The organism is Pseudomonas sp. EA_65y_Pfl1_P113 (assembly GCF_963970525.1).
Classification (GTDB): domain Bacteria; phylum Pseudomonadota; class Gammaproteobacteria; order Pseudomonadales; family Pseudomonadaceae; genus Aquipseudomonas; species Aquipseudomonas tritici.
The window spans coordinates 111,146-166,858 of the sequence record NZ_CAXAQM010000006.1; the positions used below are offsets into that span (position 1 = coordinate 111,146).

54 protein-coding genes (2 of these 54 only partly in view) are annotated in these 55,713 nt (G+C 61.1%); 28 read left to right on the forward strand and 26 right to left on the reverse strand.

Annotation, left to right across the window (positions count from 1 at the left end):
* The 4 genes from eutC to AACY52_RS08230 form a co-directional block, all read right to left on the reverse strand.
* A protein-coding gene (gene eutC, locus AACY52_RS08215; RefSeq protein ID WP_339416941.1) for an ethanolamine ammonia-lyase subunit EutC crosses the window boundary here: on the reverse strand, positions 1–43 show its 5' portion. Its footprint begins 791 nt before the window's first position; only the first 43 of its 834 coding nucleotides appear in the window; it begins with the start codon at positions 41–43; the stop codon falls past the left edge of the window.
* The gene (locus tag AACY52_RS08220; RefSeq protein WP_049711356.1) at positions 40–1,434 is read right to left on the reverse strand and encodes an ethanolamine ammonia-lyase subunit EutB; all 1,395 of its coding nucleotides are present in this window, start codon (positions 1,432–1,434) and stop codon (positions 40–42) included. Before AACY52_RS08220 ends, eutC begins: the two co-directional genes overlap by 4 nt.
* 52 nt (positions 1,435–1,486) lie before the next feature.
* Positions 1,487–2,920 carry an ethanolamine permease gene (gene eat, locus AACY52_RS08225; RefSeq protein WP_339436981.1) on the reverse strand — a complete coding sequence of 478 codons (1,434 nt, stop codon included), beginning with the start codon at positions 2,918–2,920 and terminating at the stop codon, positions 1,487–1,489.
* Between the two features lie 156 nt (positions 2,921–3,076).
* Positions 3,077–4,597, reverse strand: a complete 1,521-nt coding sequence (locus tag AACY52_RS08230) for an aldehyde dehydrogenase family protein (protein ID WP_339416939.1) — start codon at positions 4,595–4,597, stop codon at positions 3,077–3,079.
* 273 nt (positions 4,598–4,870) lie between these two features.
* Here AACY52_RS08230 and AACY52_RS08235 point away from each other — a divergent pair, with 273 nt between their 5' ends.
* From AACY52_RS08235 to AACY52_RS08250, 4 genes are read left to right on the forward strand one after another with little or no spacing between them, the layout of a single operon-like run.
* Positions 4,871–6,778 carry a sigma-54-dependent Fis family transcriptional regulator gene (locus tag AACY52_RS08235; protein WP_339438523.1) on the forward strand — a complete coding sequence of 636 codons (1,908 nt, stop codon included), beginning with the start codon at positions 4,871–4,873 and terminating at the stop codon, positions 6,776–6,778.
* Between the two features lie 57 nt (positions 6,779–6,835).
* Positions 6,836–8,185 (forward strand): UDP-N-acetylmuramate:L-alanyl-gamma-D-glutamyl-meso-diaminopimelate ligase, encoded by a 1,350-nt coding sequence (mpl, locus tag AACY52_RS08240; protein ID WP_339416937.1) that lies wholly within the window; start codon positions 6,836–6,838, stop codon positions 8,183–8,185.
* Positions 8,182–8,811 carry a flavin prenyltransferase UbiX gene (gene ubiX / locus AACY52_RS08245; RefSeq protein WP_003219402.1) on the forward strand — a complete coding sequence of 210 codons (630 nt, stop codon included), beginning with the start codon at positions 8,182–8,184 and terminating at the stop codon, positions 8,809–8,811. The genes mpl and ubiX overlap by 4 nt, the downstream gene beginning before the upstream one ends.
* Positions 8,804–9,088, forward strand: coding sequence for a YceK/YidQ family lipoprotein (locus tag AACY52_RS08250; protein WP_065873690.1), 285 nt, complete (start codon positions 8,804–8,806; stop codon positions 9,086–9,088). Before ubiX ends, AACY52_RS08250 begins: the two co-directional genes overlap by 8 nt.
* Positions 9,089–9,175: 87 nt before the next feature.
* Here AACY52_RS08250 and AACY52_RS08255 read toward each other — a convergent pair whose 3' ends face one another.
* From AACY52_RS08255 to AACY52_RS08265, 3 genes are all read right to left on the reverse strand, one after another.
* Positions 9,176–9,817, reverse strand: a complete 642-nt coding sequence (locus AACY52_RS08255; RefSeq protein WP_339436978.1) for an oxidoreductase — start codon at positions 9,815–9,817, stop codon at positions 9,176–9,178.
* A gap of 29 nt (positions 9,818–9,846) precedes the next feature.
* Positions 9,847–11,565 carry a C13 family peptidase gene (locus AACY52_RS08260; protein WP_339416933.1) on the reverse strand — a complete coding sequence of 573 codons (1,719 nt, stop codon included), beginning with the start codon at positions 11,563–11,565 and terminating at the stop codon, positions 9,847–9,849.
* Positions 11,566–11,669: 104 nt separating this feature from the next.
* On the reverse strand, positions 11,670–12,125 hold the full coding sequence (locus AACY52_RS08265; RefSeq protein WP_339416931.1) for a MaoC family dehydratase: 456 nt from the start codon (positions 12,123–12,125) through the stop codon (positions 11,670–11,672).
* 159 nt (positions 12,126–12,284) lie between these two features.
* Between AACY52_RS08265 and AACY52_RS08270 the strand changes: the two genes are divergently transcribed.
* The 3 genes from AACY52_RS08270 to AACY52_RS08280 are packed head-to-tail and all read left to right on the forward strand — an operon-like array spanning position 12,285 to position 13,964.
* On the forward strand, positions 12,285–12,638 hold the full coding sequence (locus AACY52_RS08270; protein ID WP_049711365.1) for a CidA/LrgA family protein: 354 nt from the start codon (positions 12,285–12,287) through the stop codon (positions 12,636–12,638).
* On the forward strand, positions 12,635–13,351 hold the full coding sequence (locus tag AACY52_RS08275) for an LrgB family protein (protein ID WP_339416930.1): 717 nt from the start codon (positions 12,635–12,637) through the stop codon (positions 13,349–13,351). The genes AACY52_RS08270 and AACY52_RS08275 overlap by 4 nt, the downstream gene beginning before the upstream one ends.
* 22 nt (positions 13,352–13,373) lie before the next feature.
* Positions 13,374–13,964: an LON peptidase substrate-binding domain-containing protein gene (locus tag AACY52_RS08280; protein WP_339416929.1), complete on the forward strand. Its 591-nt coding sequence runs from the start codon at positions 13,374–13,376 to the stop codon at positions 13,962–13,964.
* On the opposite strand, the gene AACY52_RS08285 is transcribed toward AACY52_RS08280, so the two are convergent.
* Positions 13,961–15,277 (reverse strand): bifunctional DedA family/phosphatase PAP2 family protein, encoded by a 1,317-nt coding sequence (locus tag AACY52_RS08285; protein WP_339560407.1) that lies wholly within the window; start codon positions 15,275–15,277, stop codon positions 13,961–13,963. The genes AACY52_RS08280 and AACY52_RS08285 overlap by 4 nt on opposite strands.
* A gap of 149 nt (positions 15,278–15,426) precedes the next feature.
* Positions 15,427–16,110 (reverse strand): DNA-3-methyladenine glycosylase, encoded by a 684-nt coding sequence (locus tag AACY52_RS08290; protein ID WP_339417051.1) that lies wholly within the window; start codon positions 16,108–16,110, stop codon positions 15,427–15,429.
* Positions 16,111–16,284: 174 nt separating this feature from the next.
* Here AACY52_RS08290 and AACY52_RS08295 point away from each other — a divergent pair, with 174 nt between their 5' ends.
* The 13 genes from AACY52_RS08295 to AACY52_RS08355 all read left to right on the forward strand — a co-directional run bounded on the left by AACY52_RS08295 (position 16,285) and on the right by AACY52_RS08355 (position 28,756).
* Entirely contained in the window at positions 16,285–17,550 is a 1,266-nt protein-coding gene (locus AACY52_RS08295) for a glutamate-5-semialdehyde dehydrogenase (protein WP_339416927.1), read from the forward strand.
* A complete protein-coding gene (gene nadD, locus AACY52_RS08300; protein ID WP_049711370.1) occupies positions 17,550–18,194 on the forward strand; it encodes a nicotinate-nucleotide adenylyltransferase in 645 nt (214 codons plus the stop codon). Before AACY52_RS08295 ends, nadD begins: the two co-directional genes overlap by 1 nt.
* 69 nt (positions 18,195–18,263) lie before the next feature.
* On the forward strand, positions 18,264–18,758 hold the full coding sequence (gene rsfS, locus AACY52_RS08305; protein ID WP_003237041.1) for a ribosome silencing factor: 495 nt from the start codon (positions 18,264–18,266) through the stop codon (positions 18,756–18,758).
* Positions 18,759–18,767: 9 nt separating this feature from the next.
* Positions 18,768–19,235 carry a 23S rRNA (pseudouridine(1915)-N(3))-methyltransferase RlmH gene (rlmH, locus tag AACY52_RS08310; protein WP_339560408.1) on the forward strand — a complete coding sequence of 156 codons (468 nt, stop codon included), beginning with the start codon at positions 18,768–18,770 and terminating at the stop codon, positions 19,233–19,235.
* A gap of 15 nt (positions 19,236–19,250) precedes the next feature.
* The gene (mrdA, locus tag AACY52_RS08315; protein WP_339416926.1) at positions 19,251–21,149 is read left to right on the forward strand and encodes a penicillin-binding protein 2; all 1,899 of its coding nucleotides are present in this window, start codon (positions 19,251–19,253) and stop codon (positions 21,147–21,149) included.
* Positions 21,150–21,180: 31 nt separating this feature from the next.
* Positions 21,181–22,284, forward strand: coding sequence for a rod shape-determining protein RodA (gene rodA, locus AACY52_RS08320; RefSeq protein WP_339417049.1), 1,104 nt, complete (start codon positions 21,181–21,183; stop codon positions 22,282–22,284).
* A 17-nt stretch (positions 22,285–22,301) separates the two neighbouring features.
* Positions 22,302–23,312, forward strand: coding sequence for a lytic murein transglycosylase B (gene mltB / locus AACY52_RS08325; RefSeq protein ID WP_339416925.1), 1,011 nt, complete (start codon positions 22,302–22,304; stop codon positions 23,310–23,312).
* Positions 23,312–24,310, forward strand: a complete 999-nt coding sequence (locus tag AACY52_RS08330) for a septal ring lytic transglycosylase RlpA family protein (RefSeq protein ID WP_339416923.1) — start codon at positions 23,312–23,314, stop codon at positions 24,308–24,310. The genes mltB and AACY52_RS08330 overlap by 1 nt, the downstream gene beginning before the upstream one ends.
* 180 nt (positions 24,311–24,490) lie before the next feature.
* Positions 24,491–25,648 carry a D-alanyl-D-alanine carboxypeptidase family protein gene (locus AACY52_RS08335; RefSeq protein ID WP_339416921.1) on the forward strand — a complete coding sequence of 386 codons (1,158 nt, stop codon included), beginning with the start codon at positions 24,491–24,493 and terminating at the stop codon, positions 25,646–25,648.
* Positions 25,649–25,731: 83 nt separating this feature from the next.
* Positions 25,732–26,007: a DUF493 domain-containing protein gene (locus tag AACY52_RS08340; RefSeq protein WP_065891172.1), complete on the forward strand. Its 276-nt coding sequence runs from the start codon at positions 25,732–25,734 to the stop codon at positions 26,005–26,007.
* Positions 26,007–26,654: a lipoyl(octanoyl) transferase LipB gene (lipB, locus tag AACY52_RS08345; protein ID WP_339416919.1), complete on the forward strand. Its 648-nt coding sequence runs from the start codon at positions 26,007–26,009 to the stop codon at positions 26,652–26,654. The genes AACY52_RS08340 and lipB overlap by 1 nt, the downstream gene beginning before the upstream one ends.
* A gap of 26 nt (positions 26,655–26,680) precedes the next feature.
* Positions 26,681–27,682 carry a lipoyl synthase gene (gene lipA / locus AACY52_RS08350; protein ID WP_162490596.1) on the forward strand — a complete coding sequence of 334 codons (1,002 nt, stop codon included), beginning with the start codon at positions 26,681–26,683 and terminating at the stop codon, positions 27,680–27,682.
* Between the two features lie 153 nt (positions 27,683–27,835).
* Entirely contained in the window at positions 27,836–28,756 is a 921-nt protein-coding gene (locus tag AACY52_RS08355) for an LD-carboxypeptidase (RefSeq protein ID WP_339416917.1), read from the forward strand.
* Positions 28,757–28,868: 112 nt separating this feature from the next.
* On the opposite strand, the gene AACY52_RS08360 is transcribed toward AACY52_RS08355, so the two are convergent.
* The 5 genes from AACY52_RS08360 to leuS form a co-directional block, all read right to left on the reverse strand.
* Positions 28,869–30,194 carry a lytic murein transglycosylase gene (locus AACY52_RS08360; protein ID WP_339437550.1) on the reverse strand — a complete coding sequence of 442 codons (1,326 nt, stop codon included), beginning with the start codon at positions 30,192–30,194 and terminating at the stop codon, positions 28,869–28,871.
* A 61-nt stretch (positions 30,195–30,255) separates the two neighbouring features.
* The gene (gene arfA, locus AACY52_RS08365) at positions 30,256–30,420 is read right to left on the reverse strand and encodes an alternative ribosome rescue factor ArfA (RefSeq protein WP_003176285.1); all 165 of its coding nucleotides are present in this window, start codon (positions 30,418–30,420) and stop codon (positions 30,256–30,258) included.
* 221 nt (positions 30,421–30,641) lie between these two features.
* The gene (gene holA, locus AACY52_RS08370) at positions 30,642–31,679 is read right to left on the reverse strand and encodes a DNA polymerase III subunit delta (RefSeq protein WP_339416914.1); all 1,038 of its coding nucleotides are present in this window, start codon (positions 31,677–31,679) and stop codon (positions 30,642–30,644) included.
* Positions 31,680–31,718: 39 nt separating this feature from the next.
* The gene (lptE, locus tag AACY52_RS08375; RefSeq protein ID WP_339416913.1) at positions 31,719–32,324 is read right to left on the reverse strand and encodes an LPS assembly lipoprotein LptE; all 606 of its coding nucleotides are present in this window, start codon (positions 32,322–32,324) and stop codon (positions 31,719–31,721) included.
* Between the two features lie 88 nt (positions 32,325–32,412).
* On the reverse strand, positions 32,413–35,019 hold the full coding sequence (gene leuS, locus AACY52_RS08380; protein ID WP_339471386.1) for a leucine--tRNA ligase: 2,607 nt from the start codon (positions 35,017–35,019) through the stop codon (positions 32,413–32,415).
* Positions 35,020–35,281: 262 nt separating this feature from the next.
* Between leuS and AACY52_RS08385 the strand changes: the two genes are divergently transcribed.
* Together AACY52_RS08385 and AACY52_RS08390 are read left to right on the forward strand one after the other, a co-directional pair.
* Positions 35,282–35,599 (forward strand): hypothetical protein, encoded by a 318-nt coding sequence (locus tag AACY52_RS08385; RefSeq protein ID WP_339416910.1) that lies wholly within the window; start codon positions 35,282–35,284, stop codon positions 35,597–35,599.
* Positions 35,600–35,695: 96 nt separating this feature from the next.
* Positions 35,696–36,457 (forward strand): YdcF family protein, encoded by a 762-nt coding sequence (locus tag AACY52_RS08390; protein ID WP_339560409.1) that lies wholly within the window; start codon positions 35,696–35,698, stop codon positions 36,455–36,457.
* Between the two features lie 62 nt (positions 36,458–36,519).
* On the opposite strand, the gene lnt is transcribed toward AACY52_RS08390, so the two are convergent.
* The 5 genes from lnt to miaB form a co-directional block, all read right to left on the reverse strand.
* Positions 36,520–38,043 (reverse strand): apolipoprotein N-acyltransferase, encoded by a 1,524-nt coding sequence (gene lnt, locus AACY52_RS08395; protein ID WP_339437551.1) that lies wholly within the window; start codon positions 38,041–38,043, stop codon positions 36,520–36,522.
* A gap of 273 nt (positions 38,044–38,316) precedes the next feature.
* Complete coding sequence (locus AACY52_RS08400) at positions 38,317–39,156, reverse strand: HlyC/CorC family transporter (RefSeq protein ID WP_339416906.1); 840 nt, start codon at positions 39,154–39,156, stop codon at positions 38,317–38,319.
* A gap of 41 nt (positions 39,157–39,197) precedes the next feature.
* Positions 39,198–39,656: an rRNA maturation RNase YbeY gene (ybeY, locus tag AACY52_RS08405; RefSeq protein ID WP_339416905.1), complete on the reverse strand. Its 459-nt coding sequence runs from the start codon at positions 39,654–39,656 to the stop codon at positions 39,198–39,200.
* Positions 39,649–40,653: a PhoH family protein gene (locus tag AACY52_RS08410; protein WP_339416904.1), complete on the reverse strand. Its 1,005-nt coding sequence runs from the start codon at positions 40,651–40,653 to the stop codon at positions 39,649–39,651. Before AACY52_RS08410 ends, ybeY begins: the two co-directional genes overlap by 8 nt.
* 231 nt (positions 40,654–40,884) lie before the next feature.
* Positions 40,885–42,213 (reverse strand): tRNA (N6-isopentenyl adenosine(37)-C2)-methylthiotransferase MiaB, encoded by a 1,329-nt coding sequence (miaB, locus tag AACY52_RS08415; protein WP_339416903.1) that lies wholly within the window; start codon positions 42,211–42,213, stop codon positions 40,885–40,887.
* A gap of 131 nt (positions 42,214–42,344) precedes the next feature.
* Here miaB and AACY52_RS08420 point away from each other — a divergent pair, with 131 nt between their 5' ends.
* The gene (locus AACY52_RS08420) at positions 42,345–42,671 is read left to right on the forward strand and encodes a DUF1820 family protein (RefSeq protein WP_003236992.1); all 327 of its coding nucleotides are present in this window, start codon (positions 42,345–42,347) and stop codon (positions 42,669–42,671) included.
* A gap of 122 nt (positions 42,672–42,793) precedes the next feature.
* On the opposite strand, the gene AACY52_RS08425 is transcribed toward AACY52_RS08420, so the two are convergent.
* The 4 genes from AACY52_RS08425 to AACY52_RS08440 all read right to left on the reverse strand — a co-directional run bounded on the left by AACY52_RS08425 (position 42,794) and on the right by AACY52_RS08440 (position 46,314).
* Complete coding sequence (locus AACY52_RS08425) at positions 42,794–43,348, reverse strand: tetratricopeptide repeat protein (protein ID WP_339416902.1); 555 nt, start codon at positions 43,346–43,348, stop codon at positions 42,794–42,796.
* 225 nt (positions 43,349–43,573) lie between these two features.
* The gene (gene hemL, locus AACY52_RS08430; protein ID WP_339416901.1) at positions 43,574–44,857 is read right to left on the reverse strand and encodes a glutamate-1-semialdehyde 2,1-aminomutase; all 1,284 of its coding nucleotides are present in this window, start codon (positions 44,855–44,857) and stop codon (positions 43,574–43,576) included.
* Positions 44,858–44,874: 17 nt separating this feature from the next.
* The gene (gene thiE, locus AACY52_RS08435; protein WP_339416900.1) at positions 44,875–45,498 is read right to left on the reverse strand and encodes a thiamine phosphate synthase; all 624 of its coding nucleotides are present in this window, start codon (positions 45,496–45,498) and stop codon (positions 44,875–44,877) included.
* 18 nt (positions 45,499–45,516) lie between these two features.
* Complete coding sequence (locus AACY52_RS08440) at positions 45,517–46,314, reverse strand: hydroxymethylpyrimidine/phosphomethylpyrimidine kinase (RefSeq protein ID WP_339416899.1); 798 nt, start codon at positions 46,312–46,314, stop codon at positions 45,517–45,519.
* Between the two features lie 287 nt (positions 46,315–46,601).
* Between AACY52_RS08440 and AACY52_RS08445 the strand changes: the two genes are divergently transcribed.
* The 4 genes from AACY52_RS08445 to AACY52_RS08460 all read left to right on the forward strand — a co-directional run bounded on the left by AACY52_RS08445 (position 46,602) and on the right by AACY52_RS08460 (position 52,997).
* Positions 46,602–48,998, forward strand: coding sequence for a 7TM diverse intracellular signaling domain-containing protein (locus AACY52_RS08445; protein WP_339560410.1), 2,397 nt, complete (start codon positions 46,602–46,604; stop codon positions 48,996–48,998).
* A 67-nt stretch (positions 48,999–49,065) separates the two neighbouring features.
* A complete protein-coding gene (locus tag AACY52_RS08450) occupies positions 49,066–50,712 on the forward strand; it encodes an acyl-CoA dehydrogenase family protein (protein ID WP_339530715.1) in 1,647 nt (548 codons plus the stop codon).
* A 105-nt stretch (positions 50,713–50,817) separates the two neighbouring features.
* Positions 50,818–52,290: an AMP nucleosidase gene (amn, locus tag AACY52_RS08455; protein WP_339427978.1), complete on the forward strand. Its 1,473-nt coding sequence runs from the start codon at positions 50,818–50,820 to the stop codon at positions 52,288–52,290.
* Between the two features lie 71 nt (positions 52,291–52,361).
* Positions 52,362–52,997, forward strand: a complete 636-nt coding sequence (locus AACY52_RS08460) for a pseudouridine synthase (protein WP_339560411.1) — start codon at positions 52,362–52,364, stop codon at positions 52,995–52,997.
* On the opposite strand, the gene AACY52_RS08465 is transcribed toward AACY52_RS08460, so the two are convergent.
* Together AACY52_RS08465 and AACY52_RS08470 are read right to left on the reverse strand one after the other, a co-directional pair.
* Positions 52,992–53,201, reverse strand: coding sequence for a DUF2788 domain-containing protein (locus AACY52_RS08465; protein WP_049713471.1), 210 nt, complete (start codon positions 53,199–53,201; stop codon positions 52,992–52,994). The genes AACY52_RS08460 and AACY52_RS08465 overlap by 6 nt on opposite strands.
* Before the next feature lie 194 nt (positions 53,202–53,395).
* Positions 53,396–53,875: an Lrp/AsnC family transcriptional regulator gene (locus AACY52_RS08470; protein ID WP_017735654.1), complete on the reverse strand. Its 480-nt coding sequence runs from the start codon at positions 53,873–53,875 to the stop codon at positions 53,396–53,398.
* Between the two features lie 398 nt (positions 53,876–54,273).
* Between AACY52_RS08470 and AACY52_RS08475 the strand changes: the two genes are divergently transcribed.
* Entirely contained in the window at positions 54,274–55,215 is a 942-nt protein-coding gene (locus AACY52_RS08475; protein WP_339560412.1) for a DUF6515 family protein, read from the forward strand.
* A 26-nt stretch (positions 55,216–55,241) separates the two neighbouring features.
* Here AACY52_RS08475 and AACY52_RS08480 read toward each other — a convergent pair whose 3' ends face one another.
* On the reverse strand, positions 55,242–55,713 hold the 3' portion of the coding sequence (locus AACY52_RS08480) for a cation diffusion facilitator family transporter (RefSeq protein ID WP_339416891.1). It continues 434 nt past the right edge of the window; 472 of the gene's 906 nt are visible here — the last part of the coding sequence; its start codon lies off the right edge, out of view — the gene reads right to left on this strand; it ends in the stop codon at positions 55,242–55,244.

Here is a 55,713-nt window from a genome sequence, read left to right on the forward strand (position 1 = left end):
ATGGGTTGTCAGGCAGGTCTAGTTGCACGGGCGGCTCCTTCATCCCAGTTGCGCCAAGGCTTGGCGAAACGCCGGTGGCAAGCTGTTGCCGAAGCGCACCTTGCCGTCGGCTTGCGTGAAGATGCCCATCTTCGCCAGCCACTGTTCAAACTCCGGCGCCGGTTTTAACCCCAGGGTCTGGCGGGCGTACAAGGCGTCGTGGAACGAGGTGGTCTGGTAGTTGAGCATGATGTCGTCGGAACCGGGGATGCCCATGATGAAGTTGATCCCGGCCACGCCCAGCAGGGTCAGCAGGGTGTCCATGTCATCCTGGTCGGCTTCGGCGTGGTTGGTGTAGCAGATATCGCAACCCATCGGCACGCCCAGCAGCTTGCCGCAGAAGTGGTCTTCCAGGCCCGCGCGAATGATTTGCTTGCCGTTGTACAGGTACTCGGGGCCGATAAAACCGACCACGGTGTTCACCAGGAACGGCTTGAAGTGCCGCGCCACTGCATAGGCGCGTGTTTCGCAGGTTTGCTGGTCGACGCCAAAGTGCGCGTTGGCCGACAAGGCACTGCCCTGGCCAGTTTCGAAATACATCAGGTTCTGGCCCAGCGTGCCGCGATTGAGGCTCAAGCCCGCGTCGTAACCTTCCTGCAGCACACTCAAGCTGATGCCGAAACTGGCGTTGGCGGCCTCTGTGCCGGCAATCGACTGAAACACCAGGTCGAGCGGCACGCCACGGTTGATCGCTTCGATGGAGGTGGTGACGTGGGTCAGCACGCAGGCCTGGGTCGGGATCTCATAGCGCTGGATAATCGCGTCGAGCATTTCCAGCATGGCGCAGATCGAGGCGATGCTGTCGGTGGCCGGGTTGATGCCGATCATGGCGTCGCCGTTGCCGTAGAGCAGGCCATCAAGGATGCTCGCCGCGATACCTGCTGGTTCGTCCGTCGGATGGTTGGGTTGCAGCCGTGTGGATAGCCGCCCGCGCAGGCCCATGGTGCCGCGAAACTGCGTGACCACGCGGATCTTCTGCGCCACCAGCACCAGGTCCTGCACGCGCATGATCTTGGACACGGCGGCCGCCATTTCCGGTGTCAGCCCTGGCGCCAATGCGCGTAGGGATTGTTCATCGGCGGCGTCGCTGAGCAGCCAGTCGCGCAGGCCGCCGACGGTCAGGTGGCTGACCGCCGTAAACGCCTGTTTATCGTGGGTGTCGATAATCAGTCGGGTGACTTCGTCGCTTTCATACGGAATCAGCACTTCTTCCAGGAAGTGTTTCAGCGGGATATTCGCCAACGCCATCTGCGCGGCCACCCGTTCGCCGTCGTTCTGTGCCGCGACGCCGGCGAGAAAGTCCCCGGAACGTGCGGGACTGGCCTTGGCCATCACGTCCTTGAGGCTGTCGAAGCGGTAGGTTTGTGCACCTACCGCGTGGGAAAAGCTTGCCATACAGTGTCTCCTTGACGACGCGGGCTGCTGCCCGCGTCGAGGTTTACGGCATTTAGTGCAAGGCGGCCTCTGCGGCCTGGATCGCCGCGAATTCCTCTTCGGGCGTGCCTGCTACCAAGTGATGCCGGCTGTAGAAAGCAAAGTAAGCAATTAATACTCCATAGATGATCGCGGCGCCAATCACCACCCGTGGATCCACCAGAAAGCCCGCCACCACGGCCACGCAGGCCAGTACCAGTGCAACGCCTGACGTGAAGATGCCACCCGGCGTGCGGTACGGACGGTCCATTTTGGGGCGACGGATGCGCAGGGTGATGTGCGCGGCCATCATCAGCACGTAGGAAATCGTCGCGCCAAACACCGCCACCAGGATGAGCAAATCCCCCTGGCCGGTCAGCGACAAGCCAAAACCGATGATGCCAGGGATCACCAGTGCCAGCACCGGCGCCTTGCTTTTGTTGGTCTGGGACAGTTTGCGTGGCAGGTAACCAGCGCGGGACAAGGCGAAGATCTGCCGCGAATAGGCATAGATGATCGAGAAAAAGCTCGCGATCAGACCGGCCAGGCCAACCAGGTTGACGAAGCTGCCCATCCACGTGGAGCCGCCGTAGGCCAAGGCCAGCGCTTCAACCAGCGGGTTGCCGGACTTGATCAGCGCGTAAGTGCCGGCGCCGCCCGGTGCGATCACCAGGATCAGCAGGGCAAAACTGGTCAGCACCACAATGGCGCCGATCAGGCCGCGCGGCAGGTCGCGTTTCGGGTTTTTGGTTTCTTCGGCGGCCAGCGGCACGCCCTCGACCGCGAGGAAAAACCAGATGGCATAGGGAATTGCCGCCCACACACCCACATAGCCGAATGGCAGGAAGGTGCTGGCGCCTTTGGCTTCGGTTACCGGGACATCCAGCAGGTTGGCGACGTTGAAGTGCGGCACCATGGCCACCAGAAATACGCCCAGGGCAATCGCGGCGACGGCAGTAATTACAAACATCAGCTTCAGGGCTTCACCGACACCAAAGATGTGGATGCCGATAAAGATGATGTAGAACGCCAGGTAAATCATCCAACCGCCGATGCCGAATAGCGACTCGCAATACGCGCCGATAAATACCGCAATGGCGGCGGGGGCGATGGCGTATTCGATCAGGATCGCGGTGCCCGTGAGGAACCCGCCCCAAGGGCCAAAGGCGCTGCGGGCAAAGCCGTAGCCACCGCCGGCGGTAGGGATCATCGAAGACAGTTCGGCCAGGGAAAAGCACATGCACAGGTACATGGTGGCCATCAGCAAGGTGGCCAGGAACATCCCGCCCCAGCCACCCTGGGCCAGGCCGAAGTTCCAGCCGGCATAGTCGCCGGAGATGACATAGGCAACGCCGAGGCCGACCAGCAGCACCCAGCCGGCGGCGCCTTTTTTAAGTTCGCGTTGTTGGAAGTAGTCGGTGCCGACTTTTTCGAAGTCGACGGAGGATCCAGTGGGTTCGCTAGGCATAAGAAGTACCTTTCGTTGTTATTGTTTTTAACCCGGCCTCTTTGTGCCGAATGAGGTAGCCGCTACTTGCGAAGTTCAAGTGTGGGCGCTGGCAAGCCAGCTCCCACACTTGATCGCATTTCAAGTTGAGAGCGGGTCGCCTGCTAGAAGGCTAAGTTAGAAGAAGCCAAGTGGATTAATGTCGTAACTCACCAGCAGGTTTTTAGTCTGCTGATAATGATCCAACATCATCTTGTGCGTCTCACGCCCCACGCCGGACTTCTTGTAACCGCCGAACGCCGCATGCGCCGGGTACAGGTGGTAGCAGTTGGTCCACACGCGGCCCGCCTTGATCGCGCGGCCCATGCGGTAGGCGCGGTTGATGTCGCGGGTCCACACGCCGGCACCCAGGCCGAACTCGGTGTCGTTGGCAATCGCCAGGGCTTCGGCTTCGTCCTTGAAGGTGGTGATGCTCACCACCGGCCCGAAGATTTCTTCCTGGAACACACGCATTTCGTTGGTGCCCTTGAGCAGGGTCGGCTGGATGTAATAACCGCCAGCCATATCACCTTCGAGCTTCTCGACTTTGCCGCCCGTCAGCAGTTGCGCGCCTTCGCCCTTGGCGATTTCCAGGTAGGACAGGATCTTGTCGAACTGCTGCTCGGACGCCTGGGCGCCGACCATGGTGTCAGTGTCGAGCGGGTCGCCGCGTTTGATCTGCTCGACTTTCTTCATGACCACTTTCATGAAGTCGTCGTAGATCGACTCTTCCACCAGCGCGCGGGATGGGCAGGTGCACACTTCGCCCTGGTTGAAGAACGCCAGCACCAGGCCTTCAGCGGCCTTTTCAATAAAGGAAGGCTCGGCTTTCATGATGTCGGCAAAGAAGATGTTCGGCGACTTGCCGCCCAGCTCAACAGTCGACGGAATGATGTTCTCCGCAGCGCATTTCATGATGTGGGAGCCCACAGGCGTAGAGCCAGTGAAGGCAATCTTGGCAATGCGTTTGCTGGTGGCCAGGGCTTCACCGGCTTCTTTACCGAAACCGTGCACCACGTTCAGCACGCCCGGTGGCAGCAGGTCGCCGATCAATTCCATCAGCACGCTGATGCCCAGCGGGGTTTGCTCGGCAGGCTTGAGCACCACGCAGTTGCCGGCGGCCAGGGCCGGGGCGAGTTTCCACGCGGCCATCAGCAGCGGGAAGTTCCACGGGATGATCTGGCCGACCACGCCCAGCGGCTCATGGAAGTGGTAGGACGCCGTGTGTTCGTTGATCTCGGCGCTGGAGCCTTCCTGGGCGCGGATGCAGCCGGCGAAGTAACGGAAGTGGTCGGCGGCCAGCGGGATGTCGGCGTTCAGGGTTTCACGCACGGCCTTGCCGTTGTCCCAGGTTTCGGTGATGGCCAGCAGTTCGAGGTTCTGTTCGATGCGGTCGGCGATTTTCAGCAGGACCAGCGAGCGGTCTTGGGCCGAGGTCTTGCCCCAGGCGTCGGCGGCAGCGTGGGCGGCGTCCAGTGCTTTATCGATGTCTTTGGCAGTGGAGCGGGGGAATTCGGCGATAGGCTTGCCGTTGACCGGCGAGATGTTGGTGAAATAGTTGCCGTCGACCGGCGCAACAAATTCGCCACCGATGTAGTTGCCGTACTTGGCCTTGAATGAAACGACGGCGCCTTCAGTACCGGGGTGTGCATAACGCATGGTGGGTATCTCCTGGCTTTTATGTTTATTCGGAGTGCAGCGCAGCAAGCGCGTAATAAAGCGTAGAGCAAAGGTTGGGCCACCGCTTTGTACGCCAGGTAAATCAAGGGGTTGTGCATTATTGCAAGGCGTTGCTGTGGCAGGGCTGATACAGGTCATGTGACAGTTTGTGCCACAAGCGGTACAGCCTGTGACCGGTGGGTCGACCCGGGATTGCAATGCCTGGATGGCTGGGGGATGCTGGGCGTTCTCACGCAGGGAGAATAATAAGAAATGCAAAACGATCAATTCAGTCGCCATGCCCAACAGGTTCTGACCGTGGCGCATGGCCGCGACCCGTCCAGCGATCCTTCCATCGCTCGCTCCTGGCTGCGTTGCCTGGAGGACTACCACCTTGACCCTGCGCAAACCATTGCACCCACTGTGCTTGAACATGGTCGCTTGCTGGAAAGCCGCGAGCGCCTGCAGCAGGTGCTGCACATCGCCGGCAGCGAGATGAACAGCCTGCATCAGCAACTCTCCGGTGCCGGGCATGCGGTGTTATTGACTGACGCGCGCGGGGTGATCCTCAACTGCGTCACTGCGCCGTCCGAGCGCAAGATCTTCGAGCGCGCCGGGCTCTGGCTGGGCGCTGATTGGAGCGAAGCCTGCGAAGGCACCAACGGCATCGGCACCTGCCTGGTTGAGCGCCAGTCCCTGACCATTCATCGCGATGAGCATTTTCGTGGCCGTCACACGGGCCTGACCTGTTCGGCGAGCCCGGTGTTCGACCCCCACGGCGACCTGCTGGCCGTGCTGGATGTGTCGTCGGCGCGGGAAGCAGTGTCGCGCCAGAGCCAGTTCCACACCATGGCACTGGTGAACCTGTCGGCGAAGATGATCGAGAGTTGCTACTTCCTGCGTCACTTTGAACACCACTGGCTGCTGCGCTTCCACTTGCAGGCGGAGTCGGTAGGGTTGTTCAGCGAAGGCCTGCTGGCGTTCGATGGCGAGGGGCGGATTTGTGCGGTCAACCAGAGTGCACTGAACCTGTTGGGGCAACTGCGTGGCCATTTGCTTGGGCAGCCGGTGGAGGCGTTTTTCGAGTGCTCCCTGGATCAGTTGCTCGGTCGCGCCAGCGCGAATGCCACCGCCAGTTGGCCGTTGCGTACCCGTGATGGTCGGCATTTGTTCGCGGCGTTGCGTGGCCAGACGCGCAGCGCGCCGGCGCCCGTTGCCAAACCTGGTGTGGTGGCGCGGCCGCACCTGCCCGGTATCTGCCTGGGCGACCCGGCGCTGCAACTGGGTTTCAGCAAGGCGCTGCGTGTGTTCGAGCGCGATGTGCCGTTACTGATCAATGGCGAAACCGGCTCCGGCAAAGAGGCCTTCGCCAAGGCTGTGCACCTGGCCAGCCAGCGTGCCGACAAGGCGTTTGTTGCGCTCAACTGCGCGGCGATTCCGGAGAGCCTGATTGAAAGCGAGCTGTTCGGCTATCGCGGCGGCAGCTTTACCGGCGCGCGCAAAGAGGGCATGCAAGGCAAGCTGCAGCAAGCCGACGGCGGCACGTTGTTCCTGGATGAAATCGGCGATATGCCTCTGGCGCTGCAAACCCGTCTATTAAGGGTGCTGGAGGATCGGCTGGTGGTGCCGCTCGGCGGTGAGCCCCAGGCGGTGAACGTCAGAATTATCAGCGCAACCCACCGCAATCTTCTGGAACGTGTGCAGGAAGGCAGTTTTCGCGAGGACTTGTACTACCGGCTCAATGGCCTGGAAGTTGGGTTGCCGCCTTTGCGCGAGCGCAGTGACAAATCCCAGTTGCTCGAATTTCTGCTGGCACAGGAAGCCAACGGTGAGGCCGTATCGCTCGACCCGGCGGCGCGTGGGGCGCTGTTGGCTTTCGCCTGGCCGGGAAACGTGCGCCAACTGCGCACGGTATTGCGCACGCTGGTGGCGTTGTGCGACGAGGGGCGTGTTGGCCTTGACGATTTGCCCGCGCAGATTCGCCAGGCCCGTCCCGTGGCAGCCGCGCAGGCCAAGCTTGTGGAATCGCCACTGGAAGACGCCGAACGCCTCGCACTGCTCACGGCGTTGCAGCAACAGCGCTGGCACATGACGCACACGGCAGAGCAGTTGGGCGTGAGCCGCAACACGCTGTATAGAAAGCTGCGCCGGCACGGCATCGCGCGTCACACCCTCAGCTAAAAGGTGCGATTTTCGCCCCTCTGCGCTAACCTGCCTCGATGTTTTACGAGGTCGACTATGCACATTCATATTCTCGGTATTTGCGGCACGTTCATGGGCTCGATGGCAGTACTGGCCAAAGAGCTGGGCCATCACGTGACAGGCTCCGATGCCAACGTTTACCCACCCATGAGCACGCAACTCGAGGCCCAGGGCATCGAGCTGACTCAAGGCTACGACCCGTCGCAATTCGACACGGTCCCGGACCTGGTGGTGATCGGCAACGCGATGTCCCGTGGCAACCCGGCGGTCGAATACGTACTCAATAAAGGTTTGCCCTATGTGTCTGGTCCGCAATGGCTGGCGGACCATGTGCTGCAAGGCCGTTGGGTGCTCGCGGTTGCCGGCACCCACGGCAAAACCACCACCAGCAGCATGCTGGCCTGGGTGCTGGAGCATGCGGGCATGAGCCCGGGGTTCCTGATCGGCGGCGTGCCGCAGAACTTCTCGGTGTCGGCGCGCCTGGGCGATACGCCGTTCTTCGTGATCGAGGCCGATGAATACGACAGTGCGTTCTTCGACAAACGCTCCAAGTTCGTTCACTACCGCCCGCGCACGGCGATCCTGAATAACCTGGAGTTCGATCACGCTGACATCTTTCCTGATCTGCCGGCCATCGAGCGTCAGTTCCACCATTTGGTGCGCACCATTGCGAGCGAAGGCCTAGTGATCCACCCAACCACCGAGCCGGCGCTGCAGCGTGTGATCGAGATGGGCTGCTGGACCCCGGTGCAAACCACCGGCGCGGGCGGGCAGTGGCAGGTCAAGCTGCTCAGCGAAGACGGTTCCCGATTTGAAGTGCTGTTCGAAGGCAAACCCCAGGGCATTGTCGATTGGGACATGACCGGCCAGCACAACGTCGCCAACGCCTTGGTTACCCTCGCTGCCGCGCGGCATGTGGGCGTGGTGCCTTCCATGGGCATTGCCGCGTTGAGTGCTTTCAAAAGCGTGAAGCGCCGTATGGAAAAAGTCGCCGACGTGAATGGGATTACCATCTACGACGACTTTGCCCACCACCCAACGGCCATTGCTACTACCTTGGACGGCCTGCGCAAGCGTGTCGGTGATGCGCCGATCATTGCGATTATCGAGCCGCGTTCCAACTCCATGAAGCTTGGCGCACACCGCGATGGCCTGCCGGAAAGCGTCAACGACGCCGACGAGGCCGTCTGGTACGCGCCGGCCAACCTTGGCTGGGACCTGCCGGCGATTGCCGCGCTGTGCACGGTGCCCTCAACCGTGTGTGACTCCATCGAAGGCATCATTGAGCACGTCAAGCAACAGGCCAAACCGGGCACGCATGTGGTGGTCATGAGCAACGGCGGCTTCGGTGGCCTGCACGGCAAGCTGGCCGAGGCGCTGAAATGAGCGGCCCAGAGCGCGTCACCCTGGCGATGACCGGTGCGTCCGGCGCGCCCTATGGTTTGCGCCTGCTGGACTGCCTGGTGCGCGAAGACCGTGAGGTGCACTTCCTGATCTCCAAGGCCGCGCAGTTGGTGCTGGCCACCGAGACCGATGTGGCGCTGCCGCCCAAGGTGCAGATGATGCAGGCCTTCCTCACTGAGTACACCGGTGCGGCGGCGGGGCAGATCAAGGTTTACGGTAAAGAGGACTGGATGTCGCCCGTGGCCTCCGGCTCCGGCGCGCCGGCGGCCATGGTGGTGGTGCCGTGTTCCACGGGCACCCTGTCGGCAATCGCCACGGGTGCCTGCAACAACTTGATCGAACGCGCAGCAGACGTGACGTTGAAGGAGCGCCGGCAGTTGATCCTGGTGCCCCGTGAAGCGCCGTATTCGAGCATTCACCTGGAGCACATGCTCAAGTTGTCGAACATGGGCGTGACGATTTTGCCGGCCTCGCCCGGTTTTTATCACCAGCCGCAGACCATCGATGACTTGGTGGATTTTGTGGTGGCGCGGATTCTCAACCTGCTGAATATCCCTCAGGACATGCTGCCGCGTTGGGGCGAGCATCATTTGAGCAGTGATGAATAAGGCGCTGCTGATCGTACTGGCGTTGCATCTGACGGGCTGCGCCACTGCGCGCACGCTGGATGCGGCAAAGCCAGGCGCGCCGGTGGTGTATGCCGGTACGCGCCTGGATCTGTATGCGATGAATGGGGGGTGTTGCGCCAAGGATAGGTTTGGTGCCGAGGCGCCGAGCTATCCCGGTGTGGATCTTCCGGCGAGTGCGTTGCTCGATACGCTGTTGTTGCCGCTGTCGGTGTTGACGGTACTTGGGGTTGGCTTCAACGCTACCGGTGGCCTCTAACCCTATCTGGAAGGCAGCACAAAACCAACGTGGGAGCGTCGAACCGCCGCTCCCACATTTGAATCTCTGCCAGATAATTAAATCGGTTTACTTGCCCAGCTTGCGCAACTCATCCGACTCCACCACCCGCACCCCATCCTGCTCTTCCAGGGCCAGGCGCCACATGGCGCGGGCCAGTTCGCACACTTCAATGCCGCGGTATTTCCCAGGAATCAATCGCGACAACGGCCCTGCCAACTGTTCGGCCAAGCGCGGCTCCAGCCTTTCCCCGAGTAACAGCGACGGTCGCACGATGGTCAGTTGTGGCCAATCCTGAGCCTTCAACGCTTCCTCCATTTCGCCTTTGACGCGGTTGTAGAAGATCGAGGACTTCGGGTCGGCGCCAATCGCGCTGACCACGATCAGGTGTCGCGCGCCCAGTTCCCGCGCACGTTTGGCGAAAGCCACCACCATGTCCAGGTCGACCGCGCGGAAGGCGTCTTCGGAGCCCGCCTGTTTGATGGTCGTGCCCAGGCAGCAAAAGGCGATATCCACCTGGCCGCTCAGTTTCGGCAGGAGCACCGCCGGGTCGCCCACCGGGTTTTCCAGGTGCGGGTGTTCGGCCAGTGGCTTGCGGCTGGGCGCCAGCACGCGGGTCACGGTGGGTTCGTTGAGCAGGCGGTCGAGCAGGTGTTCGCCGGCGAGGCCGGAGGCGCCAGCGAGCAAGATATGCTGCGGAGTCAGGTACATGGTGTTTCCCCCTCGTTACACGTTACAGCTTAGTTGCCTTTGGCTTCCTTGCTATTCATTGAGACGCTTTCGAGCGCCTTTCGTGCCTGCTGTTTGCGTAATAAGTGCCAATGGGCGATGACGCCCTTGGGGGCCCATATCTGCGGTTCGGAGGCTTCGAAGCTGTCCGCCTGCTCGCGCTCGGCCACATGCAGTTGCGCCAGCTTGAAGGCTTGCTGCAGGTCGTCGGTCTGGTTGAAGGCTTGGGCGAAGAGGGCGTCGCCGAAGTAGGTGAAGTCGGCTTCCTCGGAACAACCGAAGGACACACGGTCGGCCCGCGAGGCGGTCATGATCAGCGTGCGCTCATCTTTCAGTGCCGGGATGAAGCCGCCGGAATAGCAGGCGGAAATCACCACGATCTTGTCGCGGTTCTTCAACGGCGCCATCACGGCGGCCAGCTCATCGGCAGGCAGGTCCGCCAGTTCCATGCGCGGTTGGTCCAGCACCAGTTCGTGTTCGTGGGTGCCGTGGCTGGTCATGTAAATAAACACCAAGTCTTCCGGGCCGGTGCGTTCGGCCAGGGTTTGCACGGCGCGACGCAGGCTTTCGCGGGTGGCCAGGGGGCGGTCGGCGATGTGGTCGCGGTGATTGACCAGGCGAATCTGCCCGCGCGCGCCGAAACGCGTTGCGAGCAGGTTGCTGACGTAATCGGCCTCGCGCAGGAACACGCTCTGTTTGCCGTCACCGGCCACGGCGAGGGTGTACAGCTCCACGGCGGGGGTGGAGGCGGGCACTTCGGCGAGGGCGGTATCCAGCAGGCGGCCCTGGGCCAGCACGCCGATTTCCAGTGGGTCGGGCAATAATTTGCCGTCGGCATCACGCACACGCAGGCCATTGACCCACGTGCCGGCCTGTACGGTGCCATCGGTGAGGACGAGGGTGCCTTTGCCTTGGTAGCTGTCGCTGTCGAAGCCGCCGATATAGAAGCTGCCGTCGGTGAGGTTCAGGCGGCCTTCACCGGTAAAGCGCCAATCGCTGAACTGACCCACGTAGTGGCTACCATCGACGCCAATCAACTCGCCTTTGCCGCTGAGCGCGCCTTCCTTGAACTGGCCGATCCACACGTCGCCGTCGGCGTTCTCATAGCGGCCTTTGCCGTTGAGCTGGTTCTGTTTGAACTGGCCGACATAGATGTCGCCGTCGGCGCTGTTGAACGTGCCGTTGTCTTCCAGTTGGCCATCGACGAAATGGCCGCTGAACTGGTTGCCACTGTCATCGTTGCGCTGGCCTTCGCCATTCGGCTTGCCGTGGGCGAACTGGCCCTGGTACTGGCTGCCGTCGGCCAGTTCCAGGCGGCCGAGGCCGGAATACTGGTCGTTCTTGAATTCACCGCGATAGGTCATCTGCCCCTCTTTGAGGGTGCCTTCGCCGTTGCGTCGCCCGTTCTTGAAACCGCCCACATAGTGACTGCCCGCCGTGGTCAGGCTGCCCTGGCCGTCGAACAGGCCCTGTTTGAACTGACCTTTATAGACTTCGCCATTGCTGCCATGCCATTCGCCCTGGCCGTGCCATTGACCTTTGTCGAACTGGCCGGCGTACCAGCTGCCATTGGGGTAGTCCACACGGCCCTGGCCTTGCAGCAAGCCATTGACCACATCGCCCCGGTAACGGCCGCCGTCGGGCAGGCGCGCATCGGGCGGCAACAGCGATTCGCCGTCTCCGCAAGCGGTGAGCAACAGGGCAAGGGCAAGGGGAGCGAGTGGGCGCATAGCGGGATCCGGGTAATTGAGCGCCGAGTATGCCGCAGCCGCGAGTTTCATACATAAATTTACATACACAGTGGTGAGGTTTTACCCCTCACCACAGGCAAGGCTTACACGAAGCAGAGTGACAGCGACTCGGCAATGTAGGCGGGTTTTTCCTGGCCTTCGATTTCCAGGGTGGCGGTGGCCTTGAACAGCCATTGACCAGGCTTTTTCTCGGTGACGTCGGTCAGGGTCACGTTCAGCCGCACCTTGGAATCAACCTTTACCGGCTGGATAAAGCGCACGCTGTCCAGGCCATAGTTGACGGCCATCTTCAGGCCTTCAGGCATGATCAGGATGTCTTCCATCAGCTTGGGCATCAGCGACAACGACAGGAAGCCGTGGGCGATGGTGCTGCCGAACGGTGTTTGCGCGGCCTTGACCGGGTCGACGTGGATGAACTGATGATCGCCTGTGGCCTCTGCGAACAGGTTGATGCGCGCCTGGTCGATGGTGAGCCATTCGGAACGTCCCAGTTCCTTGCCGACATAATCGTTGAGCTGCGCTACGGGTATATAAGGCATTGCGTCTCTCCTTGGTTCATCGGTTTTTATCAGTGGGCGAACTTCAATGTAGATCATCATGGGCAACAGGTCGGGTCAACCCACCATGCTTTTGGCGAATGCCTGAGCATACGGCGGGCATGCTTATAATGCCGACACGTTTTGAGGGGGAGAAAACGGATGCTGTTACGCGGTCTGACATGGCTGGTGCTGTTTCAATTGATCGGCACGGCACTCAATCATTTGCTGCTGCCGGTGCTGCCGGGGCCGATCATCGGCCTGTTGCTGATGCTGGGTTACCTGGTGTGGCGCGGCGAAGTCGGCGAGCCCCTGAGCCTGGCGGCCAGCAGCCTGTTGCGTTACCTGCCGTTACTGTTGGTGCCGCCGGCGGTGGGGGTAATGGTGTACGCCAAGGACATTGCCGCTGATTTCTGGGCGATTGTCGGCGCGCTGGTGCTGTCGCTGGTGATCGCCATGGCGTTTGTCGGTGTGCTGATGCAACACATGGTCAAGCGCAAGGAGAAGGATCAATGACCTTCGACTGGCAGGGCGCGTGGACGGCGGTGATTCATCACCCTTTGTTCGGCATTGGTATCACCCTCGGTGCCTATCAACTGGTGTTGGCAGGGTTCGAGAAGACCCGTTGGGTGTTCCTGCAACCGGTGCTGGTCTCCATGCTGTTGGTGATCGGCGTGTTGCTCTCCTGTGGCCTGAGCTACGCCGAATACCGCAAGAGCACCGAGATCATGGGCATCCTGCTCGGCCCGGCGACGGTGGCGCTGGCCGTGCCGCTGTATTTGAACCTGCGACGGATTCGCCAATTGTTCTGGCCGATTTTTACTACGCTGGTGGTAGGCGGGGTGTTGGCCACCGGCCTGTGTGTGCTACTGGGCTGGTGGTTTGGCGCCGAGCACATGATGTTGATGACCATGGCGCCCAAGTCGGTGACCTCGCCGATTGCCATGCTGGTGGCCGAGCAGATCGGCGGCGTGGCAGCGTTGGCGGCGGTGTTTGTGCTGATCACCGGGGTGGTGGGGGCGATGGTCGGCCCGTCACTGCTTTCACGCTTGGGCGTGTACAGCCCCGAAGCGCGAGGCATGGCCCTGGGCATGACCGCCCACGCTGTCGGCACCTCGGTGGCCCTGCAGGAAAGCGAAGAGTGCGGCGCCTTTGCGGCGCTGGCCATGAGTCTGATGGGCGTAGCTACGGCGGTGCTGCTGCCGCTGGCTGTGTCGGTGATCGTTTAAATCGGGGTTAAGGAAACCTTTTATGAGTCTGGCGCTGTTCCCGCTAAATACCGTGCTGTTCCCTGGCTGCACCCTCGACCTGCAACTGTTCGAGGCGCGCTACCTGGACATGATCAGCCGCTGCATGAAAAAGGGCGAAAGCTTCGGCGTGGTGTGCATCCTCGACGGCAGGGAAGTGGGCATGGCCCCGGACGGCTACGCGCTGATCGGCTGTGAAGCGCTGATTCGCGACTTCAAACAACAGGACAACGGCCTGCTGGGGATTCGGGTCGAAGGCGGTCGCAGGTTCCGCGTGCGGGATGCGGGCGTGCAGAGGGACCAATTGCTGGTGGCCGACGTGCAATGGCTCGAAGAACTGCCTGACCAACCGCTGGAAGAAGAGGACGCCGACCTGCTGGCGCTGCTGCAGGCGTTGGCCGAGCACCCCATGGTTGCTTCGCTGGACATGGATGCGCACGCCGACGGACAGCAAGCCTTGGGCAATCAGTTGGCGTACCTGCTGCCCTTCACCGAAGCCGACAAGGTCGACCTGCTGCAACTCGACGACCCGCAGCAGCGCCTGGATGCGATCCAGATGCTGCTCGATGAATTGCAGGGGGAGCTGTTCACTTAATAGGCGTAGCGCAGCAGAGCATGCGGCGTGCCGGTGAGTGCGATGAAGCTCAGCACCGCAATCAGCGCCGGCAACAACAGCCACCAGGTTTTTTGTGACATGGCGGGCAGCGGGCTTCGGTACTGGCTGATGCCCAGGCTGAACGCACACACCGTCATCGCCAGCAGTGTGCCGGCCAGGATGTCCGTGGGCCAATGGGCGCCGAGGTAGACCCGCGACAGCGCGATAAATGCAGCCGGAATGCAGCCCAGCAGCATCCACGTCAGGCGCAGCCGTGTGGGTTGCCCGCGACCGGCCAGGATCGCCAGGGCCAGGAAAAACGCGAAAGCGCCGGACGCGTGGCCGCTGGGCATGCTGAAGCTGGTCAAAGGGTCTGTAAGGATTTCCGGCCGTCCGCGAGCGAAAAACAGCTTGGTCCCGGTGTTGATCACCGCAGCTCCCGCCAGCGTTACGCCGACAAACACCGCATGGCGCCATTGGCGTGCCAATAGCAGCAGGCCGGTGAACACGGCGCTGGCGAAAAACATCTTCTTGAATTCACCCAGTTGGGTGATGCGCACCATCACTTCATCCAACCAAGTGCTGCGATGTTCCTGCACCAGGGCGGTCAGGCCATGGTCGAAGTTGTCCAGAGCGTGGTAGCCGATAAACAGCGCGATCAACAGCACCAGGCTCGCGCAACCCATCCACAAGGTAGCGCGACGATGGCCGCGCAAGCTGCTGTTCACGCTCAGCCCGATCAGGACGGCCAGGCATCCTGCGACCACTGCGGCCTCGGGCCAGAACCCCTCGGGCAGAGGCAAGCGGAAGGCGGCGCCGGTCGCCCAGCCCGGCAGCAGATAGGCCACCGACCAGCCCGCTGCCGCCACGACGCTCACCACCGCAAAGCGCGGAAATGGCATGTCGCACATGCCCGCCACCATCGGCAGCATAGGGCGCAGCGGGCCGATGAAGCGTCCGACCAGGAGGCTGGCAATGCCGTACTTGTGGAAGTAGGTCTCAGCGCCGTTCATCCATTCAGGATGGTGACGCAAGCCGGGCAAACGCCTGATGTTCTGGTGGAAATGTCGACCCACAAAGTAGGAAGCCCCGTCACCGAGCAGACCGCCCAGAAAGCCCAGCAGCAAGGTTTCACTCAGGGACAGTGCGCCGCTGCCGGCGAGTGCGGCAATAGCAAACAACAATACCGTGCCAGGCACGATCAACCCGGCGATGGCCAAGCACTCCACGCAGGCGACGATAAACACCACCACCGCCAGCCATTCGGGGTTGAGGGTCAACCAGCCGGTAATGCTATCGAGCCATTGGCCCATACAATCCACTCCATTTATTCGGCCACTGCCTTGCAAATTCATATCCGGACTCGCCGCACATCAACTGTGGGAGCGAGCAAGCCCGCTCCCACATGGAATCTGCCGCGCTGCAGATATCAATTTTCAGCAGCAACAGCGGCCTCTACTAATCAAATCAAAAAATAATCGCGCCCTTCGACCTGGCCACGGCGCAGCGGGTTCCGTGTGCAATAAGGCGCATAGCCAGCATCGACAAAGCGGTACATCAAGTGTTCATCCCGGCCGCTGGGAATGCCCAGGCGGGTGGTTTGGATGATCTGACTCGGCGCCTGGCCCACATCCTCAACGTAGAGCAATTGCTGATCGAAGCGCTTGGCATCCCACATCGGCACCTTCAACCTCAAGGCTTTGCACAGCAACGTCTGGCCTGCGCACAGCTTTTGAGCGGCACGCGGGCTGCCATCGGCATTTGGATTGTTCAACAGCATCTGCGCCAGGCTTTCGGGGCCGGACAACGCGTCGACCCACGGATACGCCGATTTGATCAACACGGCATTACCCGGCCCATGAGCGCTGAAGTTCAGGGAATCGCCACCACGTGCGTAGTACATGTAGATATGACCGCCATCCAGAAACAAAGCCTTACGCTTTTCTGTGTAGCCCAATGAAGCGTGACTGCCTTTTTCGGCCACGTAATAGGCTTCGGTTTCAATAATTCGTGCAGAAAGCCAGGTTTCGCCGACGCGATGGCGGATGACTTTTCCGAGTAATGCTTGCGCAAGCGTTTGCGCATCGCGGTCGAAGAAGCTGTCGGGCAGGGCGCTGGCGGGGAGCAGGGGCGATGAGCTGGGCATGGCAGTCAGGGTGAATACGGCTAAATGTGACGGAATCATAACAACTCCCACCTTAATTACCGCTGAACCCCAGATTTTTACAGTTCATTTCGACCATCCGCCCCTCACCGCTGTCAGTCGGGCGGCGTCACAGCTATAATCTGCCGCTTTCCTCCATGCCAAGACTCCCTGACCATGACTGAGTCCGTTCTTGACTACATGACCCGCCTGGGTCGCGCTGCCCGTCAGGCCTCGCGGTTGATCGCCCGTGCGAGCACTGCGCAGAAGAACCGTGCCCTGTTGGCTGCCGCTGACGCTCTGGATGCTTCGCGCTCCGAGCTCGCCACTGCCAACGAACTGGACCTGGCCAACGGCCGCGCCAATGGCCTGGAGCCGGCCCTGCTGGACCGCCTGGCGCTGACCCCGGCACGTATCGACGACATGATCGAAGGTTTGCGTCAGGTGGCCAAGCTGCCTGACCCCATCGGCGAAATCCGCGACATGCGTTACCTGCCGTCCGGCATCCAGGTCGGCAAGATGCGCGTGCCGCTAGGCGTGATCGGCATCATTTATGAGTCGCGTCCGAACGTTACCATTGACGCGGCGAGCCTGTGCCTCAAGTCCGGCAACGCCACCATCCTGCGTGGCGGTTCCGAGGCGATCAATTCGAACCGCGCCATTGCAGCGTGTATTCAGCAGGGCCTGGCCGTGGCCGAATTGCCCGCCGAAGTGGTGCAGGTGGTGGAAACCACCGACCGCGCCGCCGTAGGTGCGCTGATCACCATGCCGGAATTTGTCGACGTGATCGTGCCACGTGGCGGCAAGAGCCTGATCGAGCGCGTCAGCCGCGATGCCAAGGTGCCAGTCATCAAGCACTTGGACGGCGTGTGTCACGTATACATCGACATCGCTGCCGACATCGACAAGGCGATCCGCATCGCCGACAACGCCAAGACTCACCGCTACGCCCCGTGCAACACCATGGAAACCCTGCTGGTGCACGTCGGCATTGCCGATCGCGTGCTGCCGCCGCTGGCTGCCATCTACCGCGACAAGGGCGTGGAGCTGCGTGGTTGTGTGCGCACCCGCGCGCTGCTCGGCGCGGACGTGATCGAAGCGACCGAGCAAGACTGGTACACCGAGTACACGGCGCCGATCCTGTCGATCCGCATCGTCGACGACCTGGATGAGGCCATCGAGCACATCAACACCTATGGCTCCAAGCACACCGACGCCATTGTTTCCGAGCATTTCAGCGATGCCCGGCGTTTCCTCAACGAAGTGGATTCCGCTTCGGTGATCGTCAACGCCTCGACGCGTTTTGCCGATGGTTTCGAGTATGGCCTGGGGGCGGAGATCGGCATTTCCACCGACAAGCTCCACGCACGCGGCCCGGTTGGCTTGGAAGGCCTGACCAGCGAGAAGTACGTGGTGTTCGGCGACGGTCATGTGCGCACTTGATGGCTAAACGCATCGGGCTGCTCGGCGGTACCTTCGACCCCGTGCACATCGGCCACTTGCGCAGTGCCCTGGAAGTCGCGGATGCCCTTGCGCTGGACGAGCTGCGGGTGATGCCCAACGCCCGGCCTCCGCATCGCGATACGCCGCAGGTGTCGCCGCAGCAGCGCCTTGAAATGGTGCGCCTGGCCGTGGAAGGTATCTCGCCGCTGGTGGTGGACGACCATGAGCTCAAGCGCGATAAACCGTCCTACACTGTTGACACCCTGGAGCTGATGCGCGCTGAACTGGCCGCAGATGACCAGTTGTTTCTGCTTTTGGGCTGGGACGCATTTTGCGGCCTGCCCTCTTGGCATCGCTGGGAGGAACTCCTTCAGCATTGCCACATCCTGGTTTTGCAACGCCCGGATGCCGACAGCGAACCGCCGGATGCCTTGCGCAACCTGCTGGCCGCGCGGTCGGTAAGTGACCCCTTGGCCCTGACCGGGCCGAACGGGAATATTGCATTCGTCTGGCAGACCCCGCTTGCGGTGTCCGCCACCCAGATCCGTCAACTGCTGGCCAGCGGGAAGTCGGTACGTTTCCTGGTGCCTGACGCGGTCCTGGCCTACATCGATGCGCACGGGCTTTACCGTGCGTCGAACTGAAAAGGCGCGCTTGAGCGTACGCACAGTCGTACAGCGAGCGCCCGTACATACGAGCAAAACGAGTTTTATATGACGAACAAAGACGTAAGCAAAGTTAAGCGCAAAGGCACCTTCAAAAGCGCCCCGCTGCCGGTAGAAGCCCACGTTGGCCCTGAGCTGGCTGGCGAAGAGCTGGTAAAAGTCGCCGTAGCGGCCCTGGAAGACGTTAAGGCCCAGGACATCCAAGTGCTGGACGTGCGCGACAAGCAGAGCATCACCGACTACATGATCATCGCCACCGGTACCTCCAACCGCCAGATCGGCGCGATGCTGGACAAGGTTCGCGAAGCCGTCAAAGCCCAAGGCGTCAAGCCGCTGGGTGAAGAAGGCAAGGGCGACAGCGACTGGGTGCTGTTGGACATGGACGACGTGATCGTGCACATGATGACCTCCAACGCTCGCCAGTTCTACGACCTGGAGCGTCTGTGGAAAGGCGCCGAGCAGAGCCGTGCCGCCGATGGCAAGCACCACAGCCCGGAAGTGGGCCACGCGCACTTCGACAAGCTGAACAAAGACCAGGAATAAGGAACGGCTGTGCGCCTGCGTCTGATCGCTGTCGGTTCACGCATGCCCAAGTGGGTGGAAGAAGGCTGGCACGAGTATGCCAAGCGTCTGCCCGTTGAGCTGTCGCTTGAACTGGTGGAAATACCGCTGAATACCCGGGGCAAGAATGCCGATGTGGCGCGCTTTATCCGTCAGGAAGGCGAAGCCATGTTGGCCAAGGTCGGCCCCAACGAGCGCATCGTCACTCTCGAAGTGCACGGCAAACCCTGGAGCACCGAGCAATTGGCGGTGGAACTGGACCGCTGGCGCCTGGATTCGCGTACGGTCAACTTCATGGTGGGCGGCCCCGAAGGGCTGGCGCCGGAAGTCTGTGCGCGGGCGGACCAGCGTTGGTCGTTGTCAGCGTTGACGCTGCCGCACCCGTTGGTACGGATTCTGATCGGTGAGCAGCTGTATCGCGCCTGGACAGTTCTGTCCGGGCACCCTTATCACAAATAATCTGCGCCTCTTTCGATGACCCAGCCGATCCGCATCAAGGACCACGAGAAAGACGCACGTCTCGTACGCGCTCGGGTCGTGTTCGGCGCTTTTATGGTGGTTGGGCTAATCGGGGTGCTGATTGCGCGCCTGTATTTCCTGCAGGTGATCCAGTACGACTATCACTCCACACTGTCGGAAAACAACCGGGTGCATGTGCAGCCGATTCCGCCGACCCGTGGGCTGATTTTCGACCGCAATGGCGTGGTGGTCGCGGATAACCGGCCCAGCTTCAGCCTGAGCATGACCCGCGAACGTTCCGGTGATTGGCAGCAGATCCTTGATGTGATCGTCGAGGTGCTGCAGTTGACCCCAGAAGACCGCGTGATCTTCGAAAAGCGCATGAAGCAGGGGCGCAGGCCATTCGAGCCGGTGCCGATCCTGTTTGAGCTGACCGAAGAGCAGATCGCCCGGATCGCGGTGAACCAGTTCCGTCTGCCGGGTGTGGAAGTGGTGGCGCAGTTGGTGCGGCACTACCCGCATGGGCCGCACTTTGCGCACTCTGTCGGCTACATGGGGCGAATCAACGAGAAAGAGCTGAAAAGCCTCGACCCGGTCAATTACAGCGGCACCCACCATATCGGCAAGACTGGCATCGAGCGTTTCTACGAGCCAGAACTGCACGGCCAGGTGGGTTACGAAGAAGTCGAGACCAACGCTCGCGGCCGTGTGCTTCGGGTACTCAAACGCACCGATCCGGTGCCGGGCAAGGACATCGTCCTGAGCCTGGATATCAAGTTGCAGGAAGCCGCCGAGATGGCCCTGGGCGGTCGGCGTGGCGCGGTGGTCGCGCTGGACCCGAAGACCGGTGAAGTGCTGGCGATGGTCAGCCAACCAAGCTTCGACCCCAACCTGTTTGTGACCGGCATCAGCTTCAAGGCTTACGCCGAGTTGCGCGATTCCATTGACCGGCCGCTGTTCAACCGCGTATTGCGCGGCCTGTACCCGCCGGGTTCGACGATCAAGCCGGCGGTGGCGATTGCGGGTCTGGACGCGGGCGTGATCACGGCCTCCAGCCGAGTCTATGACCCTGGCTACTACATGCTGCCCAACTACGATCACAAATACCGTAACTGGAACCGCACCGGTGACGGCTATGTCGACTTGGACACCGCGATCATGCGCTCCAACGACACCTATTTTTACGACCTGGCCCACAAGCTGGGGATTGATCGCCTATCCACCTATATGCGCAAGTTCGGCCTCGGTCAAAAAGTCTCCCTGGATATGTTCGAAGAGTCCCCAGGCTTGATGCCGTCGCGCGAATGGAAGCGCGCGACCCGCCGCCAGGCGTGGTTCCCGGGCGAGACGCTGATCCTCGGCATCGGCCAGGGCTACATGCAGGCCACACCGCTGCAGTTGGCCCAGGCCACGGCGCTGGTGGCCAACAAAGGCATCTGGAACCGTCCGCACCTGGCCCGGACCATCGAAGGCGAAAAACCGGTGGATGACAACCCGATCCCCGACATTGTGCTGCGTGACCCGTCGGACTGGACCAAGGTCAACCATGGCATGCAGCAAGTGATGCACGGTGCCCGCGGTACAGCGCGCAAAGCGGCGATTGGCGCGCAATACCGTATTGCCGGCAAGAGCGGAACCGCGCAAGTAGTGGCGATCAAGCAAGGCGAGAAATATGACCGCTCCAAGGTTCAGGAGCGCCACCGTGACCACGCCTTGTTTGTCGGCTTCGCGCCGGCCGACGATCCGAAAATTGTGGTGGCGGTGATGGTCGAAAACGGCGAATCCGGCTCCGGCGTCGCGGCCCCGGTGGTGCGCCAGATCATGGACGCCTGGCTGTTGGCCGACGACGGCAGGCTCAAGCCCGAATATGGCGGCCCCCCGTCAAGCACCGAGGTTACGGCCCATGAAGAGTAAATTTGACCGCATCCTCTCCAGCGAGGACGTGATGCGTCGTCGTGCGACGTTTCTGCAACGCATTCACATTGATGGCCCGTTGCTGATCCTGTTGCTGACATTGGCAGCGGGCAGCCTGTTCGTCCTGTACTCGGCCAGCGGCAAGAACTGGGACCTGCTGATCAAGCAAGCGTCGTCGTTCGGCCTGGGCCTGTTGTCGATGGTCGTGATCGCCCAGCTTGAGCCACGGTTCATGGCGCGTTGGGTGCCGCTGGGCTACGTCGTCGGGGTGTTGCTGCTGGTGGTCGTGGACGTGATGGGCCACAACGCCATGGGCGCGACGCGCTGGATCAACATTCCGGGGGTGATTCGCTTCCAGCCGTCGGAATTCATGAAGATTCTGATGCCGGCAACCATCGCCTGGTACTTGTCCAAGCGCACCTTGCCGCCGCAGCTCAAACATGTGGGGATCAGCCTGATCCTGATTGGCGTGCCGTTTGTGCTAATCGTGCGCCAGCCCGACCTCGGCACCTCGCTGCTGATCCTGGCGGGCGGTGCCTTTGTGCTGTTCATGGGCGGTTTGCGCTGGCGCTGGATCCTCAGCGTGCTGGCTGCCGCCGTGCCCGTGGCCGTGGCCATGTGGTTCTTCTTTATGCATGACTACCAGAAGCAGCGAATCCTGACCTTCCTCGACCCTGAAAGCGACCCGCTCGGCACCGGCTGGAACATCATCCAGTCGAAGGCCGCCATCGGTTCCGGCGGCGTATTTGGTAAGGGGTGGTTGCTGGGCACCCAATCGCACTTGGACTTTTTGCCCGAGAGCCACACCGACTTCATTATTGCGGTACTGGGCGAAGAGTTTGGCCTGGTGGGCATTTGCGCGTTGCTCCTGATCTATTTGCTGTTGATTGGTCGCGGCCTGGTGATCACCGCGCAGGCGCAGACGTTGTTCGGAAAATTGCTGGCCGGCGCACTGACCATGACTTTTTTTGTTTACGTTTTCGTCAACATCGGTATGGTCAGTGGCCTGTTGCCGGTTGTTGGGGTGCCGTTGCCGTTCATTAGCTACGGCGGAACTTCGCTGGTGACATTGATGTCAGCGTTTGGGGTTTTGATGTCGATTCATACGCATCGCAAATGGATCGCACAGGTTTGAATAAGGTGAAGATGTCAATGCAAGTAATGCGCGGCTGGGCGACTCGGCATGCGTCCTGGATGGGTCTGATTGGGCTGCTGGGCGCAACGCAAGAGGCGCGGGCCGGTGACTACGATGGTTCACCCCAGGTCGCCGAGTTTGTCGGTGAAATGACCCGCGACTATGGTTTCGCCGGTGAGCAACTGATGGGCGTGTTCCGCGAAGCCCAGAAAAAACAGTCGATCCTCGACGCCATTTCTCGCCCTGCCGAACGCGTGAAGCAGTGGAAGGAGTATCGCCCGATGTTCCTCACCGACGCCCGCGTGGCGCGGGGTGTGGACTTCTGGCGTCAGCATGAGGCAGTACTGGCCCGCGCCGAGCAGGAATACGGTGTGCCAGCTCAGGTCATTGTCGCGATCATTGGCATCGAAACCTTTTACGGGCGCAATACCGGCAGTTACCGGGTGATCGACGCCTTGTCGACCCTGGGCTTCGATTACCCGCCGCGCGCCGACTTCTTCCGCAAGGAGCTGCGCGAATTCCTGCTGCTGGCTCGCGAAGAGCAGGCCGACCCGCTGAGCCTCAAGGGTTCCTACGCGGGTGCGATGGGCTTGCCGCAGTTCATGCCGAGCAGCTTCCGCGCCTATGCCGTTGACTTTGACGGTGATGGGCATATCAATATCTGGAGCAATCCGGACGATGCCATCGGCAGTGTGGCCAGCTACTTCAAGCGTCATGGCTGGGTCGGCGGCGAACCGGTGGTGATCCGCGCCGATGTCACGGGGGATCGCGCCGACGAAGGCCTGACCCAAGGCATAGAGCCGGCCAAGACGGTCGGGGAGTTGCGGGCGCTGGGCTGGTCGAGTCAGAATGCGCTGCCTGATGATCTGCCGGTGACGGCGTTCCGTCTTGAAGGCGAAAATGGCCCTGAATACTGGATGGGCCTGAAGAATTTCTACGCAATCACGCGTTATAACCGCAGTGTGATGTACGCCATGGCCGTGCATCAGCTGTCAGACATGCTGGTCCAAGCACGGGGCAACAAGTAATGCGGGCATCGCCGTTCAATAAACCGCTCAAGCTGGTGGCGTTCGCCGCGTTGTCCCTGCTGGTCGTCAGTTGTTCCACCAGTCGTGGTCCGGCGCAGAAGGCCGGGGGCACGGTTGTCCGTGCCCAGCCGGGCCTGGACATCAACCGCGCGCACAAAGATGGCGCGCCGTGGTGGGACGTCGACGTGTCGAAGATCCCGGACGCCACGCCGACCCTGCACACCGGCCCGTATAAGGCGAACCCTTATACCGTGCTGGGCAAAAGCTACTTCCCCCTGCAGGAATCCAAGACGTACGTCCAATCGGGTACAGCGTCCTGGTATGGCACCAAATTCCATGGCCAGAACACCGCCAACGGCGAAGTGTATGACCTGTACGGCATGAGCGCGGCCCACAAGACCCTGCCGCTGCCCAGCTACGTACGCGTGACCAACCTGGACAACAACCGCACGGTGATCCTGCGAGTCAACGACCGCGGGCCGTTCTATTCGGACCGCATCATCGACTTGTCGTACGCTGCCGCGAAGAAACTCGGTTATGCCGAAACCGGTACTGCGCGCGTGAAGGTTGAAGGTATCGACCCGGCGCAATATTGGGCCCAGCGCGGCAAGCCAGCGCCGCTGATGCTCAATGAGCCGCAAACCCAGCAGCCGCAAGTGACCGCCTCAACGGGCAAGGTCGAGCAGTGGACGCCTCCGCCGCAGCAGCATGCTCCGGACACCGTCGTCGTACCCAGGGCAGCACCAGGCGCTGCCGTCGCGGGCGGGCAATACCTGCAGGTCGGCGCTTTCGCCAACCCGGATGCGGCAGAACTGTTAAGGTCCAAGCTGAGCGGGATGGTCAACGCGCCGGTTTTTATCAGCTCCATCGTGCGTAACCAGCAGACCCTGCATCGCGTGCGGATGGGGCCGATAGGCTCGCCGAGCGAAGTCGCGCAAGTGCAGAACAGCGTGCGCATGGCCAACCTGGGGCAACCCAGCGTGGTTACCGCCGAATAACAGAGAATTGATGGTTCTGGCTCGTGCGCGGGTCAGAGCTGTGGTTGTTGGCTCGTTTGACAATAAAAACCCAGGGGCAAGGGGTGAGCGGGCAACCGAATACGCGACAGTCTGGCAACGGGCTGCCTGAATGAGTTTTGCCCGCGAGGGCAAGTTTCCATAAGCAATTTCGAGAGACGGATGAACATCACCACCTTAGCCAAACGCACGTGCCTGCTTCTTTCGCTGATCATCACCCCGGCCGCCTGGGCCGTTGAAATGGTGCCGGCTTCCCCGCAACTGGCCGCCAAGTCCTGGGTTCTCATGGATGCTGCCAGTGGCAACGTGCTGGTCGAGAGCAACGGTGACCAGCGCCTGCCACCGGCCAGCCTGACCAAACTGATGACCGCCTACATCGCGACCCTGGAAATCCGTCGCGGCCAGATCGGCGAGAACGATCCGGTGACCGTCAGCGAAAACGCCTGGCGTACCGGCGGCTCGCGGATGTTCATCAAGGTCGGTTCGCAGGTGACTGTAAGCGACCTGCTGCACGGCATCATCATCCAGTCCGGTAACGACGCCAGCGTCGCCCTGGCCGAGCACATCGCCGGCAGCGAAGACGCGTTCGCCGACATGATGAACAAGACGGCGACTGACCTGGGCATGACCAACAGCCACTTCATGAACCCGACCGGTCTGCCGAACCCAGAGCACTACTCGTCGGCTCACGACATGGCAATCCTGGCGCGCGCGATCATTCGTATCGACCCGGTGCACTACGCGATCTACTCCCAGAAAGAGTTCTACTGGAACAACATCAAGCAACCTAACCGCAACCTGCTGCTGTGGCGCGACAAGACCGTTGATGGTCTGAAAACCGGCCACACCGAAGAAGCCGGCTACTGCATGGTGTCGTCCGCTGTACGTGACGGCCAACGCCTGATCGCCGTGGTCTTCGGCACCAACAGCGAGCAGGCCCGTGCGGCCGAAACGCAAAAACTGCTGACCTACGGTTTCCGCTTCTTCGAAACCCAGACCTTCTACCAGAAGGGTGCTGAACTGGCGACCGCGCCGGTTTGGAAGGGCGCTACCTCCCAAGTCAAGGCCGGCCTGGCTGAAGACCTGACCCTGACCATGCCTAAAGGCCAGCTGAAAAAGCTCGCTGCCAGCATGACCATGAACCCGCAATTGGTTGCGCCAATCGCCAAGGGCGATGTGATCGGTAAAGTCGAAGTGAAGCTGGACGACAAGGTGGTGCACAGCGCCGACCTGATCGCCCTGGATGCCGTCGACGAGGGTGGTATCTTCCGCCGCGTGTGGGATAGCATCCGTCTATTCTTCTACGGCTTGTTCAACTGATAGTGTGCATCTGCAAAGCCCCGCGTTGATCCGACGCGGGGCTTTGTTGTCGCCAAGGCTTACGCTTACGAGGCCGTTACGCCATGACCGATACCGAAGTAAAGGCGCCAAAGATCGAATTCCCGGTGGTGGACTATCCCATCAAGATCATCAGCGACACCGGCGTAGGCCGCAAAGACTTGATCCTTGAGATCGTGCGCAAGCACGCCACGATCAATGATGAGCGTGTGGACGAGCGATCCAGCTCCACAGGCAAATACACCACGATCCAGTTGCACATCGTTGCGACGGGGCAAGACCAGCTCTACGACATCAACAGTGAACTGCGGGCCACTGGCTTCGTGCACATGGTGTTGTGATGTCACAGGTCCTGGGCTTTCGCGAGCTCGGCCGGATGGACTACGCGCCCGTCTGGCACGCCATGCAGCGGTTCACTAACGAGCGCGGCACGTCGGCCCCCGATGAAATCTGGCTGGTGGAACATCCGCCGGTATTTACCCAGGGCCAGGCCGGCAAGGCCGAGCACTTGCTTCTGCCGGGGGATATTCCGGTGGTGCAGGTCGACCGAGGTGGCCAAGTGACTTACCATGGGCCCGGTCAGCTTGTCGCTTATCTGTTGCTGGATGTGCGCAAGCTAGGGTTCGGCGTGCGCGACCTCGTCAGCCGCATGGAGGCTTGCCTGATCGAGCTGTTGGCCAGTTACGGCGTGACCGCCGCGGCCAAGCCGGATGCGCCGGGTGTTTATGTGGACGGCGCGAAAATCGCCTCCCTGGGGCTGCGGATTCGCCACGGCTGTTCCTTCCATGGCTTGGCCTTGAACGTGGACATGGACCTGGCCCCGTTCCGGCGGATCAACCCATGTGGCTATGCCGGGTTGGCGATGACGCAACTGAGTGATCACGCCACACCGATTAAATTTGCCGAGGTAAGTGCCCGGCTGCGTGAGCAGCTCGTCAAACACCTCGACTATGCTGAGCAGACGACCCTCACGGGCGGAATCGACTGATTATGACTACTGATGCAGTGCAAACCATGATCCCGACGGTGGACGTTACCGACCGTGCGGCCCCGGCCCCGCGTGCCAAGGTGGAAGCCGGCGTCAAGCTGCGCGGCGCCGAGAAGGTTGCACGCATTCCGGTGAAGATCATTCCGACCACCGAACTGCCGAAGAAGCCTGACTGGATCCGCGTGCGCATCCCGGTTTCGCCGGAAGTCGACCGTATCAAGGCCCTGCTGCGCAAACACAAGCTGCACAGCGTGTGCGAAGAAGCGTCCTGCCCAAACCTAGGCGAGTGCTTCTCCGGCGGCACCGCCACCTTCATGATTATGGGTGACATCTGCACCCGTCGTTGCCCGTTCTGCGACGTGGGCCACGGCCGTCCGAAGCCACTGGACGTCAACGAGCCGGAAAGCCTGGCCATCGCCATTGCCGACCTTAAGCTCAAGTACGTGGTGATCACCTCGGTTGACCGCGACGACCTGCGTGACGGCGGTGCCCAGCACTTTGCCGACTGCATCCGCGAAATCCGCAAGTTGTCGCCGAACGTCATGCTCGAAACCCTGGTGCCGGACTACCGTGGCCGTATGGACGTGGCGCTGGAAATCACCGCTGCCGAGCCGCCGGATGTGTTCAACCACAACCTGGAAACCGTGCCACGCCTGTACAAGGCCGCGCGCCCGGGTTCGGACTACCAGTGGTCGCTGACCCTGCTGCAGAAATTCAAGCAAATGATGCCGCACATTCCGACCAAATCCGGCCTGATGCTGGGCCTGGGCGAGACCGACGAAGAAGTGATCGAAGTCATGCAGCGCATGCGCGAACACGATATCGACATGCTGACCCTGGGCCAGTACCTGCAACCGTCCCGCAGCCACTTGCCGGTGCAGCGTTTCGTGCACCCGGACACCTTCGCCTGGTTCGCCGAGGAAGGTTACAAGATGGGCTTCAAGAACGTTGCGTCGGGGCCGTTGGTGCGTTCGTCATACCATGCGGACGAACAGGCCAAGCTGGTCAAGGCTAGCCTGGTGTCGTAATACAGATTTGGCCAACACCGCTGATCCAATGTGGGAGCGGGCGTGCTCGCGAAGGCGGTGTTTTTCAGTCACCTGATTTATTGACTGACACTGCGCCTTCGCGAGCAAGCCCGCTCCCACATTTCGTTCCGCGTCTGCCAAGGAGAGTTGTGGATGAGCATTGCCGTACCTGCCTTGCGAGCCGAAGGCACCATCGCCCTGATCGCTCCCGCCGGCCCCGCCACGCTGGACTTCGAAAAGGCCGACCAATGGATGCGCGCCCACGGTTACGACCTGCGAATCTTCCCTGGCGTCTATGAGCGCGACGGCTACCTGGCCGGCAGCGATAAAGTCCGCCTCAACGACCTCCATAAAGCCTTTGCCGACCCTGAAATCGACGCCATCTTCTGCCTGCGCGGCGGCTACGGCACGCCGCGTCTGCTTGATAGCCTGGATTTCGACCTGCTACGCGCCCATCCCAAGCCGTTCGTAGGTTATAGCGACATCACCGCTCTGCACCTAGCGATCAGCCGATATGCCGGCTTCGTGACCTTCCACGGGCCGATGCTCAATGCCGATCTGCTGGGCGATAAGCAACAACCCACCGAAGCCTCGCTGTTCAGTCTGCTGCGCGGCCAACTGAGTGCTGGTAGCCAGTTGATACACCCGGTGGCTTACCCGCTGACTACGATTGAACCGGGCGTCGCCTGCGGGCGTTTGCTGGGCGGCAATCTGTCGATGATCGCGGCTGTCATGGGCACGCCCTACGAGATGGATGCTGAGGGCATCATCCTGTTTATCGAAGACGTCAACGAGCCCCTCTACCGCATCGACCGTCTGCTCACGCACCTGCGCCTGGCAGGCAAGCTGGCCCAGGTTGCGGGTGTGCTGGTGGGGGATGTGGCGGGTGTGGACAAGGATGCGTTGGAGCGGCTGCTCAAGCAGACCTTTGAACCGCTGTGCATTCCGGTATTGTCCGGCTGGCGCAGTGGGCATTGTGATCCGAACCTGACGTTGCCGATGGGCGCGTTGGTTAGGTTGGAGGCGGGGGAACAGCGGGTGGTGTTGGAGCAGGATGTGGTCTTCAAGGACTGAGTTTGATATCGCCTGCCAGGCAGTCATCGCAGGCGAGCCAGCTCCCTCAGGGAAATGCATTCCAACTGTTGGGGCTGGCTTGCCTGCGATGGCGGTAGTCGCCTACAAGGGTCTACCTGTTCTGCAACGATTCCAGCAGCTTCACCGTCGGATACCCATCCGCCGGCCAGCGCAGCGCTTGCTGCGCCGCACGAATCGCCTTGCGCGTATTGGCGCCGATGATCCCGTCCGGGTTCCCCGCGTCATAGCCGTTGGCACTCAGCGCTGTCTGCAAGTCGATACGCTGGGAGCGACTCAGCGGCAGCTCATCCTTCGGCCAGTCACCACGAATTACACCACCGCCACCGAACCTTTCCGACAACAGGCCAACCGCCAGCGCGTAGGACGACGAGTTGTTGTACCTGAGGATTGCGCGGAAGTTATCCAGCACCAGGAACGCCGGGCCACGGTAGCCCGCCGGCAACAGCAGGGCGGCTGACAGCTGGTCGGCGTTGGGCGGCATGGTGGCGCCCGGTGGCAGTTGGATACCAAGTTTCAGCCATTCGGCGACTGTCTTGCGAATGCCGCCATCGGCCAGGGCGTAATCGAAGTTCGCCGGCAGTTGTTTCACCTCGAAGCCCCATGGCTGGCCTTTCTGCCAGCCGGAGCTTTGCAGGTAGTGCGCGGTGGAGGCGAGCGCGTCCGCTGGGCTGTTCCAGATGTCGCGGCGACCGTCGCCATCGAAGTCGACGGCATGGGTGTTGTAGGTGGTCGGGATAAATTGGGTCTGGCCCATGGCGCCGGCCCAGGACCCTTTCATCTGGTCTGCCTGGATGTCGCCGTGCTGGATGATCTGCAGCGCTGCCAACAGTTGCGCCTGGGCGAATGCTGGGCGACGGCCTTCATAGGCCAGGGTCGCCAGCGAACGAATCACCGAGTTATTGCCCTGGAACTGTCCGAAATTGCTTTCCATGCCCCACACCGACACCAGCGCCTGGCGGTCGACGCCATAACGTTGCTCGATGCTTTGCAGGATATCGGCGTATTTGTTCAACAATGCCTGGCCATTACGCACGCGCACCGGCGAGAGGGCGCCGTCGAGGTATTCCCACACGGGGCGGGAAAATTCCGGCTGGCTGCGGTCGGCGCGGATGACCGCCATATCAGGGGTGACGTTGGCGAAAGCGTTGTCGAACACAGCTTCGGTGATGCCGGCCTGCAGGGCTTGCACGCGAAAGCCAGCCTGCCATTCGGCAAAGGTCTGGGTCGGTTGGATATCAAGATTGTCCACCGCCAGCGGGGCCACGACAGCGGGCGCTACCACCGGGGCGGTCTGTAACTTTGGCAGTGGTTGAGCGTCGGCGGCGGTCGGTTTCTCCGCGCAGGCGACTAGCAGAATGAGGCTGGAGGCAGCGATCAATTGGCGAAGGTGCCAACGACGGGGAAGACTAGAGGGCATGCACAGGTCCAGAGATTACAAATCAGGTGCAGACCTTATCATGTCAGAGGGGCGCTTGCCTTCAGGCAGCCAGAAAGTAAGAAGCCTCCCAGCTATTAGACTGGAAGGCTTCGCGGCGGTAGCTGCCTTTGCCCTTGCCGGCGCGTTCCTGACGGCTGCGGAACAGTGGCTGGGCGATGATGGATTTGGCCTTGTTGGGGCCATGCTTGGATGGCTTTTTGCTCATGATGGTTACTCTCGTGGGGTGGATGGAACGGCGCAAATGATCGGCCGAAGTTCACCCGCTGTAAAGCCCAGCGATGTGTAGGCGCTTTCGCAAGCTGAAGTAAGTACGGTTAATGTGTGGCTTGCCTGCGATAGCATCACCTCCATGCATCTGAAAAACCGAGGTGCCTGCATCGCGGGCAAGCCCGGCGCCCACAGGGGAAGGTGGTGTTTTAGAAAGTGTTATTCAGCAGGCAGTGTCAGGCGCTGGCCGGCCATCAACAGCGACAAACGGCTCAAGCTCATCCACGGCGATCCCGCTGCCTGGCCCTTGATCTGCGCATCGATGCGCTGCGCTTCCAGCAAAAGCTGCGCCCAGCGTTGTGCCGAGTGCCGTTGCAGGGCCTTGCTCATCAAGGGTTTGCGTTTGTCCCAGACCGGTGGCCGGGCTTGGCTGAACGCTTTGTCCAGCGGCGTGCCCTGGCTGTATTGCAGGGCAATGTTGGCCAGCACCCGCAATTCTCGCGCAAGGGCCCAGAGAATCACCGGCGGCTCTACGCCTTCGCCGCGCAAGCCCTCAAGCATGCGCAGGGCATGGGCGGGTTCGCCATTGAGGATGGCATCCACCAGCCCGAACACATCAAAGCGCGCACTGTCGGCCACCGCGCCCTGGACGGTCTCAACGGTGATTTGCCCGTCTTCGGCCATCAGCTTGAGCTTTTCGATCTCTTGGGCTGCGGCAAGCAAGTTGCCTTCGACCCGGGCGGCGATCAGCTCCACCGCATCCTGGGTCGCCGACAGCCCCGATTGTGCCAGGCGTTGGCGAATCCATTGCGGCAACTGGTTGCTGTCGACTGGCCAGATCTGGATGAACTGGGTCTGAGCCCCTTCGACCAGTGCCTTGCCCCACTTGGTTTTCTGGGCGCTGCCATCAAGCTTGGGCAGGCTGATCAGCAAGACCGTGTCTTCGGCAGGTCGTGAACAGTACTCAATGAAGGCGGCGGCACCCTTGTCACCCGGCTTGCCCGAAGGCAGGCGCAGTTCCAACAGGCGCTTTTCGGCAAACAGCGACATGCTCGCGCCGGCTTGCAGCAACGTGCCCCAGTCGAAACTGGCGTCGGCGCTGAAGACCTGGCGTTCATCGAAACCTTGCTGGCGTGCGGCGGTGCGGATGGCGTCGGCGGCTTCCTGGCACAGCAACGGGTCATCACCGCTGACGATGTAGACAGGCGCAAGGCCACCTTGCAGGTGTTTGGCGAGTTGGGCGGGGGCGAGTTTCATAGGCAGTGTAAACGGGGCGCCAGGGGCGCCCCGTCTGGCTTACTCGACAGGTACTTCAACAGGCGATTGTTTCGGCGTGTTGTCTTCGTACTCTTTGGCGGCTTTCAGTGCGTCGGCATCAGCCTTGGCCTTGTCGTCAGCGCGTTGCTGCAGGGTTTCCAGTTGTTCCGGGGTGATCAGCGAGAGGCGCAGCACCATGCGCTGGACCAGTTCGCGACGCATCTCCTTACGCACCTGAATGATTTCGGAGTCCGAACCCACCAGGTTGTTGCCGTCGTGGCTAACGACTTTCTGAATCTGGATGTCGTCACCCATCAATGGCAGGTGGTCGTGGCCCTGGATTTCAAAGCTGAGCACGGTGCTCAGTTCGATATCGGACGCACGCCCGGCGCTGGCATAGCTGAGGTTACGCTGGGTTTGTTTTTCATTGGCCAGGAACAGCTTGTAGGTCGCGCCGGTGTAGACGTGAACGCCACTGTTCTCCAGGACCTGACGCAGCTGGGTCACTGTTTCGCTGTAGGCGTCGCGGGCACTGACGTCCAGTTCCTTGATCGCCATTTCGTGGGTGCCGGTACCGCGCAGCTGGAAGCCGCAAGCGCTCAGCAACACGGCAAGGCCCATAACCAGCAAATTGCGTTTGATCATTTTGTTGCTCCCCTTGAAACCATGTGGGCCTTATCGAGGCCCTGAAGGCTTTGTTCGGCGCAGGGCTCAAGCCCTGCGCCCGATCCGATTAGCTAGCGACGATATTGACCAGTTTGCCAGGCACTACGATCACTTTGCGGATCGTCAGGCCTTCGGTAAAACGCAGCACGTTTTCGTTGATGCGCGCAGCCGCTTCGACGTCTTCGCGGCTGGCGCTGGCTGGCATGTCGATCTGGCCACGCAGTTTACCGTTGACCTGGATCACCAGTTGCAGCGTGTCCTGTACCAGGGCGCTGTCATCCTGCACCGGCCAGCGCGCGTCGATGACGGCGCCGCTGTGGCCCAGACGGTTCCACACGTCGTGGCTGATGTGCGGCGTGATCGGGGCCAGCAGCAGTGTGACCGTTTCCAGGCCTTCCTGTACCAGCGCGCGATCCTGTTCAGTGGCTTGCGGCGCTTTTTCCAGCACGTTCATCAGCGTCATCACCTGGGCGATGGCGGTGTTGAATTTGTGGTGCTGGCCCACGTCCTGGCTGGCTTGCTTGATGGCCAGGTGGGTGCTGCGTCGAATGAGTTTCTGCTCGTCGCTCAACGCCGCTACGTCCAGTTTGCCCGGCAAGCCCTGGCTGATGTGGGCATGCGCCAGGCGCCAGACGCGCTTGAGGAAGCGGTGCGAGCCTTCGACGCCAGAGTCAGACCATTCGGCGCTCATGTCAGGCGGCGAGGCGAACATCATGAACAGACGGCAGGTGTCGGCGCCGAACTGGTCGATCATCGACTGTGGGTCAACGCCGTTGTTTTTCGACTTGGCCATCTTCTCGGTGCCGCCGATTTCCACGGGCAGGCCGTCGGCGATCAGCTTGGCGCTGATGACCTTGGCTTTGCTGTCGCGCTCAAGCTCGACGTCGGCCGGGTTGAACCAAGTGTAGGCGCCGTTGGCTTCACGGCGGTAGTAAGTCTCGGCGACCACCATGCCCTGGGTCAGCAGGTTCTTGAACGGCTCATCCGAACTCACCAGGCCTTCGTCGCGCATCAGCTTGTGGAAGAAGCGCGCGTACAGCAGGTGAAGGATGGCGTGTTCGATACCGCCGATGTACTGGTCCACCGGCAACCAATGGTCGGCTGCGGACTTTTCGACCAGGCCGCCTTCATAGTGTGGCGAGGCGTAGCGGGCGTAGTACCACGAGGACTCGACGAAGGTGTCCATGGTGTCGGTTTCACGCTTGGCAGGCGCGCCGCATTTCGGGCAGCTGCACGCGTAGAACTCGGGCATGCGCGCCAGTGGCGAACCGGCGCCATCCGGCACCACGTCTTCCGGCAGGACCACCGGCAGTTGGTCTTCCGGTACCGGCACATCGCCACAGCTTTCGCAGTGGATGATCGGGATCGGGCAGCCCCAGTAGCGCTGGCGGCTGATGCCCCAGTCGCGCAGGCGGAACTGGGTGCGCGATGCACCGAGGTTCTTTTTGATCAGCGCGACTTCGATCGCGTCGAACGCGCCCTGGAAGTCCAGGCCGTCAAATTCGCCGGAGTTGATCAGTTCACCATGCTCGCCGTAGGCGTCTTGCCACGGGGCCGGGTTGGTGTCGCCCGCGCGGGTGCGCACCACGGATTTGATTGGCAGGTTGTACTTGGTGGCGAATTCGAAATCGCGCTCGTCGTGAGCCGGCACAGCCATTACGGCGCCATCGCCGTAGTGCATCAGCACATAGTTGGCGACCCATACCGGCAGCTTTTCGCCCGTCAATGGATGTTCAACAAACAGCCCGGTCGGCAGGCCTTTTTTCTCTTGGGTGGCGACGTCGGCTTCGGCCACGCTGCCGCCTTTGCATTCGGCGATGAACGCCTGCAGCTCAGGGTTGTTCTGGGCTGCCTGGGTGGCCAGCGGGTGTTCGGCGGCCACGGCGACGTAAGTCGCGCCCATCAGGGTGTCCGGACGGGTAGTAAACACTTTGAGCGCGCCCGCTGCGCCGATCGAATCGACGTTATACGGGAACTGCACTTCCATGCCCTTGGACTTGCCGATCCAGTTGCGTTGCATGGTCTTGACCTGTTCAGGCCAGCCCGGCAGGTCGTCGAGGCTCGACAAAAGTTCATCCGCGTAGGCGGTGATCTTGAAGTAGTACATCGGGATTTCGCGCTTTTCGATCAGCGCGCCGGAGCGCCAGCCGCGACCGTCGATCACCTGTTCGTTGGCCAACACGGTCTGGTCGATCGGGTCCCAGTTCACGGTACCGCTCTTTTTGTAGATCACGCCTTTTTCGAACAGACGCGTGAACAACCATTGTTCCCAGCGGTAGTAGTCCGGCTTGCAGGTGGTCACTTCGCGGGACCAATCCACCGCCAAGCCCAGGCTGCGCAGCTGGTTCTTCATGTAGGCGATGTTTTCGTAGGTCCACTTGGCAGGCGCCACGTTGTTTTTCATCGCGGCGTTTTCCGCCGGCATGCCGAAGGCATCCCAACCCATGGGTTGCAGGACGTTCTTGCCTTGCATGCGCTGGTAGCGGGAAATCACGTCACCGATGGTGTAGTTGCGCACGTGCCCCATGTGTAGCTTGCCGCTGGGATAAGGGAACATCGATAGGCAATAGAAAGTCTCCTTGCCTGGCTGTTCACTGACTTCAAAGGACTTTTGCTCGTCCCAGAAGGCTTGGGCGGCATTTTCTATTTCACGGGGCTGATATTGTTCGTGCATGGCTACTTTTGAACTGAATAGGGGTGGCCTAATCCTCTTCGGTGCAACGTTCAGGTTGATCGACACCAAAAAGCGGCGCGTCCGTGCCCAAACCCTGCGGGAAGTGGAGTTACAGGAAGCGCCGTAGCATACATGACCCCACTCTATCGAGGGAAACCCTGATTGCGCCGGCAGGGCCGTCTGTCGCGGCGGCAGGCAGGGGCAGCCATGGGGGCTACGCTGTTTATTGGGGAGTAAGTCTTATCTTCAATGAGGTGAGGGGATGGTTGAATCGCAGCGAATCGTATCGAAACCGGATATCTACGAAGGACTGATCGACCGATTGGGTCGTGTATTGGATGCAGCGAGAACAGCCGGCCGATTGCGTGATGAGCGGCCTGTTGAGTTGGAACTGCGTGGTTTGAGCCGCGCAGAACTGGAACTGATCGAGGCCTATTTGGAACGCAATGGGCGCAGTGCGCCTCCCTCGGTGGCAAACCCGCCAGCAGGGGAGCCTACGCACTCAGCCAAGGTGGTGTGGCTCAAGGACTTGTCGGCCGGTCGTGGCCCGCAAAAGCTTCGGTCCGCCCGCTACAAGTAGTTCATTGCCCCCCTGAACGTATCATCGCGCTGCACTGTAAGGATTGTCGCTAAACCCCGTTACACCTTAGGCTTCGGGCATCTATGGAGATGCCCGATGCCTATTCGTTATTTCATTAAACAATTGCTCCTGCCGCCCGGCATTCTCTTGCTGCTGCTGGCGTTTGCCTGGTGGTTTCGTCGCAGCCGGCCACGCTTGGCGGGTTGCTGCTTTGCCCTGGGTTTTGGCGGCATGTGGCTGATCAGCCTGCCGGTGATGGTGGAGTGGGGCGCACGGGTCCTGGAAACCGAGCCACCGCTGGCGCGAGAAGACTGGTCGACACTGGCTCAGCGCGCCGACGCCATTGTGGTGTTGGGTTCGGGGCGCGAGCGCGGCGACCCGGCCTGGGGCGTCGACCAGCCCACCGGTATCGGTCTGGAGCGCCAGCGGTATGCCTCACGATTGGCCAAGGCCTCCGGGCTGCCGGTGCTGACCACTGGCGGCCTGCATTACGGCACGCCGCCAAGCGAGGCAGAATTGATGTCGGTCTCGATGCGCGATGACTTCGGTGTGACGGTGCGCTGGGAGGAAGAGCGCAGCCGCACCACGTGGGAAAATGCGCAGATGAGTGCTGAGATTCTGCTACCCGAGGGCGTCAAACGCGTAGTGGTAGTGACTCAGGCCTGGCACATGCCGCGTGCGATGTGGAGTTTTGAAAAGGCTGGCTTCACCGTGGTGCCTGCGCCAGTGGGGTTCCTGGGCGTAGACAATGCCAGACCGCTGGGTGGTTGGATGCCGGAGTTCAAGTCGGTGTGGCAGAGCGGGCAGTTGATCAATGAAGCGGTGGGGCAGATAGGCTACCGGTTGTTCTACCGATAACACCGCAAATGCAAATGTGGGAGCAAGCAAGCCCGCTCCCGCAATGGTTTTGTATGTGTCTGTCAGACCGTTTTCGACATACGACCGGCCAGCAGCGCCCAGCCAAACAGCCCCAGGCACACAATGATCAACGGCCACGAGCGCCATTGCAGGTACGGCGTGAGGTTGTGCATCGGCACCACTTCACCATAGAGAATGCCGCGCTCAAACTGGGGGATCTGCACGGTGATCTGCCCATATGGGTTGATCAGGCCGGTCACGCCATTGTTGGTAGCACGGATCATCCAGCGGCCGGCTTCCAGTGCACGCATCTGCGCCATTTGCAGGTGTTGCAAAGGGCCGATGGAGCGGCCGAACCAGGTGTCGTTGCTGATGGTCAGTAACAGATCACTCTGGGCCGAGAGGCCTGCGGCGAACTCCGGGTACACCACTTCGTAGCAAATGAACGGCGCAATCTGATAGCCCTTGGCCTGTAGCATGGCCTGGTCGGCAGGGCCACGGGCGAAGTCCGACATCGGCAGGTCAAAGAAGGCAATTAGCCCCCGCAGCATGTCCTGCAGCGGCACGTATTCGCCAAAGGGCACGAGCTTCTGCTTGAGGTAGGTGCCATCGCCTTCGCCCACCACGGTGATGCCGTTGAAGTAGCGCATCTGGTGGTGCACTTCCTGGCGGATCGGTACACCGGTAATCAGCGCCGTGTGCCGGTCGGCGGCGAACTTGCCCATCATGCCCAGGTAGCCTTCGACAGACTCCTTGAGCACCGGCACCGCCGTCTCCGGCCATACCAGCAGGTCGACACGCTTTGAGCTCAAACTCATGTCGCGGTACAGCGCAAGCTGTGCATTGAGCTGCTCCGGGTCCCACTTCATGCTTTGTTCGACATTGCCCTGAATGGCTGCGACGCTCAGTGGCGCCCCAGACGGGCTGGTCCAGGCGTGATGCTTGAGTGCCAGGCCGATGGCCCAAGGCGCCACCAGCAATACCAGGCCTGCGCCGATAAACGCGTTGCGCTTAGTGGCCAACAGGCGCGGCAGGTTGCACAGCAGGGCTGCCGTCAGCGCCAGCGCAAAGGAAATCAGCCACATGCCGCCCACTGGCGCCAAGCCTGTGAGCGGACCGTCGAGCTGGCTGTAACCGGAGTACAGCCACGGGAAACCGGTGAGGAACCAGCCGCGAAACGCTTCCTGACCGACCCACAACGCCGCAAACGTCAGTGCATCCGCCAACGGCGCTTCATTGCGACGCAACCAGCGCGCCCATAACCAGGCGGGCAGGGCGAAGAACCAGGCGATGGCGGCTGTAAACAGCAACATCAAGAAGCCAGCCAGCAGCACCGAGGCACCGCCGAAATGGTGGATGCTGTAATAGATCCAACTGGTGCCCGCGCCAAACAGGCCAAAACCGAAGCACCAGCCACGGCCCAAGGCCTGGCGGGGGCTCAGGTCTCGCAGTCCCACATAGAACAATCCGACCGCTACCAGTGCAAATGGCCACAGATCGAACGGTGCCAGCGCCAGGGTGGTGATGGCGCCAGCCACCACGGCCAGCAAATTACCGGGCCAGCCGGGTGAGGTGAGACGGCGCACGTAGGGGTGGGTCATCAGCTATTTCCTGTGTCGCGCCGGGCCTGCTGCGGCACAGGGCAAGGCGCGAGGAGTGTAGTTTGGTTTTTCCAAATGAACGACGCGTAACGCAGCCCTATGTCGCAGCAGGCCCGGCCCTACGGGTTGCCCCTGAGAGCGGGCCATGCTGCGTTGCAGGCCTTGAAAAGGGAATGCCGTTCCCTGCGGCCTGCGCCTTGCCTGGCCCGCGCTCAGGAGCAACGCGACACAGTAAATAGCTGATGACCCACCCCTTCCTTAGCGGGCAATAGGTGTTAGGCGGATCAGGTGGATACGGCGGCTGTCCGCATTCAGGATACGGAAGCGATACGCGCCGATCTCGGTGGTTTCGTTACGTTTTGGGAGATGCCCGAACGCACTCATCACCAGGCCACCCACGGTGTCGAACTCATCGTCGGAGAATTCGCTGTCGAAGAACTCGTTGAAGTTTTCGATCGGCGTCAACGCTTTGATCAGGAAGTCACCGCTGGGCAGCGGCTTGATGTAGCTGTCTTCTTCGACGTCGTGTTCGTCTTCGATGTCGCCAACGATCTGTTCCAGCACGTCTTCAATGGTGACCAGGCCGGCGACGCCGCCGTATTCGTCGATCACAATGGCCATGTGATTGTGGTTGGCGCGGAATTCGCGCAGCAGCACGTTCAGGCGCTTGGATTCAGGCACGAAGGTGGCCGGACGCAGCAGGTCCTTGATGTTGAAGTTGTCACCGTTCTCCTTGAGGATCAACGGCAGCAAATCCTTGGCCAGCAGGACACCCATGACGTCGTCATGGCTTTCACCGATCACCGGGTAGCGCGAGTGCGCCGAGTCGATCACGGCCGGGAGGAATTCCCGTGGGGTCTGGGTCGCCTTGATGCTGATCACCTGCGAGCGCGGGACCATGATGTCGCGTACTTGCAGGTCAGCCACCTGAATGGCGCCCTCGACGATAGCCAGCGCTTCGCTGTCCAGCAACTTGTTCTGATGGGCCTCGCGCAGTAGCTCAAGCAGCTCCTGACGGTTTTTCGGCTCGTGGGCAAAAGCCTGGGTGATTTTACCCAGCCATGACTTCTGCCCGTTGCTCGATCGGTCTTCGCTCATAGCGATTACTCTGAATCCTTTAGTGTGACAGTTGAGTGTTTTTAAACTTCGTCGTCTGCATACGGGTCTGGATGACCCAGTTCTGCAAGCAACGTTTGTTCCAGTGTTTCCATCTCGCAGGCTTCGTCATCGTCTATATGGTCGTAACCCAAGAGATGCAAGCAGCCGTGGATGACTAGATGGGCCCAATGGGCTTCAAGTTCCTTGCCTTGTTCCTTGGCCTCGCGCTCCACCACCGCGACACAGATGACCAGGTCGCCCAGTAGCGGGATATCCAGCAGTTCATCGGGTACGTCGGCGGGGAAGGACAGTACGTTGGTCGCGTAATCCTTCTGGCGCCAGGTGTGGTTCAATTCGCGGCCTTCGGGCTCGTCGACCAGGCGAATGGTCAGTTCCGAATCAGCGGTGCGCTGGCGCAGGGCCAGCGCGCACCATTGGCGGAACTGCTCTTCGCTGGGCGAGGGCGCTTCGGTTGCCAGCTGCAGGTCTAGCTCAAGCATCGCGGCGAGTGTCCTTGGACAAACCGTCGTCACGGTGTTCGAAGCGCTCGTAGGCTTCGACAATGCGCTGCACCAGCGGGTGGCGCACCACGTCCTTGGGCGAGAAATGCGTGAAACTGATACCCGGCACGTCTTTTAGCACTTCAATCACATGGCTCAGGCCCGACTTCGTGCCCTTGGGCAGGTCAACCTGGGTAATGTCGCCGGTGATAATGGCCGTGGAGCCGAACCCGATGCGGGTCAGGAACATCTTCATCTGCTCGACCGTGGTGTTCTGGCTTTCGTCGAGGATGATGAAGCTGTTGCTCAAGGTGCGGCCGCGCATGTAGGCCAGCGGGGCGATCTCAATCACTTGGCGTTCGATCAGCTTGGCCACGTATTCAAAGCCGAGCATCTCGTAAAGCGCGTCGTAGAGCGGGCGCAGGTACGGGTCGATCTTCTGCGCCAGGTCACCGGGCAGGAATCCGAGTTTTTCCCCGGCCTCGACCGCCGGGCGAACCAGCAGGATGCGGCGCACTTGCTCGCGCTCCAGTGCGTCGACCGCGCAGGCCACGGCCAGGTAGGTCTTGCCGGTACCCGCAGGGCCGATGCCGAAGTTGATGTCGTTACCGAGGATTGCCTTGACGTACTTCTGCTGATTCAAGCCCTTTGGGCGAATCATGCCTTTTTTGGTTCGCAGGGCCACGCTGGCTTCGGCCACGGGGTTGTTGGCCAAATCTTCCACAGCCGATTCCTGCAAATACAGGTGCACGGTTTCCGGCGACAGCTCGCTACCCTTGGTTTCGCGGTAGAGCCGACGCAGCAGGTTTTCTGCAGATTTGGTGTATTGGGCCTCACCAATGAGCTCGAACTGATTGCCGCGGTTGCGGATCTCGATGCCCAGGCGTTGTTCGATCAGGCGCAGGTGCTCGTCGAACTGTCCGCACAGATTGGCGAAACGGCGAGCCTCAAAGGGCTCGAGGAGAAAACGATGGGGTTCTGCTATGGGTGCGTTCAAGGTCGCTTTTAGCCGCCCTTTGGCTGTTGAGGTGAAATAGAGAATAACGCCAGCCGCCTGTGTGCGAAAGCACTTAAATGGACTGGCCTCACTCTCAAGAACTACAAATAACGACTGTGGGCGCTGGCTTGCCTGCGATGGGGCCTGCACATTCAAAAGAGATGTCGCCTGTTACATCGCTATCGCAGGCAAGCCAGCTCCCACATTTGGTCCACATTTATCCTGGGATTGTCAGTTGATCAAAGAACCACGCAACGAATGGGGCTGCGCGGCATCAATGTGCACATCGGCAAACTGGCCGATCAAGGTCGGATTATCGCAACGGAAGTTTACGATGCGGTTGTTTTCAGTACGCCCTTGCAGTTCGCCCGGATCTTTTTTCGAGTAATCGGTGACCAGGATCCGCTGGGTGGAACCGACCATTTGTCGGCTGATCTCGAAACCCTGCTGGTTCAAGCGGTGTTGCAGCGCGTTCAAGCGCTCTTTTTTCAGTGCTTCCGGGGTTTCATCCAGCAAGTCGGCCGCCGGGGTGCCGGGGCGCTGGCTGTAGACGAACGAGTAGGAGAAGTCGAAACCGACGTCTTCGATCAGCTTCATGGTCTGCTCAAAGTCTTTCTCGGTTTCACCGGGGAAGCCAACGATAAAGTCCGAGCTGATGCAGATACCCGGCACCGCCGCGCGCAATTTGCGCAGTTTGGATTTGTATTCCAGCGCCGTATGGTTGCGCTTCATCGCCGACAGGATGCGGTCCGAGCCCGATTGCACCGGCAGGTGCAGGTGTTTGACCAGCTCCGGCACCTCGGCGTGAGCCTGGATCAGACTGTCGGAGAACTCCAGCGGGTGCGAGGTGGTGTAGCGAATGCGCTCGATACCGTCCACGGCGGCGACCACGCGGATCAGCTCCGCCAGGTCGGCCAGGCGGCCATCGTGGGTCAGGCCGCGATAGCCGTTGACGTTCTGGCCCAGCAGCGTCACTTCGCGCACGCCGTTTTCGGCCAAGTGGATGATTTCCGACATGACATCGTCAAACGGCCGGCTGACTTCTTCACCGCGGGTGTAGGGCACCACGCAGAACGTACAGTACTTGCTGCAGCCTTCCATCACCGACACGTAGGCGCTTGGCCCATCGATACGGGGCTCGGGCAAGTGGTCGAATTTTTCGATCTCCGGGAAGGACACGTCGACCTGCGGCAGCTTGGTGATGCGCGCCGCGTCGATCATTTCCGGCAGGCGGTGCAGGGTCTGTGGGCCGAAGACCACGTCGACATAGGGTGCGCGGTCGCGGATCGCGGCACCTTCCTGGCTGGCCACACAACCGCCGACGGCGATCACCATCTCCGGGTTGGCCAGTTTCAATTCACGCCAGCGGCCCAGTTGTGAATACACACGGTCCTGAGCGCGTTCGCGGATCGAGCAGGTATTGAGCAGGATCACGTCGGCATCTTCGGCGCGGGCGGTGACTTCCAGGGCCTGGTGTTCGCCCAGCAGGTCGACCATGCGCGAGCTGTCGTACTCGTTCATCTGGCAACCGTGGGTTTCGATATAAAGCTTCTTGGCCATGGGAATCGTCAACTGGTGGTAAAGAACCGCCCATTATAGAGGGCATGCCCATTGGTTCCTAGCGTTGTGCATCGGGCGCCATGCTATAGTTCGCGCCCTCTTTTATATCCCCGATGTGTTGCTCGCCCACCATGACCAAACGTGAAGCTCCAATCTATAAGGTGATTTTCCTCAACCAGGGCCAGGTGTTCGAAATGTACGCCAAGCAGATCTATCAGAGCGATCTGTGGGGTTTCCTGGAGGTGGAAGAGTTCGTCTTTGGCGAGCGCACCCAGTTGGTCGTCGACCCGGGCGAAGAGAAGCTCAAGGCTCAGTTCGAAGGCGTGGTGCGCAGTTTTGTGCCGATGCATTCGATTGTGCGCATCGATGAAGTCGAGCGCCTGGGCACGCCGAAAATCAGCGAAGCGCGGGGCGTGAGCAATGTCATGCCGTTTCCGATGCCGATGCCTGAGAAGTAGGGCTTCAGACCGTGTCGCGCCCTTCGCAGGCAAGCCCTACATTTTAATGCATCCCACAGTTGGAACTCGGTCAACTGTGGGCGCTGGCTTGCCTGCGATGGCGGTAGACGGGTTTAGCTGAGTCAGGGCAGGGGTGAGAAAGGCGAGCGCCCATCGGCACTCTGCAGCTCTTGCAAGTAGTTGCGGAAAATCTGCCCCAGCACCTGGGTCGCCAGTTCCAATTCATCACGCTGCATGTGCTCGGCCACTTCGTCGGCCGTATCCAGCGCATCTTCCGCACCGTTGACCGCCGCCATTTTCAGCACGATATACGCCTGGACGTTATTGGCCGGCACACCTTCGCCCTTGAAGAACATGGTACCCAGCTGGAACTGCGCCTGGGCGTGGCCCTGCAACGAGGCTTTCTCGAAGTAGCTCAAGGCCTTGTTGAGGTCGCGGGCGGGGTTTTTGCTGTCGTGGAAGTACTCACCCAACTCGTATTGCGCCTGCGCATTCCCGTCCTCGGCCTGTTTCTGGCACGCGCTCAGCGCTTCGGCCTGGCTGTCTGGCTGGGTATTGAGGGTGCAACGACCCATCGCTGGGATTAACAACGAGTTGCCGCCTGCTTGTGCATGTGCCAGCAGCGGCTGAAGGAGCAACAGGCAGCCCAGAACCAGGGTGCGGCCGGTGCGTTTCATGGGAATCGACTTACCTCTGACGGGGCACGCGGACCCTCGTGGGATCCAATAAGCGCGCATTATGAAATAAGCAGGCCTCTGCTTACAAAGTCTTTACTCGTTTTTCTGCTGGTTGGGCAAGTTATCTGCCGGATTGCAGGTGATTTCTCGAAAAAACTCGGAAATCTCTTCAAGCAAAGTAGCAAATCAGACACCGTTTGCGCGGTGCCTGATTTTTACGGCCAGCTACTTCAGTGCGGCGAAGGCGCGTTCAGCGGCGTCGAGGGTCAGCTTCAGCTCGGCTTCGCCATGGGCGATCGAGGTGAAGCCGGCTTCGAAAGCGCTCGGCGCCAGGTACACGCCGCCTTCCAGCATGAGGTGGAAGAAGCGCTTGAACAGATCCGCGTCGCTGCCCATCACGTCATCAAACGTGACGATATCGTCGGCGCCGCTGAAGTACAGGCCGAACATGCCGCCCGCTTGCGTTGTAACGAACGGGATACCGGCGGCGTCGGCGCGTTGTTGCAGGCCGTCGAGCAGGCGGGTGGTGTAGTCGGTCAGCTCGGCGTGGAAGCCCGGGCGGCTGATCAGTCGCAAGGTGGTCAGGCCGGCGGCCATGGCCAGTGGGTTGCCTGACAAGGTGCCTGCCTGGTACACCGGGCCCAGCGGCGCGATGTGTTGCATGATTTCGCGCTTGCCGCCAAAGCAGCCCACTGGCATGCCGCCACCGATGATCTTGCCAAAGGTGCTCAGGTCTGGCGTTACGCTGTAGTGCGCCTGCGCGCCACCCAGGGCTACACGGAAACCGGTCATCACTTCGTCGAAAATCAGCACCACGCCGTGCTTGTCGCACTGCTCGCGCAGGCCTTCAAGGAAGCCTGGCGCGGGCGGTACGCAGTTCATGTTGCCGGCCACCGGTTCGACGATGATGCAGGCCACCTCCTGGCCCACTTCATTGAGCATCTGCTCGACGGCGGCGATGTCGTTGAATGGTAGGGTCAGGGTGTGTTTGGCAAAGGCTGCCGGTACACCGGCCGAGCTTGGCACGCCTTGGGTCAGCAGGCCGGAACCGGCTTTTACCAGCAGGCTGTCGGAGTGGCCGTGGTAGCAGCCTTCGAATTTGATGATGCTGTCGCGGCCAGTGAAACCACGGGCCAGGCGGATCGCGCTCATGGTGGCTTCGGTGCCGGAGCTGACCATACGCACCATTTCCATCGACGGCACGATGGCGCACACCAGGTCAGCCATTTCGGTTTCCATGGCGGTCGGTGCGCCGTAGGACAGGCCGTGTTCCAGTTGCTTGCGCACCGCGTCCAGTACGTCTGGGTGGCTGTGGCCGAGGATCATCGGGCCCCAGGAGCCGACGTAGTCAACGTAGCGCTTGTCATCTTCGTCGGTGACGTAGGCGCCTTCGGCATGTTTGAAGAACAACGGCGTGCCGCCCACGCTTTTGAACGCACGCACGGGGGAGTTCACACCGCCGGGGATGTGTTTCTGGGCATTGGCAAACAGCGTTTCGGAACGGGACATGGTTGGGCTCTCTGAAATCAAATCTTAAGAAGGGCGTTGAACGCGCGGGCGCGGCGCGTGACTTCCTGGGTGGTGTCGGCGCCAAACAGGCCGTGCACCACCGCCAGCAGGTCGGCACCGTGGGCCACCAGCGGTTCGGCGTTCTTCAGGGTGATGCCGCCGATCACGCAGATTGGCACGTGCAAGCGTGCGCGGGCCTGGGCCAGCATCTCGACGGTGGCCGCCGGCGCGCCGGGCTTGGTGTTGGAGTTGAAGAAGCGGCCGAAGGCGACATAACTGGCGCCTTCCTTGGCGGCCTGCTCGGCCAGTTCGATCTGGCTGTGACAGGTCGAGCCGATGATGGCCTTGGAGCCGAGCAGCGCACGGGCCGGGGTCAGCGGGCCGTCGGTCTGGCCCAGGTGCACGCCGACGCCGAGGCGCGCGGCCAATTCAGCGTCATCGTTGATGATCAGTTGGGTCTTGTAGCGGGAGCACAGCTCCCGCAGCTTTTCCGCTTCACGCAGGCGCCGGGCTTCGTCGCTGCTTTTGTCGCGGTACTGCAGCAGGGTCACGCCACCGTCCAGCGCCGCTTCGACGTAGGCGAGGAATTTGCCGGCCAACAGTTGGCTGTCGGTAATGGCGTAAAGGCCACGTAGTTTCATCGGGCATGCCCCTTGGTTTTAAGAGCAGAAATCCAGCGGCAACCGGCGCGGTACAAACTGGCCCTGGCCGAGTTGTTCGGCGTCACGCAGGGTGCGCCATGTGTAGTTGAGGGCTGATTGCACCGCGCTGACCAAGCCTTCGCCCTGGGCGATCCGACCGGCCAATGCACTGGCCAGCGTGCAGCCCGAACCATGGTAACTGCCGGGCAGGCGCTGGCAGGTAAAGGTATGGCGCGTGCCGTCACGGCTGTAGAGGCGGTTGTGCACTTCGTGCTCATCGCCATGGCCACCGGTGATCAGCAGGTGCTTGATATACGGCAGCAGCTTCTCGGCGCATTCGTCCGCCGTGCCTTCAGGCAATTGCGCGAGGATGCGCGCTTCGGGCAGGTTTGGCGTGGCGATCAGCGACAACGGCAGCAGCCGCTCGCGCATCGCATAACCGACTTCGTCCTTGCCCAGGCTGCCACCGCCACCGGCGCGCAGCACCGGATCACACACTACCGGTAGGTGCGGGTGCGCCTGCAGCAGTTCGACCACGGTGTCGACCATCGCAGTGGAACCGAGCATGCCCAGCTTGACCGCTGCCACTTCGGAATCGCCGAGCACGGCATTGGCCTGGGCCAGCACCCACTCGCGGTCGAGCACGCGGAAATCGCTGACATTGACGGTGTTCTGCACGGTCAGGGCGGTGACGGCCGGGGCCGCATGGCAGCCCTGGGCGAGCAGGGCTTCGATATCTGCCTGCAAGCCGGCGCCACCACTGGGATCATGGCCGGAGAGACAGAGGACAACGGGGCGAGAGCTGTAGATATTCATGGTGCGCGAGCTTACCACCAAACGCTTTTGGCGGGGCCGTCTGGCGATGGCTGAATTTTGTACGCAAACGTCAGCGTTTATGGCTGTTTGCTAGTGTCCGTTACTTACAGTGAAACACGCTAAAACCCTTGTTCTAGAGCCTTTAAAAATTTTATTTCAATGGTGTCCAATGGCCTTTAGCGGCTATGCTAGAGTGGATCCAAACAACTAACTGTATTGCCGGTGTACGTCTTCTCAAAAGGATAGGGGGCTTTTTGACACAACCGGACAGGCTACGCTGGGGCACTATGCGCTATTTGCTGATTTTACTGTTGTGCGGGCTGCCGTTGCTCGCCAACGCCGTCGAGTTCAACCAAGACACGCGAAGCCTGCCGCTGGGCCGGGCCATGCAAGTGCTCGAAGACCCGACCGATGCCCTGACCATTGCGGATGTCAGCGCGCCTTCCGCCGCTACGCAATTCAAGCCCCACGATAAAGACACACTGAACGCCGGCTACTCACGCTCGGTATTCTGGCTCAAGGTCAATCTGCATTACCTGCCCACCCATCCCGAAGCGCAACGCACCTGGTTGCTGGAGTTGGCGTACCCGCCGCTCGACCATCTTGACCTGTACCTGCCCGACAACACCGGCACCTATCGCCTGGCCGGGCGCACGGGGGATGCGCTGCCATTTTCTTCCCGTGAAATTCGCCAGAACAATTACCTGTTCAACGTCGACTTCACCCCTGGGCAGGCGAAAACCGTTTACCTGCGCCTGCAAAGCGAGGGCTCGATCCAGGCGCCATTGACGCTCTGGTCCAGCACCGCCTACCTGGAACAACAGCCGCTGCGCTTGTATGTGTTAGGCCTGATCTATGGCGTGTTGTTGGGGATGCTGGTCTACAACCTGTTCATCTACCTCAGCGTGCGCGACACCAGCTATCTGTATTACATCTTCTATATTGCTTCGTTCGGCATGTACCAACTGTCGGTCAACGGCGCGGCGGTGGAGTACTTCTGGCCAAACAACCCTTGGTGGGCGAATGCGGCGACGCCGTTCCTGATTGGCTCGGCGGCGCTCTTCGGCAGCCTGTTTGCGCGCAGCTTCTTGCACACCGCCCAGCACAGTCGCTGGATCAACCGCCTGCTGCTGGCGTTGGTGGCCTGCGGCGCAGTGGTGATGCTGCTGTCGTTGATGACCAGCTACGCCCTGGCGCTGCGCCTGGCCACCGGTCTGGCGCTGGTATTTACCGTGACCATCTTTGTTGCCGCCATCAAGGCCTGGTATTGCGGCCAGCGAGTGGCGCGCTATTTCATCATCGCCTGGTCGGCGTTCCTGCTGGGCGGGGTGGTGAATACGCTGATGGTGCTGGGCTACCTGCCCAATGTGTTCCTGACCATGTACGCCAGTCAGATCGGCTCGGCGATTGAAGTGGCGTTGTTGTCCCTGGCCCTGGCCGACCGCATCAATTCCATGCGTGAACAACAGGCGCAGATCCTGTTCGATGCCAGCCAGAAGCTCGAAGTGCTCAACCAGCAATTGGCCCGCAGTAACCGACTCAAGGATGAGTTCCTCGCTACCCTCACTCACGAACTGCGCACGCCCATGAACGGCGTGATTGGCTCCCTTGAGCTGATGCAAACCGTGCGGTTGGACGCTGACCTGGCGCAGTACCAGCAAACGGCCGCCGGTTCGGCGCGGGACATGATGCGCATGGTCAACGGCATCCTCACCCTGACCGAATTGCAGGCCGGGCGCCTGAGTGCCCAGCCGCAGGTGTTCAGCCTGCGCGGGACGCTGGACACCTTGCGCCAGCAGTTCAACGCCAGCGCCCAGAGCAAAGGCCTGGCGTTTTCCATCGACGTGGCGGGCGAGCTGCCGGACCGCGTGGTGGGCGACGCCGACAAACTGCTGCAATGCCTGGATTGCCTGCTGGACAACGCCTTCAAATTCACCCACGAAGGGTCGGTCCGCCTGCGTGTGGTTGGCGTGCCGCACAGTGAGGGCGCTTTGCGCCTGAGCTTTATCGTCACCGACACCGGCATCGGCTTTGCCTTCCTGGATGAGGCCACGCTGTACCAGCGGTTCTTCCAGCTCGATGGCTCTACCACCCGTGAATATGGCGGCATGGGTATCGGCTTGGCGATCTGTCGGCAACTGATCGAGCTGCTGGGCGGGCGCCTCACTCATCATTCCGAACCGAGCAAAGGCAGCCGCTTCCAGCTGGAGCTGGAGGTGGAGGTCAGCCCAACGCCGCCTGAGTTCAAACCAATGCCAGGCCGGCAACGCGCGCCTCAGGAGTGCGCGGTGCTGGTGGTGGATGACAACAGCGTCGGCCAATTAGTGGTGCGCGGCATGCTGCTTAAGCTCGGCTACCGGGTGAAAAGCGTGGACAGCGGCCCTAACGCGTTGGCGGCTTTGCAGGGCGAGGATTTCGACGCGGTACTGTTGGACCTTCCCGAAGGTGGTTTCTCGTTGTGCTGTCAGATTCGTGCACTGCCTGGCTGCGGTGAATTGCCGGTGATCGCCGTGAGTACGTCGCTGAATGTGTCTGAACGCGAGCATTGCCATGGCATCGGTATCTCCGATCGGCTGGTCAAACCGGTGCGTTTCGAGGCATTGCAAGCGGTGTTGCAGCGTCGGTTGTTGTGTCCGGTTGAGGGCGAAAGCGCCGGGCTTTCGGCGGGTATGCCCCTTTTTTGAGGCGGATGACGGTGCTTAACTGAAATTCAGGCCCCAACTGGACGTGGCCTTTTTCAGGAGGCCCGTCATGAACCTGCATCAGTTTGCCGAGACCCACGACGTCACCAACCAACCGCCGTCCCTGGACGGCACTAACCTGTATCGCATCGACTTGCCCTTGCAGGAATGGTCACGCCGCTGTGGCGCTGGCTGGGCGCAGGCGCGCATTGATGCCTACGGCGCGCTGGCCGGCGGGCCGCTGATGGAAGCCGGGTTCCTGGCCAATCAGAACAAGCCTGTATTCAACAGCCATGACCGTTATGGTCATCGCATCGACCTGGTGGAATTTCACCCGGCTTACCACGAACTGATGCGCACCGCCGTCGAGCATGGTCTGCCGTCGCTGCCTTGGGCGCACCCGCAGTCCGGTGCCCATGTGGCCCGCGCTGCCATGACCTACCTGCACAGCCAGGCCGAAGCCGGTACCGGCTGCCCGCTGACCATGACCTTCGCCTGTGTGCCGGCGCTGCGTATTCAGCCAGAATTGGCTGACCTTTGGCTGCCGAAAATTCTCAGCACTCACTACGACCCGCGCAATGTCGGCATCCGCCACAAGGCTGGCGCCACCATCGGCATGGCCATGACCGAGAAACAGGGCGGCACTGACGTGCGCGCCAATACCACCCGGGCTTATCCGGTAGGCGCAGGCGGCCCGGGGCAAGCCTATGAACTGGTGGGCCACAAATGGTTCTGCTCGGCGCCGATGTGTGATGCCTTTCTAACGCTGGCGCAAACCGACAAGGGCCTCTCCTGTTTCCTATTGCCCCGACATCGCCCGGATGACACGCGCAACGAGTTCTACATCCAGCGCCTGAAAAACAAACTCGGCAACTGCTCCAACGCCTCCAGCGAAGTGGAGTTCCGTGGCGCCCTGGCCTGGATGATCGGCGAGGAGGGACGCGGCGTGCCCACCATCATCGAGATGGTCGCCATGACCCGCTTCGATTGCATGGTCGGTTCCAGCGCCCTGATGCGTCAGGCGCTGACCCAGGCCAGCCATCATTGTGCCCATCGCTCGGTGGGTGGGCGTGTACTCGGCGAGCAACCGCTGATGCAAAACGTGCTGGCTGACCTGGCACTGGAAAGCGAATCCGCGCTGGCCCTGAGCATGCGCATGGGCAAGGCCCTGGATAACCTGGGTGATGAGCAGGAAGCCAAGTTCGCCCGGCTGGTGACGGCGGTGGGCAAGTATTGGATCTGCAAGCGCGCCCCGGCCATGATCAACGAAGCCGCCGAGTGCATGGGCGGCGCCGGGTATGTAGAGGACAGCATCCTGCCGCGCCTTTATCGTGAGGCCCCGGTGAATTCGACGTGGGAAGGTTCCGGCAATGTGCAGTGCCTGGACGTGCTGCGCGCGTTATCGAAAGAACCGGGTGTGCTGGAGGCGTTGTTTGTCGAACTCGGGGACGGGCACGGGGATAAGCCACTGGCGCGGCATATTGAACAGCTGAAGTCGGCGTTTATGGACACTCAGGATATCCAGTACCGTGCGCGGCAGTTGACCGAGGATATCGCCGTGGCGTTGCAGGCCAAATTGTTGCTGGAGGCAGGGAATGCGGCGGTGAGTGATGGATTTATTGCCAGCCGGTTGGGTGAGTCATCCGGTCGGGCCTACGGGACTTTGCCGCGTGGTATGGAGGTGGAAGCGATTGTTGCCCGCTCGACACCTAACTGAATAAACGCGGGCAAGCCAGCTCCCACCTTTCAAAGCATTCCAACTCTGGTGTTTATGTGAGCCTGGGATACAGGCAAGATAAAGGCCTGCAAGTCAGAACACAGGATGCTTACCGTGACCGAAGCTTTTGTTGTCGTTCAAACCGCTGAAGAAGCCGTGGATCGTCTGGCGGCCCTGCATGAGCGCGCTACCGGCGCGCTCAATCAAGCCCTCAAGCAGTACCTCAAAGACCGCGTCGAACCCGATGCCGAACAACGTGCGCTGTTTCGTTACCCAGAACTGCGCCTGACCTACCACTGCCACGGCGAAGTCCCACAGACCACTCGGGCGTACGCGAAGGTCCAGTTGCCGGGGACCTACAGCGTTACCGTCACCCATCCTGCGGCCTTCCGTAAGTACCTGCTGGAGCAACTGGTGCCGTTGATGCACGACTTCACCGTGACGGTGGAAGTGGGCGTCAGCCAGCAGAACATCCCGTACCCGTATGTGGTGGAGCAGGGCGACGAACTGGCCGGCTCCGGCGTGACCGCCGCGACCCTGGCTCGCGTGTTCCCCAGCACTGACCTGTCGGCTGCCACCGATGGCATCGCCGATGGCCTCTACGACTGGGAGAACACCGACCCGCTGCCGCTGGCGCTGTTCGACGCGGCGCGCGTGGACTTTTCCCTGCGTCGCCTGGTGCACTACACCGGCAGCGACTGGCGCCATGTGCAACCGTGGATCCTGCTGACCAACTACCACCGTTATGTCGACCAGTTCATCGTGCATGGCCTGGAGCAACTGCGCAGCGACCCACGGTTTATCCGTATGGTGCTGCCGGGCAACGTGGTGATCGACAAGAGCATGGACCACGGTGAAGCGTCGGCGATTGCCGCAGGCGTTGTGTGGCATCGTTATCAAATGCCGGCCTATCACTTGCAGGCCAGCGACGGCCACGGCGTGACCCTGGTGAACATCGGCGTCGGCCCGTCCAACGCCAAGAACATCACCGACCATTTGGCCGTGCTGCGCCCGCATTGCTGGCTGATGATCGGCCACTGCGGCGGCCTGCGCCAATCCCAGACCATCGGCGATTACGTACTGGCCCACGCCTATATGCGCCGCGACGGGATTCTCGACCGCGTAGTGCCGCCGAATATTCCGATTCCGGCCCTGGCCGAAGTGCAGATGGCCTTGCAGCGGGCGGCGGCCAACGTCACCGGAGAACAAGGCGAAGAGCTGAAAAAACGCCTGCGCACCGGCACCGTGTTGACCTATGACGACCGTAACTGGGAGCTACGCTGGGCCCAGGAACGCCCATTGATCAACCTGTCTCGCGCGGTGGCCGTGGACATGGAGAGCGGTACCATCGCGGCGCAAGGCTACCGCTTGCGTGTGCCTTACGGCACCTTGCTGTGCGTGTCCGACAAGCCGCTGCACAGCGAGATCAAACTGCCGGGTTCGGCCAACGCGTTCTATGAGCGCGCGGTCAGCCAGCACTTGAAGATCGGCATCGAAGCCGTCGACCTGCTGCGCACCGAACTCAACTCGCTGCACTCGCGCAAACTGCGCAGCTTCGACGAACCGCCGTTCCGCTAAGCGGTTGGGATGGTCATTTAACGGTCAGGCCACTAGGATTGTCGGTCCTGACCGTTAGATGTTCCTTTGCCATGTCCCGTCCCACCCGTCCTGATTCGCGCCGCCCCAGCGTGAAACCTACGCATTGCGCAGCCCGTCGTGTCGCCAAGGCACCGCCGGCCGAGCCGAAGTTGATCCTCTTCAATAAACCGTTTGACGTGCTGACCCAGTTCAGCGACGAAGGCGGGCGCGCGACCCTCAAGGACTTTATCGACATCCCCGGCATCTACCCGGCCGGTCGCCTGGACCGTGACAGTGAAGGCCTGTTGCTGCTGACCAACGATGGCCAACTCCAGGCGCGGATTGCCGACCCCAAGCACAAACTGGCGAAAACCTACTGGGTACAAGTGGAGGGCGAACCGACCGAAGAACAACTGCAACGGCTGCGTGACGGCGTCGAGCTCAATGACGGCAAGACCTTGCCCGCCGAAGCGCGGCAGTTGGATGAGCCCGAGTTATGGCCGCGCAACCCGCCGGTGCGCTTTCGTAAAAGCGTGCCGACCCATTGGTTGGAGTTGGTGATTCGAGAAGGGCGCAACCGTCAGGTACGGCGCATGACCGCCGCCGTGGGGTTGCCCACCTTGCGCCTGGTACGTGTGCGAATTGGCGATTGGACAATTGAAGGCCTGGATCAAGGCCAGTGGAAGGAAGTGCCGGCGCGCTTATAAGGCGCCGGACTCGATCAGACCGATGACCACGCTCTTGATGATGAACGCGGCCACGCCCAGGCCCAGCACGAAGAACAGGATGAACGAGCCAAAGCGTCCGGCTTTGGATTTCTTCGCCAGGTCCCAGACGATAAAGCCCATGAAAATGATCAGGATGGTGACCAGGCCGGTCATCATCCATTCTTCAAACAGGACGGGATCGATGTTGTTCATGGAGTATTTCCGACAAAGGCAGGCGGCGAGTATACGGCAGTGCTACAGGCGCAATATTGACTTGAGTTGGAATGCAATCAATGTGGGAGCAGGCTTGCCTGCGATAGCATCACCTGGGTCTGGCTGACATACCGAGGTGTCTGCATCGCAGGCAAGCCAGCTCCCACATTTGATCTTCATGGGGCTCAGGTACGCAGATGGGTCAGTGGTAACTCAGTGCTGTTGAGCACCTGGTTCAGCACAAAGCTCGACCGCACGCTGGTCACGCCATCAATGCGCGTTAGATGCCCCAGCAGCAACTTCTGGTAGTGATCCATATCCGGCACCACCACTTTCAATTGGTAGTCAGCATCCATTCCCGTCACCAAACTGCATTCCAATACCTGGGGCAAGGTGCGAATGGCCGCTTCGAAATTCTCGAAACGCTCGGGGGTGTGACGGTCCATGCCGATCAGCACATAGGCAGTGAGGCTCAGGCCGAGCATCTTGCGGTCGAGCAGGGCGACCTGGCGTGCGATGTAGCCGTCATCCTCCAGTTGCTTGACCCGGCGCGAGCACGGCGAAGGCGACAAGCCGATACGTTCGGCCAACTCCTGGTTGGAGATCCTCGCATCACGCTGCAATTCCGCCAAAATACTCAGGTCGTATCGGTCAAGCTTGCTCATTGGGTTGGCCTTTGTCGTAACTATTGCGGTTAATTATCTATGAAGGGTTAAAAATTGCGCAAGCACTGTTTATTGACGCAATCTTCGCAATCATCTGTCGGGCGCTCGCCTGTATCTTTATCAACAGAATCACCGCCTGGACAACAGTCCACTTACAGCGCGCCCAATCAGGCCCGCTGCGGCCGCCACCCCAGCAGGGTTGAGCCGGCCTCCAGGCTGCACACTGTCCACAAGACGGCGTGAGGTGAGCCAACGCCAAAAGCGTTGAGCCAGGACGAAGTTCTCAAGGGGTGGCCGACGGGTCACCCCTTTTCTTTTGCCTGCTGATAACCTGTCCAAGAACCGGGCCTCGCTTTTCCAGTCTCATGGACAGGCCCTAATCCGCAATGAGGAATAGCATGAAGCGCATCTGGCGTTTGGCAGGTGTTGGTTTGCTGATGGTCACCGTTGGTGCTCAGGCAGTGGCCGACGAGCGTGATAACGCGCCGCGCGTTGAAGGCGGTGGTCAGCATGAAAGAGGGCCGGAGGGCGGACGGCCTGGGAATAATGAACAGCCGCGTCCGCAGAACAACCAGCCACGGCCGGAAAATAACCAGCCGCGCCCGGTGCAGCAACCGCAACCGTCGAATAACCTGCCGATCCAGAGTCGCCCCGACACCGTGCGCCAGACCCAGGAGCCCCGCCAGGGCTATTACCGCGACATCCCGCGACGCAATGATGGTAACCCACATTGGGAAGCCGGCGGCCCAGGCTCACGGCCCGGCGACAACCGCTGGCCAGGCCGCCCCGACGGGCACGGCAATGGTTGGGGCCCAGGCCCGCAACATCGTCCTGGCTACGTGATCGACCGCTTCCCCGACCGCAACTACCGCGTGCCTTACCGCGGCCGGGATTATTTCTATTCCGGTGGCTACTGGTACCGCCCGCAAGGGCCGCGCTATGTAGTGGTGACGCCGCCCTACGGAATCCGCGTGCAATACCTGCCCGACTATGCACGTGAAGTGTGGATAGGCAGTGCACTGTTCTTTCTTGCGGCGGGCTCTTATTACACCTACGAAAGCAGTTCCCAGCAGTATGTGGTGGTGCAACCACCGACCGCTGTGCCGGCGCCGCAGCCCACGCCGCAAGGCAATGGCTATGACGTGGTGGCGTACCCCGCCAACGGCCAGTCACCGGCCCAGGTGCAGCAGGACGGTTACGACTGTTATCGCTGGGCGGTGCAGCAAAGCGGCTTCGATCCGCAGGCGGTGACGTACGCCCCAGACCCTGCGGTGGTGCAAACCTACCGCCAGGCCCAGGGCAACTGCCTGAGCAGTCGCGGCTATCAGGTGCAACAGTAGCAGCGACAAGCCTCAAGCTTTTGGTGTCAAGCTTGAGGCTTGTGACTTGCAGCTTGAAGCTGATCCGCAGGATCCGCATGCACCAGCACTTCGGCGCGCGGGTAAGCCTTGTGAATGGCATCGGCGGCCTGGTCGCTGATCCCGTGGGCGACTGACAGCGTCAACTCCCCCGGCAACTCCAGGTGCAATTGCACAAACCAGTGGCTGCCGGAAATCCGTGTGCGCAGATCATGTGCGCCCAACACCCCCGGTACGCCCCGGGCCAGTTCCAACATGTGCTGGCTGACGTCCGTCGGCAGCTCTTCATCCATCAACACCGCAAAACTTTCCCGAGCGATCTGGACCGCGCTCCACAAGATGTAGGCAGCGATGCCCAGGCCGAACCAGGCGTCCACTTGATGGTAGCCAAAACCCGCCATCACCAGCGCCACCAGGATGCTCCCATTGAGCATCAGGTCCGAGCGGTAGTGCAGTGAATCCGCGCGCACGGCGTTGGAG

What these genes read in the sequence shown, in the direction of transcription:
- AACY52_RS08220 (WP_049711356.1), bottom strand. Translation starts at nt 1,434, where the DNA reads ATGGCAAGCTTTTCCCACGCGGTAGGTGCACAAACCTACCGCTTCGAC.
- eat (WP_339436981.1), bottom strand. Translation starts at nt 2,920, where the DNA reads ATGCCTAGCGAACCCACTGGATCCTCCGTCGACTTCGAAAAAGTCGGC.
- AACY52_RS08230 (WP_339416939.1), bottom strand. Translation starts at nt 4,597, where the DNA reads ATGCGTTATGCACACCCCGGTACTGAAGGCGCCGTCGTTTCATTCAAG.
- AACY52_RS08235 (WP_339438523.1), top strand. Translation starts at nt 4,871, where the DNA reads ATGCAAAACGATCAATTCAGTCGCCATGCCCAACAGGTTCTGACCGTG.
- mpl (WP_339416937.1), top strand. Translation starts at nt 6,836, where the DNA reads ATGCACATTCATATTCTCGGTATTTGCGGCACGTTCATGGGCTCGATG.
- ubiX (WP_003219402.1), top strand. Translation starts at nt 8,182, where the DNA reads ATGAGCGGCCCAGAGCGCGTCACCCTGGCGATGACCGGTGCGTCCGGC.
- AACY52_RS08250 (WP_065873690.1), top strand. Translation starts at nt 8,804, where the DNA reads ATGAATAAGGCGCTGCTGATCGTACTGGCGTTGCATCTGACGGGCTGC.
- AACY52_RS08255 (WP_339436978.1), bottom strand. Translation starts at nt 9,817, where the DNA reads ATGTACCTGACTCCGCAGCATATCTTGCTCGCTGGCGCCTCCGGCCTC.
- AACY52_RS08260 (WP_339416933.1), bottom strand. Translation starts at nt 11,565, where the DNA reads ATGCGCCCACTCGCTCCCCTTGCCCTTGCCCTGTTGCTCACCGCTTGC.
- AACY52_RS08265 (WP_339416931.1), bottom strand. Translation starts at nt 12,125, where the DNA reads ATGCCTTATATACCCGTAGCGCAGCTCAACGATTATGTCGGCAAGGAA.
- AACY52_RS08270 (WP_049711365.1), top strand. Translation starts at nt 12,285, where the DNA reads ATGCTGTTACGCGGTCTGACATGGCTGGTGCTGTTTCAATTGATCGGC.
- AACY52_RS08275 (WP_339416930.1), top strand. Translation starts at nt 12,635, where the DNA reads ATGACCTTCGACTGGCAGGGCGCGTGGACGGCGGTGATTCATCACCCT.
- AACY52_RS08280 (WP_339416929.1), top strand. Translation starts at nt 13,374, where the DNA reads ATGAGTCTGGCGCTGTTCCCGCTAAATACCGTGCTGTTCCCTGGCTGC.
- AACY52_RS08285 (WP_339560407.1), bottom strand. Translation starts at nt 15,277, where the DNA reads ATGGGCCAATGGCTCGATAGCATTACCGGCTGGTTGACCCTCAACCCC.
- AACY52_RS08290 (WP_339417051.1), bottom strand. Translation starts at nt 16,110, where the DNA reads ATGCCCAGCTCATCGCCCCTGCTCCCCGCCAGCGCCCTGCCCGACAGC.
- AACY52_RS08295 (WP_339416927.1), top strand. Translation starts at nt 16,285, where the DNA reads ATGACTGAGTCCGTTCTTGACTACATGACCCGCCTGGGTCGCGCTGCC.
- nadD (WP_049711370.1), top strand. Translation starts at nt 17,550, where the DNA reads ATGGCTAAACGCATCGGGCTGCTCGGCGGTACCTTCGACCCCGTGCAC.
- rsfS (WP_003237041.1), top strand. Translation starts at nt 18,264, where the DNA reads ATGACGAACAAAGACGTAAGCAAAGTTAAGCGCAAAGGCACCTTCAAA.
- mrdA (WP_339416926.1), top strand. Translation starts at nt 19,251, where the DNA reads ATGACCCAGCCGATCCGCATCAAGGACCACGAGAAAGACGCACGTCTC.
- rodA (WP_339417049.1), top strand. Translation starts at nt 21,181, where the DNA reads ATGCGTCGTCGTGCGACGTTTCTGCAACGCATTCACATTGATGGCCCG.
- mltB (WP_339416925.1), top strand. Translation starts at nt 22,302, where the DNA reads ATGCAAGTAATGCGCGGCTGGGCGACTCGGCATGCGTCCTGGATGGGT.
- AACY52_RS08330 (WP_339416923.1), top strand. Translation starts at nt 23,312, where the DNA reads ATGCGGGCATCGCCGTTCAATAAACCGCTCAAGCTGGTGGCGTTCGCC.
- AACY52_RS08335 (WP_339416921.1), top strand. Translation starts at nt 24,491, where the DNA reads ATGAACATCACCACCTTAGCCAAACGCACGTGCCTGCTTCTTTCGCTG.
- AACY52_RS08340 (WP_065891172.1), top strand. Translation starts at nt 25,732, where the DNA reads ATGACCGATACCGAAGTAAAGGCGCCAAAGATCGAATTCCCGGTGGTG.
- lipB (WP_339416919.1), top strand. Translation starts at nt 26,007, where the DNA reads ATGTCACAGGTCCTGGGCTTTCGCGAGCTCGGCCGGATGGACTACGCG.
- lipA (WP_162490596.1), top strand. Translation starts at nt 26,681, where the DNA reads ATGATCCCGACGGTGGACGTTACCGACCGTGCGGCCCCGGCCCCGCGT.
- AACY52_RS08355 (WP_339416917.1), top strand. Translation starts at nt 27,836, where the DNA reads ATGAGCATTGCCGTACCTGCCTTGCGAGCCGAAGGCACCATCGCCCTG.
- AACY52_RS08360 (WP_339437550.1), bottom strand. Translation starts at nt 30,194, where the DNA reads ATGCCCTCTAGTCTTCCCCGTCGTTGGCACCTTCGCCAATTGATCGCT.
- arfA (WP_003176285.1), bottom strand. Translation starts at nt 30,420, where the DNA reads ATGAGCAAAAAGCCATCCAAGCATGGCCCCAACAAGGCCAAATCCATC.
- holA (WP_339416914.1), bottom strand. Translation starts at nt 31,679, where the DNA reads ATGAAACTCGCCCCCGCCCAACTCGCCAAACACCTGCAAGGTGGCCTT.
- lptE (WP_339416913.1), bottom strand. Translation starts at nt 32,324, where the DNA reads ATGATCAAACGCAATTTGCTGGTTATGGGCCTTGCCGTGTTGCTGAGC.
- leuS (WP_339471386.1), bottom strand. Translation starts at nt 35,019, where the DNA reads ATGCACGAACAATATCAGCCCCGTGAAATAGAAAATGCCGCCCAAGCC.
- AACY52_RS08385 (WP_339416910.1), top strand. Translation starts at nt 35,282, where the DNA reads ATGGTTGAATCGCAGCGAATCGTATCGAAACCGGATATCTACGAAGGA.
- AACY52_RS08390 (WP_339560409.1), top strand. Translation starts at nt 35,696, where the DNA reads ATGCCTATTCGTTATTTCATTAAACAATTGCTCCTGCCGCCCGGCATT.
- AACY52_RS08400 (WP_339416906.1), bottom strand. Translation starts at nt 39,156, where the DNA reads ATGAGCGAAGACCGATCGAGCAACGGGCAGAAGTCATGGCTGGGTAAA.
- ybeY (WP_339416905.1), bottom strand. Translation starts at nt 39,656, where the DNA reads ATGCTTGAGCTAGACCTGCAGCTGGCAACCGAAGCGCCCTCGCCCAGC.
- miaB (WP_339416903.1), bottom strand. Translation starts at nt 42,213, where the DNA reads ATGGCCAAGAAGCTTTATATCGAAACCCACGGTTGCCAGATGAACGAG.
- AACY52_RS08420 (WP_003236992.1), top strand. Translation starts at nt 42,345, where the DNA reads ATGACCAAACGTGAAGCTCCAATCTATAAGGTGATTTTCCTCAACCAG.
- AACY52_RS08425 (WP_339416902.1), bottom strand. Translation starts at nt 43,348, where the DNA reads ATGAAACGCACCGGCCGCACCCTGGTTCTGGGCTGCCTGTTGCTCCTT.
- hemL (WP_339416901.1), bottom strand. Translation starts at nt 44,857, where the DNA reads ATGTCCCGTTCCGAAACGCTGTTTGCCAATGCCCAGAAACACATCCCC.
- thiE (WP_339416900.1), bottom strand. Translation starts at nt 45,498, where the DNA reads ATGAAACTACGTGGCCTTTACGCCATTACCGACAGCCAACTGTTGGCC.
- AACY52_RS08440 (WP_339416899.1), bottom strand. Translation starts at nt 46,314, where the DNA reads ATGAATATCTACAGCTCTCGCCCCGTTGTCCTCTGTCTCTCCGGCCAT.
- AACY52_RS08445 (WP_339560410.1), top strand. Translation starts at nt 46,602, where the DNA reads ATGCGCTATTTGCTGATTTTACTGTTGTGCGGGCTGCCGTTGCTCGCC.
- AACY52_RS08450 (WP_339530715.1), top strand. Translation starts at nt 49,066, where the DNA reads ATGAACCTGCATCAGTTTGCCGAGACCCACGACGTCACCAACCAACCG.
- amn (WP_339427978.1), top strand. Translation starts at nt 50,818, where the DNA reads ATGCTTACCGTGACCGAAGCTTTTGTTGTCGTTCAAACCGCTGAAGAA.
- AACY52_RS08460 (WP_339560411.1), top strand. Translation starts at nt 52,362, where the DNA reads ATGTCCCGTCCCACCCGTCCTGATTCGCGCCGCCCCAGCGTGAAACCT.
- AACY52_RS08470 (WP_017735654.1), bottom strand. Translation starts at nt 53,875, where the DNA reads ATGAGCAAGCTTGACCGATACGACCTGAGTATTTTGGCGGAATTGCAG.
- AACY52_RS08475 (WP_339560412.1), top strand. Translation starts at nt 54,274, where the DNA reads ATGAAGCGCATCTGGCGTTTGGCAGGTGTTGGTTTGCTGATGGTCACC.